At 43.0% G+C, this 57,671-nt stretch carries 44 protein-coding genes, 6 tRNA genes and 1 pseudogene (2 of these 51 running past the window's edge); 18 read left to right on the top strand and 33 right to left on the bottom strand.

Features of this window, described 5'->3' with window-relative positions; genetic code table 11:
• On the bottom strand, positions 1 to 545 hold the 5' portion of the coding sequence (locus ACHFJ9_RS00730) for a siderophore ferric iron reductase (protein WP_104970740.1). 193 nt of this gene lie to the left of the window's left edge; 545 of the gene's 738 nt are visible here — the first part of the coding sequence; the start codon lies at positions 543 to 545; the stop codon falls past the left edge of the window.
• 420 nt (positions 546 to 965) lie between these two features.
• On the opposite strand from ACHFJ9_RS00730, the gene ACHFJ9_RS00725 reads away from it, so the two are divergent.
• On the top strand, positions 966 to 2,297 hold the full coding sequence (locus tag ACHFJ9_RS00725; RefSeq protein ID WP_005394592.1) for an anaerobic C4-dicarboxylate transporter: 1,332 nt from the start codon (positions 966 to 968) through the stop codon (positions 2,295 to 2,297).
• Positions 2,298 to 2,385: 88 nt separating this feature from the next.
• Here ACHFJ9_RS00725 and ACHFJ9_RS00720 read toward each other — a convergent pair whose 3' ends face one another.
• Positions 2,386 to 2,874 carry an NYN domain-containing protein gene (locus tag ACHFJ9_RS00720; RefSeq protein ID WP_269043778.1) on the bottom strand — a complete coding sequence of 163 codons (489 nt, stop codon included), beginning with the start codon at positions 2,872 to 2,874 and terminating at the stop codon, positions 2,386 to 2,388.
• A 117-nt stretch (positions 2,875 to 2,991) separates the two neighbouring features.
• Here ACHFJ9_RS00720 and ACHFJ9_RS00715 point away from each other — a divergent pair, with 117 nt between their 5' ends.
• On the top strand, positions 2,992 to 3,432 hold the full coding sequence (locus tag ACHFJ9_RS00715) for a DUF4174 domain-containing protein (RefSeq protein WP_012842228.1): 441 nt from the start codon (positions 2,992 to 2,994) through the stop codon (positions 3,430 to 3,432).
• 13 nt (positions 3,433 to 3,445) lie between these two features.
• Here the strand turns inward: ACHFJ9_RS00715 and cobA are convergent, their stop codons facing one another.
• From cobA to nirB, 4 genes are all read right to left on the bottom strand, one after another.
• Positions 3,446 to 4,204, bottom strand: a complete 759-nt coding sequence (gene cobA, locus ACHFJ9_RS00710) for a uroporphyrinogen-III C-methyltransferase (RefSeq protein ID WP_170891748.1) — start codon at positions 4,202 to 4,204, stop codon at positions 3,446 to 3,448.
• A gap of 172 nt (positions 4,205 to 4,376) precedes the next feature.
• Positions 4,377 to 5,228, bottom strand: a complete 852-nt coding sequence (locus ACHFJ9_RS00705) for a formate/nitrite transporter family protein (RefSeq protein WP_065646042.1) — start codon at positions 5,226 to 5,228, stop codon at positions 4,377 to 4,379.
• Positions 5,229 to 5,424: 196 nt separating this feature from the next.
• Positions 5,425 to 5,748 carry a nitrite reductase small subunit NirD gene (nirD, locus tag ACHFJ9_RS00700; RefSeq protein WP_046875391.1) on the bottom strand — a complete coding sequence of 108 codons (324 nt, stop codon included), beginning with the start codon at positions 5,746 to 5,748 and terminating at the stop codon, positions 5,425 to 5,427.
• Between the two features lie 13 nt (positions 5,749 to 5,761).
• Entirely contained in the window at positions 5,762 to 8,326 is a 2,565-nt protein-coding gene (gene nirB, locus ACHFJ9_RS00695; protein WP_395354749.1) for a nitrite reductase large subunit NirB, read from the bottom strand.
• 529 nt (positions 8,327 to 8,855) lie between these two features.
• Here nirB and rnk point away from each other — a divergent pair.
• The 3 genes and pseudogenes from rnk (at position 8,856) to ACHFJ9_RS00680 (ending at position 12,721) form a co-directional block, all read left to right on the top strand.
• Complete coding sequence (gene rnk / locus ACHFJ9_RS00690; RefSeq protein ID WP_005394604.1) at positions 8,856 to 9,263, top strand: nucleoside diphosphate kinase regulator; 408 nt, start codon at positions 8,856 to 8,858, stop codon at positions 9,261 to 9,263.
• A 238-nt stretch (positions 9,264 to 9,501) separates the two neighbouring features.
• Positions 9,502 to 10,455 (top strand): annotated as a pseudogene (locus tag ACHFJ9_RS00685) (diguanylate cyclase domain-containing protein).
• Between the two features lie 481 nt (positions 10,456 to 10,936).
• Positions 10,937 to 12,721, top strand: coding sequence for an Ig-like domain-containing protein (locus tag ACHFJ9_RS00680; RefSeq protein ID WP_395354747.1), 1,785 nt, complete (start codon positions 10,937 to 10,939; stop codon positions 12,719 to 12,721).
• A 64-nt stretch (positions 12,722 to 12,785) separates the two neighbouring features.
• On the opposite strand, the gene ACHFJ9_RS00675 is transcribed toward ACHFJ9_RS00680, so the two are convergent.
• On the bottom strand, positions 12,786 to 14,381 hold the full coding sequence (locus tag ACHFJ9_RS00675; protein ID WP_047009220.1) for a hypothetical protein: 1,596 nt from the start codon (positions 14,379 to 14,381) through the stop codon (positions 12,786 to 12,788).
• Between the two features lie 680 nt (positions 14,382 to 15,061).
• On the opposite strand from ACHFJ9_RS00675, the gene ACHFJ9_RS00670 reads away from it, so the two are divergent.
• Entirely contained in the window at positions 15,062 to 16,348 is a 1,287-nt protein-coding gene (locus ACHFJ9_RS00670; RefSeq protein WP_005398289.1) for a hypothetical protein, read from the top strand.
• 72 nt (positions 16,349 to 16,420) lie between these two features.
• Here ACHFJ9_RS00670 and ACHFJ9_RS00665 read toward each other — a convergent pair whose 3' ends face one another.
• The 3 genes from ACHFJ9_RS00665 to ACHFJ9_RS00655 form a co-directional block, all read right to left on the bottom strand.
• Entirely contained in the window at positions 16,421 to 18,103 is a 1,683-nt protein-coding gene (locus ACHFJ9_RS00665; protein ID WP_395355361.1) for an Ig-like domain-containing protein, read from the bottom strand.
• 982 nt (positions 18,104 to 19,085) lie between these two features.
• Positions 19,086 to 19,159, bottom strand: a tRNA-Cys gene (locus ACHFJ9_RS00660).
• Positions 19,160 to 19,195: 36 nt separating this feature from the next.
• Positions 19,196 to 19,282, bottom strand: a tRNA-Leu gene (locus ACHFJ9_RS00655).
• 301 nt (positions 19,283 to 19,583) lie between these two features.
• On the opposite strand from ACHFJ9_RS00655, the gene ACHFJ9_RS00650 reads away from it, so the two are divergent.
• Both ACHFJ9_RS00650 and ACHFJ9_RS00645 read left to right on the top strand, forming a co-directional pair.
• Positions 19,584 to 20,513 (top strand): CHAD domain-containing protein, encoded by a 930-nt coding sequence (locus tag ACHFJ9_RS00650; protein WP_395354744.1) that lies wholly within the window; start codon positions 19,584 to 19,586, stop codon positions 20,511 to 20,513.
• Between the two features lie 68 nt (positions 20,514 to 20,581).
• Positions 20,582 to 21,370 (top strand): lipase family protein, encoded by a 789-nt coding sequence (locus tag ACHFJ9_RS00645; protein ID WP_395354742.1) that lies wholly within the window; start codon positions 20,582 to 20,584, stop codon positions 21,368 to 21,370.
• Between the two features lie 74 nt (positions 21,371 to 21,444).
• Here the strand turns inward: ACHFJ9_RS00645 and ACHFJ9_RS00640 are convergent, their stop codons facing one another.
• From ACHFJ9_RS00640 to ACHFJ9_RS00625, 4 genes are all read right to left on the bottom strand, one after another.
• Positions 21,445 to 21,699, bottom strand: a complete 255-nt coding sequence (locus ACHFJ9_RS00640) for a hypothetical protein (RefSeq protein WP_012842214.1) — start codon at positions 21,697 to 21,699, stop codon at positions 21,445 to 21,447.
• A 130-nt stretch (positions 21,700 to 21,829) separates the two neighbouring features.
• On the bottom strand, positions 21,830 to 23,353 hold the full coding sequence (gene amyS, locus ACHFJ9_RS00635) for an alpha-amylase (RefSeq protein ID WP_053808368.1): 1,524 nt from the start codon (positions 23,351 to 23,353) through the stop codon (positions 21,830 to 21,832).
• Between the two features lie 308 nt (positions 23,354 to 23,661).
• Positions 23,662 to 23,735 (bottom strand) — tRNA-Cys (locus ACHFJ9_RS00630).
• A 37-nt stretch (positions 23,736 to 23,772) separates the two neighbouring features.
• A tRNA-Leu gene (locus ACHFJ9_RS00625) sits at positions 23,773 to 23,859 on the bottom strand.
• A gap of 552 nt (positions 23,860 to 24,411) precedes the next feature.
• Here ACHFJ9_RS00625 and ACHFJ9_RS00620 point away from each other — a divergent pair.
• From ACHFJ9_RS00620 to ACHFJ9_RS00605, 4 genes are all read left to right on the top strand, one after another.
• The gene (locus tag ACHFJ9_RS00620) at positions 24,412 to 26,043 is read left to right on the top strand and encodes a methyl-accepting chemotaxis protein (protein ID WP_258634537.1); all 1,632 of its coding nucleotides are present in this window, start codon (positions 24,412 to 24,414) and stop codon (positions 26,041 to 26,043) included.
• A 189-nt stretch (positions 26,044 to 26,232) separates the two neighbouring features.
• Positions 26,233 to 27,462 (top strand): alanine racemase, encoded by a 1,230-nt coding sequence (alr, locus tag ACHFJ9_RS00615; protein ID WP_395354739.1) that lies wholly within the window; start codon positions 26,233 to 26,235, stop codon positions 27,460 to 27,462.
• 316 nt (positions 27,463 to 27,778) lie between these two features.
• On the top strand, positions 27,779 to 28,510 hold the full coding sequence (locus tag ACHFJ9_RS00610; RefSeq protein WP_395354737.1) for an AzlC family ABC transporter permease: 732 nt from the start codon (positions 27,779 to 27,781) through the stop codon (positions 28,508 to 28,510).
• Positions 28,507 to 28,815, top strand: a complete 309-nt coding sequence (locus tag ACHFJ9_RS00605) for an AzlD family protein (protein ID WP_124007969.1) — start codon at positions 28,507 to 28,509, stop codon at positions 28,813 to 28,815. The genes ACHFJ9_RS00610 and ACHFJ9_RS00605 overlap by 4 nt, the downstream gene beginning before the upstream one ends.
• A 140-nt stretch (positions 28,816 to 28,955) precedes the next feature.
• On the opposite strand, the gene dld is transcribed toward ACHFJ9_RS00605, so the two are convergent.
• The 6 genes from dld to ACHFJ9_RS00575 all read right to left on the bottom strand — a co-directional run bounded on the left by dld (position 28,956) and on the right by ACHFJ9_RS00575 (position 35,702).
• A complete protein-coding gene (gene dld / locus ACHFJ9_RS00600) occupies positions 28,956 to 30,662 on the bottom strand; it encodes a D-lactate dehydrogenase (RefSeq protein ID WP_395354735.1) in 1,707 nt (568 codons plus the stop codon).
• Positions 30,663 to 31,046: 384 nt separating this feature from the next.
• On the bottom strand, positions 31,047 to 31,949 hold the full coding sequence (locus tag ACHFJ9_RS00595) for a LysR family transcriptional regulator (protein WP_258507476.1): 903 nt from the start codon (positions 31,947 to 31,949) through the stop codon (positions 31,047 to 31,049).
• Between the two features lie 236 nt (positions 31,950 to 32,185).
• Positions 32,186 to 32,261, bottom strand: a tRNA-Gly gene (locus ACHFJ9_RS00590).
• 36 nt (positions 32,262 to 32,297) lie between these two features.
• Positions 32,298 to 32,371, bottom strand: a tRNA-Cys gene (locus ACHFJ9_RS00585).
• A gap of 205 nt (positions 32,372 to 32,576) precedes the next feature.
• The gene (gene viaA, locus ACHFJ9_RS00580) at positions 32,577 to 34,031 is read right to left on the bottom strand and encodes an ATPase RavA stimulator ViaA (RefSeq protein ID WP_012842207.1); all 1,455 of its coding nucleotides are present in this window, start codon (positions 34,029 to 34,031) and stop codon (positions 32,577 to 32,579) included.
• A gap of 9 nt (positions 34,032 to 34,040) precedes the next feature.
• Positions 34,041 to 35,702, bottom strand: a complete 1,662-nt coding sequence (locus ACHFJ9_RS00575; protein WP_005396405.1) for an ATPase RavA domain-containing protein — start codon at positions 35,700 to 35,702, stop codon at positions 34,041 to 34,043.
• A 268-nt stretch (positions 35,703 to 35,970) separates the two neighbouring features.
• Between ACHFJ9_RS00575 and ACHFJ9_RS00570 the strand changes: the two genes are divergently transcribed.
• The 5 genes from ACHFJ9_RS00570 to ACHFJ9_RS00550 all read left to right on the top strand — a co-directional run bounded on the left by ACHFJ9_RS00570 (position 35,971) and on the right by ACHFJ9_RS00550 (position 40,754).
• Positions 35,971 to 36,486: an NUDIX hydrolase gene (locus ACHFJ9_RS00570; RefSeq protein ID WP_170891756.1), complete on the top strand. Its 516-nt coding sequence runs from the start codon at positions 35,971 to 35,973 to the stop codon at positions 36,484 to 36,486.
• Between the two features lie 22 nt (positions 36,487 to 36,508).
• On the top strand, positions 36,509 to 37,513 hold the full coding sequence (gene ltaE, locus ACHFJ9_RS00565; protein ID WP_395354731.1) for a low-specificity L-threonine aldolase: 1,005 nt from the start codon (positions 36,509 to 36,511) through the stop codon (positions 37,511 to 37,513).
• A 79-nt stretch (positions 37,514 to 37,592) separates the two neighbouring features.
• Complete coding sequence (locus ACHFJ9_RS00560) at positions 37,593 to 37,913, top strand: c-type cytochrome (RefSeq protein ID WP_005396401.1); 321 nt, start codon at positions 37,593 to 37,595, stop codon at positions 37,911 to 37,913.
• A 203-nt stretch (positions 37,914 to 38,116) separates the two neighbouring features.
• A complete protein-coding gene (gene yfcC, locus ACHFJ9_RS00555) occupies positions 38,117 to 39,649 on the top strand; it encodes a putative basic amino acid antiporter YfcC (protein WP_395354729.1) in 1,533 nt (510 codons plus the stop codon).
• A gap of 109 nt (positions 39,650 to 39,758) precedes the next feature.
• Positions 39,759 to 40,754 (top strand): succinylglutamate desuccinylase/aspartoacylase family protein, encoded by a 996-nt coding sequence (locus ACHFJ9_RS00550; protein ID WP_139059999.1) that lies wholly within the window; start codon positions 39,759 to 39,761, stop codon positions 40,752 to 40,754.
• A gap of 198 nt (positions 40,755 to 40,952) precedes the next feature.
• Here the strand turns inward: ACHFJ9_RS00550 and ACHFJ9_RS00545 are convergent, their stop codons facing one another.
• Positions 40,953 to 41,486: a lipocalin family protein gene (locus ACHFJ9_RS00545; protein ID WP_395354726.1), complete on the bottom strand. Its 534-nt coding sequence runs from the start codon at positions 41,484 to 41,486 to the stop codon at positions 40,953 to 40,955.
• A 315-nt stretch (positions 41,487 to 41,801) separates the two neighbouring features.
• On the opposite strand from ACHFJ9_RS00545, the gene ACHFJ9_RS00540 reads away from it, so the two are divergent.
• Positions 41,802 to 42,182, top strand: a complete 381-nt coding sequence (locus ACHFJ9_RS00540; RefSeq protein ID WP_005396397.1) for a cystatin family protein — start codon at positions 41,802 to 41,804, stop codon at positions 42,180 to 42,182.
• Positions 42,183 to 42,238: 56 nt separating this feature from the next.
• Here ACHFJ9_RS00540 and ACHFJ9_RS00535 read toward each other — a convergent pair whose 3' ends face one another.
• From ACHFJ9_RS00535 to tssC, 12 genes are all read right to left on the bottom strand, one after another.
• Complete coding sequence (locus ACHFJ9_RS00535; RefSeq protein ID WP_395354724.1) at positions 42,239 to 45,295, bottom strand: AAA family ATPase; 3,057 nt, start codon at positions 45,293 to 45,295, stop codon at positions 42,239 to 42,241.
• Between the two features lie 9 nt (positions 45,296 to 45,304).
• Entirely contained in the window at positions 45,305 to 46,438 is a 1,134-nt protein-coding gene (locus tag ACHFJ9_RS00530; protein ID WP_012842192.1) for an exonuclease SbcCD subunit D, read from the bottom strand.
• A gap of 324 nt (positions 46,439 to 46,762) precedes the next feature.
• On the bottom strand, positions 46,763 to 47,602 hold the full coding sequence (locus tag ACHFJ9_RS00525) for an NAD/NADP transhydrogenase subunit beta (RefSeq protein WP_395354721.1): 840 nt from the start codon (positions 47,600 to 47,602) through the stop codon (positions 46,763 to 46,765).
• On the bottom strand, positions 47,603 to 47,893 hold the full coding sequence (locus tag ACHFJ9_RS00520; RefSeq protein ID WP_005375969.1) for a PAAR domain-containing protein: 291 nt from the start codon (positions 47,891 to 47,893) through the stop codon (positions 47,603 to 47,605).
• 11 nt (positions 47,894 to 47,904) lie between these two features.
• Positions 47,905 to 49,740 (bottom strand): type VI secretion system tip protein TssI/VgrG, encoded by a 1,836-nt coding sequence (gene tssI / locus ACHFJ9_RS00515; protein ID WP_104970760.1) that lies wholly within the window; start codon positions 49,738 to 49,740, stop codon positions 47,905 to 47,907.
• Positions 49,741 to 49,788: 48 nt separating this feature from the next.
• Positions 49,789 to 50,268 (bottom strand): Hcp family type VI secretion system effector, encoded by a 480-nt coding sequence (locus ACHFJ9_RS00510; RefSeq protein WP_005375967.1) that lies wholly within the window; start codon positions 50,266 to 50,268, stop codon positions 49,789 to 49,791.
• Positions 50,269 to 50,476: 208 nt separating this feature from the next.
• Positions 50,477 to 53,044 carry a type VI secretion system ATPase TssH gene (tssH, locus tag ACHFJ9_RS00505; RefSeq protein WP_237308630.1) on the bottom strand — a complete coding sequence of 856 codons (2,568 nt, stop codon included), beginning with the start codon at positions 53,042 to 53,044 and terminating at the stop codon, positions 50,477 to 50,479.
• A 10-nt stretch (positions 53,045 to 53,054) separates the two neighbouring features.
• A complete protein-coding gene (gene tssG / locus ACHFJ9_RS00500) occupies positions 53,055 to 54,020 on the bottom strand; it encodes a type VI secretion system baseplate subunit TssG (protein ID WP_114322985.1) in 966 nt (321 codons plus the stop codon).
• Complete coding sequence (tssF, locus tag ACHFJ9_RS00495) at positions 54,017 to 55,840, bottom strand: type VI secretion system baseplate subunit TssF (RefSeq protein WP_047009238.1); 1,824 nt, start codon at positions 55,838 to 55,840, stop codon at positions 54,017 to 54,019. Before tssF ends, tssG begins: the two co-directional genes overlap by 4 nt.
• Positions 55,837 to 56,301: a type VI secretion system baseplate subunit TssE gene (gene tssE, locus ACHFJ9_RS00490; protein ID WP_395354716.1), complete on the bottom strand. Its 465-nt coding sequence runs from the start codon at positions 56,299 to 56,301 to the stop codon at positions 55,837 to 55,839. The genes tssF and tssE overlap by 4 nt, the downstream gene beginning before the upstream one ends.
• 7 nt (positions 56,302 to 56,308) lie before the next feature.
• On the bottom strand, positions 56,309 to 57,103 hold the full coding sequence (locus tag ACHFJ9_RS00485; RefSeq protein WP_256894166.1) for a type VI secretion system accessory protein TagJ: 795 nt from the start codon (positions 57,101 to 57,103) through the stop codon (positions 56,309 to 56,311).
• Positions 57,104 to 57,113: 10 nt separating this feature from the next.
• Positions 57,114 to 57,671: the 3' portion of a type VI secretion system contractile sheath large subunit gene (gene tssC, locus ACHFJ9_RS00480; RefSeq protein WP_048625110.1), read on the bottom strand. It continues 954 nt past the right edge of the window; only the last 558 of its 1,512 coding nucleotides appear in the window; its start codon lies off the right edge, out of view — the gene reads right to left on this strand; the stop codon is at positions 57,114 to 57,116.

Below are 57,671 nucleotides of genomic sequence, written 5' to 3'. Positions count from 1 at the left end.
ATGGCATGCTCACGCAATGTCGTGTTGGTCATTTGCGGAAAACGCTGTTGAAGACGAATCAAACAAGCCATGATCCCATCCGACATCAATTGATGAGTGAAGCCTGGGCGAATGCGCGTCCATTGACTCATTTCTTGTTGGTAGAAATCGAACAACTCTCGAATTTGACGTCCGGCCTCTTTTATTAATTCTTCTGGCTTACCATGTATATGTGTTTCGTCAGCGAATCGATATCCAGACACAAAACAAGGCTTGAGTTGCTGCGCCATCTCACGAATGTTTGGCAACGTGTGGAAACCGTAGATAGAAATGAACGCAACATAAACAGGCTGCCAACACAACAAATCCCACGTTCTCGTCAACCAATACGCTTTTCCCGCTTCCGGATGAGCCTCAGACAACTGTTGGTAAAGGCCTTGAATGATCGGATTGATATCATTTTCGATATGAATAACTTCTTGCCCTATTTCGCCAATATCACCGTGCAGGTAAGGCGTAATCTCACTCGAAGTTTGAAATAGTTGCGGGAAAAATTGCTCAGACATGATGGTTTATTGTTGGTGTAGTCATTCTGACACCTTTATACCCAAGCACTAATCGCAATGCAAACTATTATCTTTTGTGTTCACATAACAAGAGCCTATTCTCATCTGTGGTCTCTGTCTCTATTTTCAAGCTCTTTGCGCCCGTAAGGTCTGGTTACGTATGTGATGAATAGCAACAAACTCTTAAACCTCTTCGCATTTAGCGCTGACATGATCGCAAAAATACACAGCATAAAAACACCCTGATAAAACTGTGTTAACAGTTTCCCTGTGTAGCGTGAGTTATTGCCAATAATTGAATATTGCTGTTTCTTATCCAAAGGAGTGTGAACAACATGAAGTATTTTCTTTCTGAATACCGGGACAATGTAATTAAGTAATTTGGCTATATAGCCCCCTGTTTTGAATAAGGAAATCCACATGTTGTATCTTGAGTTTCTATTTTTGCTCGTGATGCTGTATATCGGCTCACGTTATGGTGGTATAGGCCTTGGGGTCGTATCTGGTATTGGTTTGGTGATTGAAGTCTTCATCTTTAAGATGCCGCCAACCTCCCCTCCTGTCACCGTTATGTTGATAATCTTGGCAGTGGTAACATGTGCATCCATTCTTGAAGCGGCTGGTGGTTTGAAATACATGCTGCAAGTTGCCGAACGTGTGCTTCGTAAGAACCCAAAACGCGTCACCCTGATCGCTCCTTTTGTTACTTACTTTATGACCTTCTTGCTCGGCACAGGTCACGCGGTTTACTCCATCATGCCAATCATTGGCGACGTTGCACTGAAAAACGGCATTCGCCCGGAACGTCCAATGGCAGCCGCTTCCGTCGCTTCGCAAATCGCGATTACGGCCTCTCCAATTTCAGCGGCAGTCGTTTACTACTTGGCACAACTCTCTGATATTCAGCACGAGATCACTCTGCTTTCTATTTTGCTCGTTACTGTTCCAGCGACGCTATTCGGTACGTTGCTGATGTCACTTTACAGCCTAAAACGCGGTAAAGAACTGGAAGACGATGAAGAATACCAAGAGCGTTTAAAAGATCCGGTGTGGCGTGAAAAGATCCTCAACACCACTGCAACGTCTCTTGATGAAGTGCTACCAACAAGTGCTCGTAACTCTGTGTTGCTGTTCATCGCGTCTATCTTGGTTATCGTCGTTATCGCGATGTGGCCGGACATTCGTACCATCGTGGATGGCGCGAAACCAATCAGCATGGCCGTTGTGATTCAAATGATGATGCTCTGCTTCGGCGGTATCATTTTGCTTGCAACCAAAACTGACCCACGTGACGTACCAAACGGCGTAGTATTCAAATCAGGTATGGTGGCTGCCATTGCGATCTTCGGTATCGCTTGGATGTCAGATACTTACTTCCAATACGCAATGCCTCAGTTCAAATCTGGCATCGTTGAGATGGTAACCAACTACCCTTGGACGTTCGCGCTTGCGTTGTTCATTGTGTCGGTTGTAGTGAATTCTCAAGCAGCGACTGCACGTATGATGTTGCCTGTCGGTCTTGGCTTGGGTCTAGATCCTGCACTGCTTATCGGCCTAATGCCTGCGGTATACGGTTACTTCTTTATTCCGAACTACCCTTCAGACATCGCGACAGTGAACTTCGATACGTCAGGTACCACTAAGATTGGTAAGTGGTACTTCAACCATTCATTTATGTCGGTAGGTTTGATTGGAGTGATTGGTGCTTGCTGTCTGGGCTACTTGTTAGGACAAATGATCATTCCTTCATAACTAGCCAAATCAACAATAAATTAGAGGCGAGTCATTGTACGTTAGCGTACAGCCTGAATGACTCGCCTTTTCTTTGTCACGTTAGTGATTACAGTAAGAAGTCATCATCAATCGCGACAAAGTGATCGGCACAATCAATCAGAGTTTGGGATGTTAGCTTAGGCACACCATAAACGGTCACCGTTTTATTGAAGCGCTGCTGAATTCGTTCCACCAGAAGACTAAAGTCCCCATCTCCAGAAACGAGAATCACTTCTTCAACTTCAGGGGCAATTTCAATCGCATCAAGAGTAATACCGACATCCCAGTCGCCTTTCGAGCTGCCGTCACGACGCTGAATATAGGGTTTAAGCATTACCTCGAACCCAACACCGCGTAAAATGTGATGAAACTGACGCTGTTTTGGATCGTTACTCGCGATGGCATAAGCACGAGCACTCACCACCTCTTTCCCTTGCGTCGCAACATACCAAAACTGGTTGTAATCAAAATTACTGCGATACGCTTCGCGACAGGTGTAATACACATTCTGTACATCAACCAAAATGGCGATCTTTTGTTTTCTTTCTGAATTCATCTTTTCTACGCTTGATTTATTTGCTGCCTACCCTAAGTCAGTTTTGGTAAAAGCACAATGAGCCAATTCCACTAAACTTAACGTATAAACGGTATTTGGGTTTCTAGGGGAACTGTCATGGGCGGAAAGTTACTAGTGATACTACTTTCTTGTATCTTGTCATCGACAGCATTCGGTTATCCAGCACATTCAAAGTACTGGCCGCATCGGAGTGTGCTTTACTTCGCTCCAGAAAACGATGAATACGTTAAACAATTCTTGCTAGAAACACTTATGAATGAGTGTGAGTTGGAAGACAGAGATGTGGTCACATTAGTCATTACAGAACAAGGCTATACGTCTCCAGCTTGGCTCAAAGAAGAATTTGATTTGAAAATGCTTGCCAAGCTGTATGAAATTGAAAAAGGTTCACATACCGCAATTTTACTTGGTAAAGATGGCCAAGAGAAATACCGATGGGGCGCAGAAACGGATTGGCCATTTATCAACAACTTGATTGATCAAATGCCAATGCGTAAGCAAGAAATGCAGAGACGTCATAGCCCCTGCAAAATCTAACCATTAGACGAACTTATTTTCTAAACCAGTCTAGTTTGTTGTGCAACTGAGTCACGCTGCCAACGACGATCAATGCTGGACTGATCGCCTTCTCAGCCATTTCAGAAAGTTCGTTCAATTTTCCTTGGAACACGCGCTGCTCTGGGCGGGTACCGTTTTCAATAATTGCGCATGACATCTCAGGATCTAATCCATGAGTGATCAGGTTATCCATGATATGACCGCTTTGCTTCAAACCCATGTAGAACACAAGTGTGTTGTTAGATTGCGCTAACGAATGCCACTCAATTTCGCGACCGTCTTTTTGCACGTGACCCGTAATAAATTGAACGCTTTGCGCGTGGTCACGGTGCGTTAATGGAATACCCGCGTAAGCCGTCGCGCCCGCCGCCGCGGTGATCCCCGGCACCACTTCGTATTTGATGCCAAATTCGGCTAGCTCTTCTAGCTCTTCACCACCGCGTCCAAAGATGAAAGAATCACCACCTTTTAGGCGCACAACGCATTTACCTTCTTGTGCTTTTTGTACCAAGATTTGGTTAATTTGATCTTGAGGTACACAGTGAAAGTCCAGTTTCTTGCCTACATAGATCATCTCAGCAGATGCGTGAGCCAGTTCAAGAATGTCTTTCGACACCAATCGGTCATACACCACAACTTCAGCCACTTGAATCGCTTTCAAACCTTTGACCGTCAGCAAGTCTGGATCGCCCGGACCTGCACCAACTAAAGAAACAAAGCCGCTGTTTAAAGATGAGTTCGCAGTAGTCATATCAACGCCTATCGGAAATTTGGATATAAAAAGTAACACTCACGTTATTAACTTAAGGTTTAAACTACCCCAAGGAGTTATTACTTTTTATAGCTAAATCAATACAATATCTATTGAAAGTTAAATGAGTTGAATAGCCCCACCCGCAAAAGATAGGGCCATATAAAGCGGTTTATTTTGCGATTGCAGGTTCTGCTTTTACTTCTTCTTCAACTACGCAGATAGAAGGCGCTGTTTTCGCATGAGTTAGATACAGTGGCAGACAAGTCATTACGAGACCACCAACGATGTTACCTAAGATGGTTGGGATAAGGTTGAAGTTCAACCAAGTCGCGATACCAAAATCCGCACCTAAGATCATACCCAGTGGGAATAGGAACATGTTTACTACTGTGTGCTCGAATACTAGCGCGAAGAAGATGAAGATTGGGAACCACATCATCGCTACACGACCAGATACTGAACGTGCCGTCATGTTGCCGATCACGCCTAGGCACACCATTAGGTTACAGAAGATAGCGCGTACAAAACACGTGATCCATCCGTCCATACCCATGTTTTCGAAACCAAGGCTACGGGCAGTCGATACAGCGACAAACTTCTTCGCTACCGCGTTGAGCTCTAGAGAGAAGTTACCGGTTAGAGAGATTGCGACTAGGTAAGCCACAATTAGAGAACCAATCAGGTTACCCAAACCTACCAATCCCCAGCAACGGAAAATACGACCCCAAGTGATACCCGGACGGTTAGCAAACTTAGCCAAAGGCGCAAGACCAAAAACACCTGTGACAAGGTCGTAACCCATCACACTGAGAATCACAAAGCCCACAGGGAAAACAAGCGCCCCCACAAGGCCAATGCCCGTTTGTACAATCGCGGTAATAGCAACCACCACTGCAAGAGATAGAATAACGCCTGCCATCGTGCCACGAAGCAGAAGATCTCGAGTGCTGGTATTAATTTTCGCTTCACCCACGTTGATCATGGTTTGCACGAATTCAGCAGGTTTAAAGTCTGTAGACATGAATGTGTCCTTATTCAAAATTGAAAGTTAAAAAGTTAAAGATTGAATAGAGAAAGGCTTCCCGTTGACACCCACTGCTGTCGACATCATCTCGCTTCCCTGTTCCCCTAAGATGACGCTTGGAAAGCCTTTGTCTATTGAATCTAAGTACTCAGTGCATTCCCTCCCCTTAAGGAGGAGGGAATGCAAACCAAGCTTATGCAGAAATTTCTACTTCACCGTTGGTTACGCGCGTTTTGTACGCTTTCACGTTAAAACGCTCGTCTTCCATGCACGCACCTGTTGTCAGGTTAAAGCGTTGCTTTTTAAGTGGGCTTGCTACCCAAAGTTCGCCTTGGTGCTCACAAATCAAACCGCGAGAAAGCACGTTTGATTGGAAGAACGGGTCTGTGTTGCTGATCGCCAGCACTTCTTCTGCTTGCGTTGGGCGGAATACCGCAACTTGCTGACCATCAACCAGTGCACAAACGCCAGTGCCCGGTACGATGTCGTTGATTTGGCAAATCTTTTCAAATGACATGTTCAACCTTCCCTTATGCTTCAGTGATCGCTACGTGTAGGATGTCGCCTTTCGCTTCAGGATGTTTCTCCGTGAAGGTCGCTGGACGATGCTGTTCGCGCTCTTGAACAAACACAACATTGTCATCGCGCTTGTCAGAGTTGATGAAGTGTGCGAAACGAGTCAGTTGTGATTCGTCATTGATGGTTGCAGTCCACTCACATTCGTACTCGTCTACAAGCTTCGCTACGTCTGCTTCTAGTTGAGCGTTAATGCCAAGTTTGTCTTCAACAATCACTTCGCGTAGGTAGTCAACGCCACCTTCCATGTTTTCCATCCAAACGGATGTGCGTTGTAATGGCGCAGCTGTGCGGATGTAGAACATCATGAAGCGATCGATGTACTTGATTAGCGTTTCTTTATCTAGGTCACTTGCTAGTAGGTCTGCGTGACGAGGTTTCATACCGCCGTTACCACATACGTACATGTTCCAACCTGCGTCAGTCGCGATAATACCAAGGTCTTTACCTTGTGCTTCCGCACACTCACGAGTACAGCCAGAAACACCGAACTTCATCTTATGAGGTGTACGAATGCCTTTGTAACGGTTCTCTATGTAAGAACCTAGACCAACAGAATCTTGAACACCGTAACGACACCAAGTTGAGCCAACACATGTCTTCGCCATACGAAGTGCTTTTGCGTACGCTTGACCTGTTTCGAAACCAGCGTCGGTAAGCTTGCGCCAGATCTCTGGAAGATCGTCTTTTTGAGCACCGAACAGACCAATACGTTGAGCACCGGTTACTTTGGTGTATAGGTTGTATTCTGCAGCAACGTTCGCTAGTGCACCCAGTGCTTGAGGTGTAACTTCACCACCCGCCATACGTGGGATAACAGAGTAAGTACCGTCTTTTTGGATGTTACCTAGGAAGTTATCGTTCGTGTCGTGAAGCTTAACCAGTTGTGGCTTAAGGATGTGCTCACCCCAGCAAGAAGCTAAGATAGAACCAGCCAATGGTTTACAAACTTCACAACCGTAACCTTTACCGTATTTCTCTAGAAGCTCATCAAACGTTTTGATCTCTTCAATGCGGATTAGGTGGAACAACTCTTGGCGAGAGTAAGCAAAGTGTTCACACACGTCGTTCTTCACTTCAATACCAGATTTAGCAAGCTCTGCATTTAGAACAGAGGTCACTAGAGGAATACAACCACCACAGCCTGTACCTGCGCCAGTCACTGCTTTGATGTCGCCCAATGTATGGTGACCATCAGCAACCGCTTGAGCGATCTTGCCTTTGGTTACGTCGAAACATGAACAGATCACTGCGCTTTCTGGTAGTGCATCCGCACCGAGTGCTGGTTTCTCAGCACCTGCGTGTGCAGGAAGGATCAAGGCATCTGGGTGTTCTGGTAGGTCGATTTCGTTCAACATCAATTGAAGCAGATCGCCGTAGTCAGACGTGTCACCTACTAGTACTGCACCTAGCAGCTTCTTGTTGTCTTCAGAAACGATAAGACGTTTGTAAACTTCTTGCTCTTCGTTTTGGTAAACGTAACTCTTACAGCCTTCAGTACGACCGTTCGCGTCACCGATTGAACCTACTTTTACACCAAGAAGTTTCAGCTTCGCAGACATGTCAGCGCCTTCGAATTTGCTTTCTGTGTTACCTAGTAGGTGATCAACGGCAACCGTCGCCATCTTGTAGCCAGGAGCAACAAGGCCGTAGAACATGTCGTTCCAAGACGCACACTCACCGATAGCGTAGATGTTCTCATCAGAAGTCTGGCAGTGGTCGTTGATGGCAACACCGCCACGAGGGCCAACTTCTAGCTCCATTTGACGAGCCAGTTTGTCTTGTGGGCGAATACCCGCTGAAAATACAATGAAGTCTGTTTCTAACTCAGTGCCGTCAGCAAAACGCATAACGTTGCGAGCACTTTTACCTTCTGGCGCAATCTCAAGCGTATTTTTGCTAGTATGAACGTTCACACCCATACGCTCGATCTTTTGACGAAGTTGATTACCACCAGCAAGGTCAAGTTGCTCAGCCATCAGCTTTGGTGCGAACTCAACAACGTGCGTTTCTACACCCAATGCTTTTAGTGCGCCTGCCGCTTCAAGACCTAGAAGACCACCACCGATAACCACGCCTGATTTGCTGTTTTTCGCACACGCTTCAATCGCTTTTAGATCTTCGATCGTGCGGTAAACAAAACAGTCTTTGCTTTCATGACCTTTGATAGGCGGGACAAATGGGAATGAGCCTGTAGCAAGAATCAGCTTGTCGTATTGAACTTCACGGCCAGTGCTTGAGTAAACAATGCGGTTTTCACGGTTAATGTTAATCGCACGTTCACCGATCAACATATTGATGCCGTGTTTCTCGTAGAAGCCTTCTTTCACTAAAGAAAGTTCATCTGCAGTGTGGTGAGAAAAGTAAGAGGAAAGGTGCACACGGTCGTATGCGACACGAGGTTCTTCACAGAAAACGGTAATCTCCATATTAGAGATATCAGCTTTCTCGACTAAGTCTTCAATATAACGGTGCCCTACCATACCGTTACCGATGACTACTAGCTTCAACTTGCTCATTATAATTCCTAAGGGTTAGGTTCTTATCACTGAGCTCATTGTTAATTGTGAAAGAAAATTAATACATGATGTAAATCAATTACAATTTCAAACTACCCTAAAGGGGTAGATAAACGTTTTTATCTTGATATTGAAGAATAAAAGGTAATTTATTAACGGATGTTGGTAGTTTTTACAAAATGAGATAACCGCAGTCATGCTCACAAAGGGCTATACAGTTTTGGCTTTTACAGAATGGCAATGATTGTCGAGTTAAACCACGCTAACGATAAACCCAGCTTTGTTTAAAAACAAAGCATTCGTTTTAACCTAGCCGTTTCAAGGCTATTAAAGATGAACAACTGAAGTGACTGAAAGTTTTAGAAAAATCAAGTCTCACAACAAAAATCTTTTACTAGCTAAGTCGCACTATAAAGACTAGAATCTGATTTAGTTCATATGGAATAAAATCCATATGATTGATACCGTAATTGACATATAGAGTGCCGTCCCATGTTTGTGAGGCGGCCTTTTATTTGGGAGTCATAAAATGTCAGAAAACAATTCTATCTACATTTCAAGCTTAGATATGAACCGAATCACGGCTTTGTTGGATAAAATGCCAAACATCGCGGCGGAGCTTGTTGAGCTAGAAGCAGAGCTAGACCGTGCGACGGTTCTTGAGCCAGAACAAATGCCAGATAATGTGGTCACGATGAACTCAACTGTAGAGTTTAAATTTGCAGGTGAAGATAGAACCATGACAAAGACACTGGTTTACCCATCTGAGCTGAAAAGCAGTGATGATATTTCCATTTTTGCGCCCGTAGGCAGCGCACTGATCGGTTTGTCTGTTGGTCAAAAACTTGAATGGCCAATGCCAAATAATCAAGTGAAGACAATTGAAATTGTCGATATCACCTACCAGCCTGAGCGTTGTGGTGCACTAAACCGCTAACCCTCAGTAGTCCCGGTGCAAAGGCCTCATTTATGACTTTGCACCAGGAGAGCCCCTCGCTTATCCCCTATTTCCCTCTTTGTTTTTCCAAGCATTTACTTTGCTGCTCTTAAGTAACATCACCGATTCTTTATTATTTACCGAATATTCAATACTTATATCTCCAAGCTCAATCATAGAAATTGCAAAGTATTTTTCGTATATTGTCGCTCCGAAAACGACGTAAATTATGCGCAAAATGGAAGAATATCTAACTCGAATTGCCGTCTTAGAAAAAGAAAATGAAGAGCTGAAGCGGAAGAATGCGCGACTACAAGAAAAGTTGAATGCTGCACTCGACAGTAATGGACTGTGTTTGTGGGAGCAGCATATTCCTTCAGGTACTTTGACGATATTCAATATGCAGTGGGGCAAAATGCTAGGTTATCAGCCCCATGAATTAACCGCGACGGTTGAAACGTGGAAAAACAATCTCCACCCTGAAGATTATGATCTTGCGGTGGGTGCATTTGAAGATCACCTAGCTGGCAAAACCGACCTTTATGAGGTAGTTCATCGCATGATTCATAAAGACGGCAGTGATAGTTGGGTCTACGATCGAGGGCGCATCGTCGAGTATGGTTCTGATGGCGAACCACTACGCATGATGGGCACTCATATCGATATTACAAAAGAAAAGCGATATGAGCAGCAACTGGCTAAGTTAGCTTCGAGAGATCCATTGACCGGACTGTTAAATAGAAAAGCAATTGAGGAAAACTTTAATCATCAACCTCAAACCAAGCCGTCTCAGCAGTCTGCCTTAGTGTTCGTTGATATAGATAATTTTAAAGCAGTTAACGACCAGCTAGGCCATCATACTGGTGATACTCTCCTCATCAATATCGCCAATAGCTTAACAGAGCTTGCGCCAAGCAAGTCTCAAGTCGGACGCATAGGAGGAGATGAGTTTGTCGTTTTAAGCTCTTATTCAAATCAAGAAGAAATATCTTAACTTTGTGATCGACTCTTAAGTTCCATCATTCCTGCGATAAATCAGGACTTAAATAAAGTAACGATTGGAATGAGCATCGGTGTTTGTCTATTTGATAAAGGAAAACAACAGTTTAATGAAGTTTATCAAAAAGCCGATCATGCAATGTATGAGATAAAGAAAAATGGCAAAAATGGCGTTGCCTATATCCAGATATAATAATTCTCTTGTTTTTTTTGAAATTAATATTTCTTTAATTTGACAATGTTCTCTACGGAATTGATAGCGTCTTATTTTTAATAAGTCATTTATATAGGAAACAAAAGAAATAACAAACAATTAAGAATGTTGCATATTACACGGTGTAATATTATTACTGTCTTTGTAACTGCTTTTGTTGCATACAATATTATTTCTTATTATTTTTATAAAAATCACTAGTAAAAAGCAGTTAAACATTATAGTTCATAAACTTATAAAAACCGAAATGCATGGTTGAATTTTAACCACCCCTTCTGCTAATATCTCGCCTCGTGTTTAAAAGTAATAAACACACACAAATATAAAACAAACTTTATAAAACATAATGCACACTTGATAATTACTGGTTCTATTTGGATAGAGCTCGGTATTTATTTTATTTAAAACATTATGAATTTGTAATTTCATTTAATATCAAAATATTAAGTAGGTATATAAATTGAAGAAGGTCATCCTCCCTCAATTGGGCTTTGTTGCGTCAAATTTACGCTTGCTAGCTCTTGGCTTTGTAACCCTCGTGTCAGCATATTCTTTTTCATCAGAGGCTTATGCTGAGCAAGTGGCTAGTGGTGAACAAAAAACATTAGTTGTACTCGTCAATTTCCAAGAAAACCCCCAAGAGATCCCGATCTCTAAAGAAGACGCCCATCATGTTGTTTTTAATACCGTTAGCGACTTCTATTCGCAAATGTCCCAGGGGCAACTTTGGCTATCTGGTGATGTTGCTGGAACATTCACCTTACCGATATCAAACCAAATTTGCGATGATGATGCTGTAGCAGCGGAAGCCAACAAAATGGCTGAAACTGCGGGATATCAACTATCAAACTATGACCGTTTTATCTACTTAACAACCAAAACTGGATGTGCATCAGAAGGCTCTGGTAGCCAAGGAGTAACTCCCTCTAGAGCGTCAATAAATGCGGTTTTCGAGCCTCGAGTTATCGCCCATGAATTAGGACATAATTTTGGATTGCATCACGCTTCCGCACTCGACTGTAAAGACGGTACGTTAGCTGGTGATTGCCGTGTCATAGAGTACGGTGATAGCTACGATACAATGGGTAACTACGACATGGGTTACTTTAGCGCCTTCCAATTGGAAAACTTAGGGTGGCAGACCTCCCCTGCTCAAATCATTTCTAGTGATGGTGTTTACTCTATTGATGCCTATGAAGACTTTGAAAGTACTTCATCAAAAGTTTTAAAGATCCCAAGAGGTACCGATCCAATTACAGGTCAGCGCCAATGGTTTTACGTTGAATATCGACAAGCTCTTGGCTACGACAGCTTTTTACGTGACCGTTCGTACATCGTATACCGCCAAGATGTGACAGAAGGTGTGGTTGTGCGCCTAGCGACAGACGGTGATCTTAAAAGTAGCCGCTTGCTACACATGAAGCCTGACTCCACTTTCAAACAATTATTTGGGAGTAATGACTGGGAAGACCCTGCTCTTCCAATTGGTGGAACGTTCACCGATCCAAAAACAGGCGTGTCGATTACTTTGGAAAGTGCTAATGGTCAAAACGCACAGATCAGTGTCATATTTGGTGGTGAATCCGGGCAATGTGTTGCGACATCGCCTCTACTCTCTCTAACCCCACTATCAGGTTCTGATGCAAATGCCGGAGAAACGTTAGCGTATAATCTTAAAGTGACGAACCAGAACAATACAGAATGTGCAGACGTGACCTATACAACGGCTTTAAGCGTTCCTGACGGATGGAATTATGACGCAAGCGCCTTGACGGCTCCTTCCGGCATGAGTGCAGAAACGACGGTCATGGTTACGTCAAACAGCGATGCTCAACCGAACTCTTACAGCATAGCCGTTGACGTTATAGATGCTGAAAATGAACAATCAGCCAAAACCGAGCTATCTTACACAGTGTTATCTGAGTCAACGTCACCACTTGAGGCGGTGAATGATAGCGTAACGATCAGTGATAAATCCGTCGTTCGCATTGAGCAGTTAAATAATGACTCGTTTGAACAATCGACCTCTCTTGCGATTACGGTCGCTAAGCCAAACAAAGGCAGCGCCCGTGTACTGAGTGATGGCTCCATTGAATACACACCTTCGAAGAAGTTTAAGAATAATGATTCATTTACTTATACGATCAGTGACGGTCAATCTTCTTCAACCGCGACGATTAGTATCACCTTACAATCGACTTCTGGTGGGAATGGTGGTGGAAACGGTAAAGGGAAACCGAACTAAATCACGCAATTCAATATGAAAAAGCCTGGAGAATACTCCAGGCTTTTTATTCACAAGACGTCAATTAGTTGCTTGGTGCAGGACAAATATCACAGTCTGCAGAAGCTGTATTCGTCGCTTGAGTATTATCGATTTTCAAGAAACCAACCGCTGTCACAGTATCACGGAAAGATTGTGTTTCTGCATTGCTAAATGCCGTTGGGATATAACTACCAGTATAAGACTGACATTGATCCGAAGCGAGTTCGATATTATCCACTACTGTCACGTCATCAGAAGCATCCTCAGGCGTACCTGAGTCATCCACCACAGAAACATTCACTAAAGTAAGTCCAGGCGTTGTGTTACATACCATTCCCGAGAAGCTCACTTCTGCAATGATACCGTTTTCAGTAAGTTTGAAGCCGCTTTCACATGATTTCGTTACACTAATCATTGGAGACAAGCTCAATGACTCACATGGATCACTTGCGGTATCAGTAATGGTCGCTTGGCCACCCGGAGTCGCAGCTGCTGTGACTTTCACCGTATTAGTTAGACCATTGCTTGTACTTTCAAAACTGCCGCTGTATGAAGCACTGTCACCTGAAGCAATGGCACCTAAGCTATGTGTAGTACCTGCTTCTAAATCCTCTACAACAACATCGTAGAGCGTACCGACACCATCATTAATCACGTCGCCGCTGTATGAGTAAACGTAACCATCTTCTGTTTCATTCACGACCGCTTGATTACATGTTTTGGTGATATCAACACTACACAACTCAAAGTCACCAACCACAAAGTCTTTCAACTGAGCGGTAATACTGCTTGATGCTCTTGTTTCGGCTGCAAATGAGCTAAAACAGGTGTCTGTTTGTAGAAGTTCAGTAAGGTTTACACCACCTTCAAAGAAGGTTTCTGGAGGGAAGACATTTTCGACACCACTTTTTGGCGTATACGCCCATGGTGCAGGTGAGTCAGTTGTATTGGTTGAAGCACACACATCTTGCGCGCCTGGTGAACACAGTGCATTTGTCTTAACTTTCAAACGTAAGTTTGTCGCAGCACACTGACCAGCTTGTGGATCATTGTTAGCAGCTTTCGCACAAGTTGTGTCCCATTCAAGAACCAAAATTTCAGGGCCATCGTTTGCCCCTTGCAAATAATTCACCTGAATCAAAAGGTCGCCAGCAATATGTTGACCCGTGAATGTACCGTCTGGGTTTGTACTGACCGAGTCTTGATAAAACCAAAAACCTAAGAAGGCATCACCGCTGTTACCGAAACGGTCTGCACCAAAGGTGAGTACAAGGTCATTATTAATGTTGTATGCCGCTGCATACGCATGAAGAATGTCCCCTTTATCAAGTACCGTACCAGTCTTCCAACCAAGTTCCGGTATGTCTTTGATGTCTTTATTACCACCAGTAAAGATTGTATCCGGTGTTGCCGTGTCATTCTCAAAGCTAAATACTAATGCTCCACCACTGTTTGGCGGCGTTGACCAGTCATCTGGAGCACCTACTCCAGAGTCATCTATCGCATTAGCATTTGCTTCTAACTCAAACACGCCATCTGTTGGTGTTGCAAATGCAGAGCTACCTATTAGCAAGCTTGTAAATATTGCATAAAGAAAGCTCTTCATCGTATGCCAGATACCTGACTTACAAGAATTCATAACCTACTCCTTAGAACGCTTCTAAAGCTAGACGAAGGTCCCTATGTCATTAATTGCCTTTTAAGAAAAAGTGAAAGCGAGATACAACTTTCGTTTCGAGCTCGTATAACGCATAGAGCATGCCACTACTTAAGGTTATGATTTTATTAAACTAAATATTTTCAACAGCGAAGAGAATGAACAGAGTGTTCAATTTTAAAGAAAGAGAAAGAAAACAAAAGAGACAAAAAAACCTAAGATAACAAAGATATATACGTGTTCTAGGATAATGTTACAGATTGACACTTTATTGTTTACACCTGTGACAGATGCGCAAAAGCGACGGTATTGAAACTGTCCATTATGAAAATGAAATAGACGCTTAGTCACCTGCTCCCACTAATGTGAAGGTGATGTGTAACACCTGTTTGCATAGTGTTACACCCTTTACACATCTAATTGAATACTCATTTAACTAAAACATATTCAATCGTTTAGCGAATAAGTTTTAGCTCAACCATTTATGAAAATATAAACAAACTGTTCACCCCTCTGTACAAAAATAAAAAATAATCAACAAATACAAAAGGTTAAATATGGAACACTCTATGCTAGTCAACTGGCGCAGTTTAACTCTGTGAGAAAACTATCACGTATGTGGGCTCAAGGACGTAGCGAGCCCACTTACACAAGGAGGTTTTATGAAAACCATATTTAACTCTTGGTGGGGCAGTAAGAGTTACCGTTGTTCCACTTTATGTAGCCAGAATATACTTACAGCGATCAATATCAGCAGCATGTTTAAGCTGTTTACTTGGGTCATAGCGGTTAGCTTAGTGCTGAGCTCTCAAATTGTTTACGCATCCGCTGGCGACCCTTCAAGCCGAGGCGTGCAACCAATATTTGTTGAAGGGAATAACACCTGTCAACAATTACTTCCAGGGATCGATGGTTTGATAGAATACAAGCTTGAGCCAGTTACAGACGGCACTTTCGGTGATGGCATGCTTGAAGTGGTTATTGATCAACAACCTGGGGCAAAAACCTTCAGTTGGGATCAAGGTGATAGCCCTGTGATTATGCAAGCTATCTTTGTTAAAGGTGGTCCTGACGGAAACCTATATAACTACTTCACAGATGGATTATTGTATCAAGATGATGCCTTGCTGCATTCACCTGTAGGGAAAAATGGTAGATACTATGGCTTAAGTCATATTTCATTCTGTTACACACCAGGCGTACCAGACATTAAAATCACTAAAACTTGTACATTTGGTGATGTTGTCAATGGTAACACTTTGAAATACAACTATAAACTCACTGTAGAAAACACCGGTGACTTTGCATTGTATGATGTTGTGGCAACAGACACTACAGCCGTTGACAATGATATGGCTGCTGGTGACCATGTGTTCAATTTAGCGATGCTCGCCGTCGGACAAACGCAAGAGTTTAATGGTTCGTTTATTATTGACCAAAACGGTATCACTAACTACGCAGAAGTAAGCGCAGCACTTGAAACTGGTGGTGGTGTTGCGGTTTCTGACAACGCAGATTGGGAATGCCCAAGCCAAAACATCCCTGGTTCATTGTCTCTAGAGAAAGACTGTAGTGTCGTCGTCGTGAATCGCTTTGAAGATACAGGTATTAATGAATACGGTCTTCAAGTCAATTACAGTGGTAGTGTATGTAATACCTCCAATGTCACCATTGACGGCATTGTCGTAATCGACAACAAAGACTCGAATCCAATCCAGGTTGGTATGCTTGCGCCTGCTGAGTGTTACGACTTTACTGGTAACTACGAGCCAATCCCAGGAGATGGTGAAGGCCTTCCATTACCGGGTGAAGAGGTCAGAGCGTTTACAGATACTGTGGATGCGAGTGGTGAAACTATCTTCGGTAATGTTGTCGTAGAAGCGATAACAGCGTCTGCAGAATGTACGCTATGTCCAACTTGTCCAGAGCCTGTTAACTGCCCTGAATAAGGTCTACTTACAACTTAATAAAACAACGCCTGACGTTAACTCGTCAGGCGTTTTCTTTCGAACTATATCGTTCTATTTATTCTTACCTTTCCCATTGTTACCAGAGTTGCCAGAATCGCCACCAGATGAGGACTCTAACTTCACTGAGACCTGAGCGGTCGAGCTGCTTTGACCATCACCTATGGTATAGGTAAAGCTGTCGTTATTTTTGAATTTCTTCTCAGGTGTGTAACGCAGGGTGCCATCTGATAACAGCTCTAGTCGCCCCTTACTTGGTCTAGTAAAAGAAAGCACGCTTGCAGAGTTTTGCTCTCCAACAACATCGTTTGCCATCACATCGATAATCACCGACTGTTTCGAAGACATAGTCACCTGATCATCAACAGCAACGAGCTCTGGTGATGGCGAGATTTCAGTAGTTACAGAGTAATTCACGGATGCTGCGGTTTGCAGACTTGAGTCCTCTCCGTGCGTCACGATCATATTCAAAGCATAGTCTTTATCACTAGCGTCAACCGAAGATACGACTGATATCATTACTTGTCCGGTTTCACCTGCTGCTAGCGTGATTGCATTGCGGCTTGCTTTCCAACCAGTTGGCACTGACGTGTTTACAGAAAAACTGCTCGCTGAACAATCTGCACTATCTTTGTTGGTAATAGTGACCTGATATTGAACCTCATCGCCGGCTGCAACCGAGTTGTTTGTTGCAGCTTTCGCAGTCACTGATGGAGCATTTACAGTACAAGTCCCGATATTACCGTTGTCAGAGCCGTCAAAGACAACGCTTACTTCGGCGATGCCGTTCGCTGCACTCACCAAACTCAATGTTACACCTGAGTCTGGGTCAGTATAGCTACCACCGACCGGCATAGATGGGTCAAACCAGTCATTTCGGCCAAAAACCGCACGATATTCAGAATCAGTTTTAAAGTGAAGCAGATTACTGCTGCGCCCATCGCCTTCTACAGCGCTTCGAATGATGATGCCATCCGTAACGTCCCCACGATAGAACGAGTAAGAACGAGCATCTAAAAAGTCGTCAAACCCAATAGACTGGCGGTATTCAATGTAAAACCATTTTTTTGCACCTGTAGAAGGATCAGTACCACGAGGTACTTTTATCGTAACTGGCTGCCCACTAGTCGTCTCGTAATTCGCGATGGAGTAAGTACCATTTTGAGTAACTTCCAGTGTCTTTGAGGCGTGCTCTCCCTCTAGCCATCCTAGTCGCTCGCGCTGGAAAGTATTCAAATAGCCGATGTCTGGACCACCCATTACATCATAGGTATCACCGTATTCACGCAACGTACAGTTGTCTGAAAGCGTATGCTCGCCACAATCAAGAGCACGAGAGTGATGCAAACCAAAGTTATGTCCAAGCTCATGAGCGATATTCATCGGAGAAAAATCACCATTGATGTGCGCGCGTGAAGGCATGCCATCAATAGTTGCCGATCCAGCGACACCACATGCCGTTTTTGTCATCAAGTAAACAATACGATCGTACTCTTCAAGCTTCACTCCCGCAGCGATGGCTTCTTGATCCGCTGCATCTTGAACAGCGGTAAAATCACAAACCTGATTAGACAACGGTAGATTAAACCAACCCACGACTTTCCCAGATAGCCACATTTGCTCAAAAGAGCTTTCACGGTAGAAGTCATTCACTGTGCCAAAGATTAGATTATTTGCTTCTGACAAAGTTAATGGCTGCTCATTTGGGTTTTCTTTGAAGTTCAGCAGGATAACCAATGTATTTTGCTGTCCCGTCGTACTTCCTGCTGCACTGGCGTAATGGATGCTCTGTAAACAAGCGAATATTACTAATAAAAATGACAACCCTTTATTTAGGATTGTTCTATTTATTTTAATATTTTTTATCACTGCTTCACCTAATTTTAAATTAATAACTAGTTCACCTTCCCGCCAATATAAGCAGAAATGGTAGGGTAAAATGATATAAATTTTAGGCAATAAAATGCCCTAGCCTATAAAGCCAAATATGTTCCTATATACATCAACATGGTTATAAAAGGATAACCACCAAAAATATAAGAGCCGGAATCATAGCAAAGCAACCGGTCAAAATTCAACCAGAGTGATAAGTAATTTAGGTTAAGTTTGTGTAATAATAAATTTATCCATTTTTGTCAGTTACTTAAAATAACCTTATGATTGTTTTATATGAACAAACTTTGTATTCAACAATGACTTTAATAAATCACTTGCACTACAGCCAATTTAAATCATTAAAAATCAAATAAGTAGAAATTGAACTAAAACAACCTCAATTTCATCGCATGAAATTATAACCTTTAAATTCATTAACTTAATAACGAGTCATTCGAATAATATACCTCAACAACGCTTGAGTAATATTATCCATCTTTAATTGTTAAACTTACGTTAAATTAAAGTGGTGAAAAGTTTTTTGCTCACCTAGTTTTATACTCGATTAAAAGACAGACTGAGTGATACAGTGCAATATCAACTAGAGACATATAGAGAAACAAGCAGGATATATGTGCAACTTTATTTTCAGTATTGAACTAAAATCACGTGACAATATGACGCTATAGATAGCAATTCGGGAAAACTAGTTAAAGAATGATTAACTGATAATTGAGGTTGGTATTTGTACAAAAATTAATTATTCAATTAAAAAGTGTGTATTAGAATAGTTTGACAATACCAGATACTAAAAAACCGGCACTAGGCCGGTTTTTAGAAATAGTGGAGGCGCCTCCCGGAGTCGAACCGAGGTCCACGGATTTGCAATCCGCTGCATAGCCACTCTGCCAAGGCGCCTTTCTGATTTTGTATCTCTGTTACCAAAGATTTTGATGGTGCCCCGGGCCGGACTTGAACCGGCACAGCGCGAACGCCGAGGGATTTTAAATCCCTTGTGTCTACCAATTCCACCACCAGGGCAACGCAATCATGCGATGGGTTAGACACCATCTGTCTCAGCGACCTTTGCCGTGAGAGCGAGGCGTACTTTAACGGATTAATTTATCTGGTCAACAAAAAATTAGTCTTTTTTATTCAAATGGTTAAAAAGCCAACTCAAACGAACAAAGGGCGATCATTTTGCTCACAAGAACATCAGCATGCTTTGCTCTCGTTTACTTTGCTTCATCACTTCATGTCAACGAGGAATCGACAAGTCGCACAAATTGGCAGTATGGGTATAAACTTAACTCGTACTGCAGGGGACAAATAAGCGCTCATCATGTTTCGAAAGTCATCATTTCAATTACCGCTACATACTGATTCCGAACTCGACTTCGTAGTGCCCCACTTCTTACTTACTGAATTTGATTATGCACGCTCTCTGGAACAGAGGATCGTCCAAGACTTGGATCCTGAATATACACACCAGTATCGCGTCACACTGAGGCGCATACGCTCACTATGCTTGCTACTTCACGAACTGCTCCCTCCTTTTGAACTGCGTATTTTGAAACCTCATTTAAAAATAATGATGAAGAAAACAAATAAGCTGCGTGATTTGGACGTATTTATCTTGGACAAAAGCCAATACATTGAAATGCTCCCAAACCACAAACCCTCTCTTGAGCCGCTTTTTGGCTTTATAGAATCCGAACGTACTTACGAACAGGCAAAAGTTGCGCGTTGGCTAGAGACAAAAGAATACACAACGCATTGCACTTTGGTCAGGAATAGTCTGCTGCGAAGTACACAACACGAACGAGCGGATAACAACGTACCTGCGTTACTCTTCGCAAGCCAAAAAGTCTCCGAACAATTTAAAAAGGTCGACAAAGCACGGAGCAAGATCTCGGACAAAAGTTGTGACAACGTGATTCACTCGATGAGGATAAAGTGCAAAGCGCTGCGTTATTTGCTAGAAGGGTTTTCCACACTCTACCCTTCCCCACAGCACAAAAACAACGTGAAACAATTAAAACTATTACAAGACAAGCTCGGTGATTTTAACGACACTTCAAGTCAAATTGAATTTTTCACACAGATCAAAGAGGCAGTAAACCTCAATAAAAAAGATCGTAAGACCCTGAAAAAGCTGCTTAACGTGCTTAGTGAACATCACGATACTTCGCGCCAGACCATCTTAACGCACTTAGACCAATTTGAGGCTTTCATCCACGATACCAACACACAAAGCCTCTACCAGCACTAACCTAGGTTCACGTATTTTTAATATTCATTAATTACAGTCAGTCGTTAGGCTCCATAAAGAAAGATAACGTGAAACCATTAAAACGATACCAATATGAGCGCTATGCCGTACTCTGTAATCTCGCCTATCCTCGCGTCTTCAGACAAACTCAATACGGATTCGATCCTAATGGGCAACGAGTCATTAGAAATGAACACGGTAAGATTATGATTCGTGTGCTCTGGAGTAAAAAACAGAGTGAAGTGGTCGTAGTGATTAAAGGCTCACACAGTATCAGTGATTGGTTGTTAAACTTCGCGATGTGGACGAGAAGCTGTCGAAGGCTGGGACTGAATTACCGCATTCACGCGGGTTTCTATCATCTTCTGTTTCAAGAAAGTTTACCGAGCCAAAATGAAGATCGGTTGGGGTTGACCGTGATCGAGCGCCTCGAAGGTATCGTTGTACCGCTCATTCTTAAGGGAAAAAGAATCACCATTACTGGTCACTCTTCAGGTGGCGCGATTGGCAGTGTTTTTGCCGATTATATAGAGAAAAAATACCCAAAGAGCATTAAACGCGTTGTGACTTTCGGTCAGCCCGCAGTTGGAGATTGGACCTTCAAAAAACGCTATCGTTTGGGGCACAAAACTTACCGGATTTGTTGCGATATCGACATCGTGACATTCATGCCGCCAGTGCCTTTTCTCTATTGGCATGTAGGCAAAATGCTATGGTTGTATAATGGGAAAATATACGAGAATACGCCAACGTTCATTCGACTTGGACGTTCTCTATTTAGTTGGTTGATGCGACCATTCTCTTATCACTTTATGAGTAAATACATCCGCGATAAAGACTTCTTTGACGAACGCTGAGCTAAGTACCCTAAAACTATGATGTACAGGCACTAAAAAGCCGGACTCAGCCGGCTTTACGTTTTTGTGGTGAATTACAGAGAGGCAATTTCTTTTTCAAGTTGATATTTGCTATCTGTGACTATGCGCTCTAACACTTCAACGCGTCGCTTCAAATCACCAATTTGCTTGTTAAGGTTATCTTGTTCTTCTTGGCTCATCGTATTACGTTCAGATATCTCCAAAGCTCTTACTTCTTTACGATGATTCAAGATTAACTTAATTATCCCGCCCCCAAATATGGCACCGAACACAATAGCCACAACCAATACATCAGCAATAGATTCCATTCTTCATCTTCCTCTAGATAATGCTCAAATATAAGTTACTCATTTGTTATATGAATATCAAATAACGTATTGATTCACTGCAAAGTTTCATCAAAATTTGCCTGTTCTGTATCAAAATCACAAGAATGGATTACTCAACGCTAACCCAAACCGAGACAGATCCACCATTTACAGGGAACTCAGCCCACCCGTTCGCATCTGTCCAAATGTCTTCAGTTCGGATGCCCAACTTGTCGACATAGCGTGTACTTGGCTTGCCCGTATACATCCACTTCGAGCCACCTGGTCCATCGCTCATGATCACTGCCATTGAATGTGGATGTTCTGCATCGCCCTCGCGAGTCCAGCCAATTACATCCCAATGGTCGAGATAAGAATGTTGTTTGCCATACGCATAGTCTTTACGCAGTGTTACGAGCTCTTCGATGTAAGGCACTTTGACCATATTGATGTCATGCCCTTTATCACTGTACTGCGCGCCGTAGTAATCTGCATAAAACACAGATGGATAACCTTCTTCACGCAATAAGATAAACGCGTAAGCGAGCGGCTTAAACCACCAATCGACCGTCGACTCCAACGCCTGCAAAGGTTGAGTATCATGGTTTTCTACTAAGGTTACCGCTTTGACTGGATTGTCCTTCATCAGCGTACCATCCATGATTTGACGCATATCGTAGCTACCACCCGATTTAGACGCATTGTAGAAGTTCATATGTAGCGGTGCGTCGAACAGAGACATGCTGCCAGAAGTTTTGGTGATAAAGTTATGCAGCTGATTCACATCGTAGTTCCAGTACTCTCCGACCGTGAAGAGTTCTTTCCCTGTTTTCCAACGTAGGTGATCAATCCATTCTTGAAGATATTGGTATTTGATGTGCTTCACCGCATCCATTCTAAAGCCATCAACACCAGTCATGTTGATGTACCACTCACCCCAATCTTTCAGTTCTTGTTTAACTTCAGGATGATCCATGTCTAAATCAGCATACATAAGGTAGTCGTAATTCCCCTTTTCAGAACTGACTTCCCAATCCCATGCCTTACCTTCACCTTTGAATTTAAAAATGGCTTTTTCTTTACCTGCATCGTCCCAGTCCACGCCATCAAAATGGTACCAAGTCCAATGGAAGTTAGAGTACTTGTCGTTGCGTCCAGGGAAATCAAACTCCACCCACGCTTCAATCCATTTATCACCAAGTTCAATGTTGCGGTTGTTCCAATCTACCCGCTTAGTATCAACCCAAGATTTCCCATCTGCACCACCACGGTGGTTAAACACCACGTCACCATAAACCTGGATATTGTTATTGTGAGCGGCGTTGATAGCGCTAAGATACTGATCTTTCGTGCCGTATTTGGTACGCACTGATCCTTTTTGATCAAACTCCCCCAAGTCGTACATGTCATAAACGCCGTAGCCGACATCATTACTGCCACCCGCTCCTTTGTATGCAGGTGGTAGCCAGAGCGCTGTGAATCCGTTTTCTGCTAGCGTTGGAGCGTTGTTTTCCACTTGAGTCCACAGTGTGCCATCGTTAGGCACATACCAATGGAAATACTGCATCATTGTGCCATTCTCAGCAGCCAATGCAGATGAACTTAGCAACAAGGTTAAAGGTAAAATAGTGCGTTTTAATTTAAATGTTTTCATTATTTTTCTCTCACGTTAAGGACTAAAATCCTCCTTTCTGCTCATACACACCAAGCATTGCCAACGGTCACGCTAGCCAAGTTGCTGCCTGTGATACAAAAAGTTCGGATTACAATCGAAGAGAAATTAGCACCAATCACCCTATACAATTATTGAGTTATTTAACATTTATAAAATCAATGACTAGTGCATTGAAAATATTGAATGGTGATCAAAACATGGGAGGAATTTAGAGAAGCGTGAACGAGTATAGATTGATGGATTTAAAACGAAGAAAGCCAGTCATTTAAGACTGGCTTTCGAAATAGTGGAGGCGCCTCCCGGAGTCGAACCGAGGTCCACGGATTTGCAATCCGCTGCATAGCCACTCTGCCAAGGCGCCTTTCTGATTTTTGTATCTCTGTTACCAAAGATTTTGATGGTGCCCCGGGCCGGACTTGAACCGGCACAGCGCGAACGCCGAGGGATTTTAAATCCCTTGTGTCTACCAATTCCACCACCAGGGCAACGCAATCATGCGATGGGTTAGACACCATCTGTCTCAGCGACCTTTGCCGTGAGAACGAGGCGTACTTTAACGGATTAATTTATCTGGTCAACAATAAATTTTATCTTTTTGATTTAAGTGCTTAAAAAGCGGTCCAGACGGTACAATTGGCATTCAATTAGGCCAAGAAACACTCGTTAGCTTTCATCAACTCTAAGTCACACACATGTTGATGCCCGTAACAGCTTAGCTTGTAAACGCCTGACTAACGCGGATCGTAGTCACCACTCTCTTCAGCTCTGTAACATCTGTAACAATTGGAGCCCCTACTCTTGGCACTGTTTCACACGAAATATCATATTTTGTTACCGATAACTTTGCATCGAATGTGGTCGTACCTTTATAAAATCATTGACATTTTTTATTTTCAAAAAAAGCTCAATTCATTATCGAAAATATCAATAAATAATGATAGCTTACACTCGTTGCAGTAATTTAATGGACATATATCACATATAAGGACGTGGTTTACTTTGGCGACACACCATAAGAAAAACAAGGTATATCACTAATGTCTATCAAGAATCTTTCTATAGCGAAAAAGATATCGCTATCGTTTTTACTCATTGCCATAGTCAACATTGCGTTTGGCGTATTTTTATCTACAGAGCTCAAAAGCATTAAATCTGAGCTTTTAAACTATACCGATGATACGCTTCCTGCTATGGAAAGAGTAGATTCGATCCGAGATCACTTATCTCGCTGGCGCCGTGCTCAGTTTGCGACATACACTTATGAAGACGCAGACCAAATCAGAAACAAAATTGCCAGTAACATTCGCGAACGTGAAAAGATCAGCAAAGAGCTCGATTCTTACGGTGAAACGATTTGGCCTGGAGAAGAGCAACAAACATACCAGCGCCTTATGCGTCAGTGGAAAAAGTACTTGGTCACTATGGATCAGTACAACGAAGCGATGCTAGCCAACGACAAAAGCAAGGCCCACCCTATTTTGGCGAACTCTTTACCTGCTTTCGAAGCGGTTGACTCTGAGCTCGGTGAACTGATCCGTCTACTTAAAAATGCTATGGACAGTAACAAAACTCATATTCTTTCTTCTGTAAATGGATTGAGTAACTCGTCAATTGCAAGCAACGTGATTATTCTGCTTATCATGGTAGGCATGACGTACGTGCTGACACGCCTTATTTGTGGCCCACTAAAACTTGTTGTCGAGCAAGCAAATGCCATCGCAACAGGTGACCTATCAAACGACATCGATCGTAAAGCCATCGGCAATGACGAGCTAGGTGAGCTGGCAGATGCGACCACTAAGATGCAAGATGACTTGCGCCAAGTTATCGACAACGTGATTGCTGCGGTCACACAGTTAAGCAGTGCAGTAGAAGAGATGAATCAAATCTCTGATATTTCTGCGTCTGGTATGAAAGATCAACAACTGCAAATCACACACATTGCTACGGCAATGACAGAAATGAAAGCAGCAGTAGCCGATGTTGCACGTAATACTGAAGATTCAGCGAACCAAGCTAACGAAGCAAACCGCCGCACACAACACGGTGTTCGTGAAACCCAAGGTATGGTTGACGCGATTCAAGAAGTTTCAAACGTAATTGGCGCTGCAGGCGATACCGTAGCAGAGCTTGAACAGCAATCGAATAAAATTAACGTTATAGTGGATGTTATCCGCGACATTGCCGATCAAACCAACCTACTTGCACTTAATGCAGCCATTGAAGCTGCGCGTGCTGGTGAGTCTGGTCGCGGTTTTGCCGTGGTTGCGGACGAGGTTCGAACGCTTGCAGGCCGTACGCAAGATTCAACCAGCGAAATTACGTCGATCATTGAACAGCTACAATCGCTTGCAAAAGACGCGAAATCTGCGACAGAACTTTCTAGAACCAGTATCTCAGAATGTGCAGAGCAAGGCATTCAATCAAAACAGCTGATGAGCGACATTGAACACTCGATTTCTGATATCTCAGACATGGGCACCCAAATCGCCACGGCTTGTAACCAGCAAGACTCTGTTGCAGAAGAGCTTAACCGCAGCATTGAAAACATACACTTGGCATCTCAAGAAGTATCACAGGGCTCAGAGCAAACCGCACAGGCTTGTCGTGAGCTAAGCCAGCTGTCAATTTCTCTTAAAGATGTAATGAGCCGCTTTAAACTAAGTTAAACTCAGTGGATACCTTAGTTGATATTGAATCAACCTCGATTTGCACAAATTGAGTGCAATCACTTAGGTATATTGAATCATGATCTTCAAAAACGCTCCAAAGCACTACTTGGAGCGTTTTACTTCGTCAGGTACTTTCCCCAAGTACTCAATAACATAACCAATACAAAAAACGCGTACGGAGACTTTATGCGCTTAAATAAAACCTTACTATCACTGACTATCGCTGCTGCAACCGTTGCTCCTGCGATGCAAGCTACTGCTGCCCCTCTTCAAATTAGCAACACTGTAGTAAAAGCAGAGCAAGTTCAAGGCGCTAACGCTTGGCTGGAAATAAACTTAGGTCAGTTCCGCGATAATATTGAGCAGTTCAAATCGCACATGGATGGCAAAACGAAAATCTGCGCCGTGATGAAAGCCGACGCATACGGTAATGGCATCGCAGGCCTGATGCCGACTATTATCGAACAACAAATTCCTTGCGTTGCCATTGCAAGTAACGCCGAAGCACAGACCGTTCGCGACAGTGGCTTTAAAGGTCAACTTATGCGTGTACGCTCGGCGGATATTGGCGAGATCGAAGCTGCAATCGACTTAAATATTGAAGAGCTGATTGGCACTGCAGAGCAAGCCAAAGCACTGTCTAAGCTAGCAGAGAAAGCGGATAAAGAAATCAAAGTTCACCTTGCTCTTAACGACGGTGGTATGGGACGTAATGGCGTTGATATGACGACAAAAGCGGGCAAGCAAGAAGCGCTAGAAATCGCTCAACAAGCTGGCGTTAATATTGTTGGCATCATGACTCATTTCCCTAACTACAATGCAGACGAAGTTCGTCAAAAGTTATCTTCGTTCAAAAACAGCTCTGCATGGCTGATTAAAGAAGCGGGCCTAAAACGCGAAGATATTTTGCTGCACGTGGCAAACTCTTACACTGCACTTAATGTTCCTGAAGCACAGCTTGATATGGTTCGTCCTGGTGGCGTTTTATACGGTGATCTGCCAACCAACCCTGAGTACCCTTCTATCGTGTCTTTCAAAACACGCGTGGCATCCGTTCACCACCTGCCAAAAAATAGCACTGTCGGTTACGACAGCAGCTACAAAACGAGCAAAGAAAGCCTAATGGCGAACATTCCTGTTGGTTACTCTGATGGCTACCCACGAAAAATGGGCAATACGGCAGAAGTACTGATCAATGGCCAACGAGCAAAAGTGGCGGGTGTTGCTTCAATGAACACCACTATGGTTGATATTACAGGTATCAAAGATGTTGAGCCTGGTTCTGAAGTTGTACTGTTTGGCTCTCAGCAAGGCAAAACGATTTCGGCAGCAGAAATGGAAAAGCATGCAGAGGTTATCTTCCCAGAACTATACACGGTTTGGGGTGCTGCGAACCCTCGTGTCTACGTAAAATAAACCCTTTCAGTTGTTCGTAACAGAACGAAAAAGCGAGCCTCGTGCTCGCTTTCCTACTTATATACTAATCTGTAACAATCCGTGCCCTTCTCAATTGAACAGAGCTTGCTATTTGCGTTGCGTTACTTTCCTTGAACCCTAGCAAGTGACAAATCCTCTAACCCCTTCATCTTAAAATCGTTCAGGTATACTTGTTTTTTATATAGCACTTAGTGTTTGAAAGCCATTTCAATTGATGTTAAACATGAAGTTTACAAAAAAATAACAAACGCATTTATAAGGCACTGCCCTTTTTGCCTGCTGGCTAGGTATCTCTATGACAGAAAATACTCAACATCTTCAGCGTTCCTCATCTGAGTTGCACGAATTTACTCGGGTCGACGTGTGGAACGGTTTCACCCAACTTTTACCTCTGTCCATGTTTGTGGTCATATTTGGCCTCGCATTCGGTGTTGCCGCCGTACAAACTGGACTAGATGTATTTCCCACTATGTTGATGAGCACACTGGTCTTCGCCGGTGCTTCACAATTTGCCACGCTAGAAATGTGGGGAGCAGAAGTACCTCTGATTCCAGTGCTTATTACTGTATTTGCTATTAATGCTCGTCACCTCTTGATGGGCGCTACGCTTTATCCATGGTTACGACAACTCCCAACGACAAAACGTTACGGTGTAATGCTAGTAGCATCAGACGCAAACTGGGCAATGGCACTCAATGCATTTGGTAGAAAAGAACCAGGTTTTGGTTTGCTTGTTGGTGGCGGCTTAGCGATGTGGTCGTTTTGGATTGTTGGAACCTGGATCGGCATTTATTTTGGTAACGCAATCAAAGACCCGGTGGGCCTCGGGCTCGATATGGTTATGGGATGCTTCCTGCTCTCGATGGTTGTGGCAGGGCCGAAAGACTTAAGAATCTTTGCGATTTGGGCCACAGCAGCAGCCTCTTCTATGTTGGCGTATTGGTATTTACCAGAGAATAGCCACGTAGTGGTTGGCGCCATTACTGGTGGAGTCTTAGGTGCTTGTTGGAAGGAGAAAAAAGCATGAACATCGAAACGAGCGTAGGTGGCACACTGCTTATCATCATCGCTATGGCGTTAGTCACGCTCATAACCCGCTGGGGCGGAGTGTATGTTATGTCATTTATTCCAATTAGCGAACGGGTTCAACGTTTCATCACTGCGATGTCAGGTTCCGTATTAGTTGCCCTTTTAGCCCCACTAGCGGTTGAGGGTGATTACGGTGCTAGAGCAGCACTTTTTTCTACTGCTGTCGTCATGTTCATCGTGAAAAAACCTCTGCCCGCAATTGCAGCTGGCATCATCGCAGCCGCCGCGGTACGCGCTCTTTAACCGTTGTTTCAACGCCGATACCAGTCATCAATAAAAAGCCCCAAAACACGAAGCCCTGATGTCACGAGTGTCATCAGGGCTTGTCTTATGCTCATTATTTTAACGATGATCAACGATATTAATCACGGTGAGATAGCACATTATGCACAGCAGTTACAATTGCGCTTATATTTGTCCATTTTGCCAATACCAGGGTTAAAGGTGTTGGTTGGATCTAGCTCGTGGTAAAACTTCTGCAGCGAATTTTCAGCTTCGTACAAGTGACCCACATTATGTTCTGCTGGGTATTTAGCACCACGGCTATTGAGGTGTTCTAACATCAGCTTTTTCATCAACTTCGTGTCGGTCCCTTTTTTGAAAATGTAATCTTGATGGAATACATAACACATAAAGTGGCCATAATAGAGCGCTTGAACAAGGTTCTTACTCACCTCTTCTGGTAAAGTTTCTAACCACTCTTCATCATTACGTCGCAAAGCGATATCAAGTGCAACGATGTCTTCTACGTCTTTTCGGTGAATCGTCTCGTAACGAATTGCTGCACCTGCTGCTGCAAAGCGATGTAAATAAGCTTTTTTACCCTCTTCCGGCGTACACTCGAAGAAATCACAGTCGTCTTCAACAGCCCAAACTTCTTTGAGGTATTTTTGCGCTTCAGCAATACCACCATCACTCATTTTCAATACCAGGTGGTGCTCATACTTGTCACGAAAATCCAGCATTCGTTCTGGTAAATGTTGTGGGAACAACTTACTCGCGTAGTACAAAATGGTATCCGGCAGGTATTTACTAACAAACGGGACGCGCTCTAAGAAATTTTCTACTTTAGCTTTAAGTGCAAACATTTTTGGCAGCTTATCTGTGCCTAATAAGTCGATGGATAAGAAGACATCTTTGCCGTACTTCTCTGCCATGTTGAAGATATCTCGATGCAAGTATTCTCCCATCTCAGGCAAGTTCTCAAACGTAGATAAGAAATCTTTTCGCAGCTTCGTCAGTTTCGCAGGATCATTGGCGCCAAGGTAAAAAACCTGCTCTTTTTCGGGTACTGGGTAGCTATCAACTCGAACGGCGAAAACACCCAATTTGCCAGCGCAGCCACTGGCTTCAAATAATCGACGTTCATCGGCATTAAAGCGAGAAGGAATGTCAGAAGTCACGTCTCGAACACGTTCATCGTATTCTTTGTCTGATGCCATTCGCTCGTCATGAATGATCTTCGCTGGGTCAAAGTTTCCTTCTTGCAGGTTTGTCAGAATTTCTTCTGGCGTTTCACCTAACCCTTCAATACCAAGGTGGTTAACCAGGTGTAATTGGCCTTGCTTATCGACCTGCGCATAGATCGCCAGTTCGGTGTAAGCAGGACCACGCTTGACTAACGCACCGCCTGAGTTATTGGCGATACCACCAACCACAGTGGCACCTAATGATGAAGAACCGATGATAGAGTGCGGCGCTCGGTTCACCGCCTTCAATTCTTTTTCCAATGAGTGCAAACTTGCACCAGGCAAGCATACCGCCTGCTTACCGCCATCTAATAAGTGAATCTTCTTGATTTTGGTAATATTGATCACAACCACATCACGGTCATAATCATTACCACTTGGAGCTGAGCCTTCTGTTAAACCTGTTTTGGCAGCCTGCATAATAATAATGCAGTTTGCTTCAACGCACTGTTTAATGATCTTCCATTGTTCTACAAGAGTATTAGGAAACACGATAGCAAGCGCAGTGCCACTACCTGAGCGAAAACCCGAGCGGTAGTATTTTGTTTTAACCTCGTCGGTTAGGACATTTTCTTCCCCAACGATAGTTTTAAATTCGTCAATCAGCTGCTTTTGTTTCATATCCGTATCTCTAGTTATTGTACTTCGCTCACATCACCGTTTAGTGACGGTAATGGGCGTTTGAGCCACTATAAGCAGTCCATTTCTCGGCGTCTATGTCAGGCAGGCGAGCAACACTTAACCAATAGACAACAAACAAAATAATTCTTTTATTTTTCTGTCACTTATCTTTCACATTCGGAAAATTTAACGCAAGAAACAGACCGTTTCTTAAAAGAAACAATAGCAAAACCATTTGTTAACAGTTGTGCGCAGCATCTTGTTATCAATATTAGTGATAAAACAAGGAGAAAGCTTAAGCTTCTAAATTTATAAGAATTATTAGAAATGAAGATGGAAACAATAACTCAACACCAACATAACGATTGGTGTTGAGTTATTGTCTTAAAATCGATGATTTTGACTTTGAAAGCTGGTGTATAGATGATCAATGAAGATCTTAATTTTTTCTGGTTGTTGACGAGTGTAAGGATACACTGCATAAATACCCAAACATTTGGCGGTTTCGTCTTTGAACAGTTGAATCAGGCGGCCTTGCTTTAAGTCTTCATAAACCAAGACACGCGGCACATAGATGATTCCCTGCCCTAACAGCGCCACATTTCTCAATACAGAAGAATTGTTGGTACAGAGGTTACCGTCGACGGTGATTTGATATACCTCGTCTCCCTCTTTAAACGCCCACTCATGCGCTCCGGTTTCTTGGTAGGAATAGACTAAACAATTGTGTTTATCCAAGGCTTGAGGTTGTTTAGGTATGCCATGTTTAGCCAGGTATTGGGGTGACGCGCAAATAATCCAATTCGCATCCACCAGCTTTCTTGCAATCAGACTAGAATCTGGCAACACACCCGTTCTAATTGCCAGATCAAAACGTTCATTCACGATATCGACGAAACGATTATCTAGATCCATGTCGATATTGATGTCAGGATATTTCTGATTAAACTCATTGATCACTTGAGGAAGAATTAACTCACCAGAGATAGTGGGTACAGAAACTTTAATGTTTCCAGATAAATTCTTACCTAACCCCACAATGGATTCTTCTGCCGTTGCCACCGCTTGATAAACGGCTTTTGCATGAGTAAAGAACGCCCTCCCTGCCTCCGTCAACGTTAACGTTCGCGTTGTTCGGTAAAGAAGCTGTACACCAAGCTCTTGCTCAAGCTTCGCGATGCGTTTACTGACAACCGATTTGGTCAATGACATGTGTCTTGCTGCAGCGCTAAATGAGCCTTGCTCGATCAGGTGATAGAAAATGATGTAATCGTCGGTATTTCTCATGCGTCTTCGTCAAATCCTTTGGAGACCGACATTGTAAACGGATATTGGTCAATCTGCGAAATATCGGGTCACACTTAACAGCATAACTGGTGAAAGAAACAAGGGTTATACCCACAATTCAAGAAATTGAGATGGCGTAAATTTATCAATATTCAGATACAAAAAAACCAGCTTTCGCTGGTTTTAAGTTGATGCACTTGGCATCGAGATACCGCAATTGCCATATCTGAATAATTTGGAGCGACACACGAGGTTCGAACTCGTGACCTCAACCTTGGCAAGGTTGCGCTCTACCAACTGAGCTAGTGTCGCATTGATTCTCGAAAGCCATTCACTCTCAAAGAATAATGGAGGCGCCTCCCGGAATCGAACCGAGGTCCACGGATTTGCAATCCGCTGCATAGCCACTCTGCCAAGGCGCCTTTTTACTTCGCTTCAGGGCTCTTCCCCGTTGCGTTGGTGGCTACTTTACGGATTGAGAGAAGATAGTCAAACAAAAATCTTTCATTTTCTGTTTGTTTGATTTCTTTTAAGCCAATTAGACCAAAGTTCGATCTTATCGGCTTAAAACGAAGCAATACAAATCTAGCTTTCTGTACGTTTTACTCAATAGAATTTCAATGTCACTTAGTAATTACCGACCCGTTTAAGCAACCTGCCCACAACATTAGGGTGATAAGACCAAGTGTGATCAAACATCGACATTAATGCTGGGTTTCCATATTTAGATAGGCTGATCGCGTGAAAACGGTTTTTCTTCGCTTTAAGCGCATCCACTTTGGCAAGCAACTCGTCTTGTTGTTTTGGCGCGATAAAGTCGGAAATGACCACCATATCGGCATTTTTGTACTTATCACCGCTCATCAAGTCGATAGATTTGATCAAAGTTGGCTCTAAGTCTGTACCACCATGGAAGCTATAAGTTAAAAAGTCCGCCGCCTCGCGCAGACCATCTTGTTTGGTTAGCTCATACGTAATGTGTTCCGTCGAAAAAATAATGACATAGCAATCACGTTGCTCCGCTAATGCAATTTGCATCAGCGCATAAGCCATGGCTTTGGCGCATTGCTCAGGAAACCCGCTCATTGAGCCGGACGCGTCCACACACACAATAAACGGTCCTTTTTCGATATCTACCGCTTTGTTGTCAGGTCGGTGAGCTTTAACTTTACGTAACGTGCGCGATTTGCCCTGTGTACGGTAGTTCATAAGTCGTTTATCGACTAAGTGTTTATAGAACACGACCTCAAGTTCAGGATACGCCAAAAACATCGTTTCGTTGGGAAGTAGCTTATTTAAATCATCGCTTTCGTGAATGCCGACAATATCATCTGTCGCTTCATCACTCTTCTCTTCGATCATTTGTAGCTCTTCAGTAGGCGCGCGGTTAAGTTCGGGATCATTCACTTGCCCCGCCATACGGCCAAGTTGCTCGGCTATTTCTTGCAAGCCTTGGTGCTTCTTCAGAAACTCCGCATGGCGTTTCATCACTGTTAAGTCAGTTTTGCTCAACTTGGCAGATGCCATATCCCATAAGCGCCCTACACTTTCAGCATCACCCGACTCCGTGACCTTATCCATATTACGCATGGTCTCCATACGCTGATACAGGTCATTCAGCACTTTCTCTTTATTAGCCTCAAGCTCGCTTACTTGTGCTTGCTTAATCGCATCGGCTAGGCTTTGGTACCATTGATCACAGAAGTAATGTGGGAACATGGGATTATTCATCCCCTTGTTCTTCTCCATCATTCGGCGAGCCTGCATATAAAAAGCGGAGTGCCACTCAAGCTTTTTAATCACATCTTCGATGTTTTCGAAAAACGCCTCTTCATCCCAGTGAATGACCTCTTGATATAAAGACAGCTCTTGTTGGAAACGCTCTGTCTCACATACCTTGGTAATCCGTTTTTTAACACTGCCTCGCCACTTTAATAAGTGGCCTTTGACCGAAGATTTAACGCCTCGGTTTTCTGCCATCATCATGACTTGTGAACGCGCCATTAAATCATTAACTGCGCTATCGATGATGCCAGAGTCGGCTACCATCAGCGCGAGGTTAAGTCCGTCTGCACCTAGCATGTCGTCTCCTTATGAGAAAAACTGATGTAAGTTTTTAAAGCGTTGGATAACTTTCTCGCTTTCAGCTTGGATAGACTCAAGTCTCTGACTGACCTGCTGCAGACTCGACTCCATTAGGCGTGGTAATTCAGGATCAACAAAGCTATGCGGAAGCGCATCATGAAAATTCGCTTTTACCTTACGCATATGGTGCTCTGCTTCACTGAGTTGATTTACGGCTTTTTCACTCTGCGTTAACCACTTTTGGTAAAGCTCTACATCCAAGCCCTCTTGAGTCACTAAGCTCACCAGAATGCCTCGGTTTGCGATATCACGGATAACTAGGTTATTTGCGGCATCAACATCAAATCGTAAACGACACATGTTGGTGTTTTGATTGACGTAGCCATACACATCACCGTGTCCTTCTTTGATGACTCGATCTAGTTCATCTTTTGGCACGTAAACCCAGCGGCTATCGCCTTTCTCTGATTCTGAAACCGACATGTTGCTTTGCAAAATAACCAGTTTAACTAAGTTAACGGCTGCGCCAACTTTGTAGGTCTTAGCTTTAGAGGTATCAAAACGCATGGTTTCTTTGCGCAGAATACCCGTTGCCGCTTCAGACGTTAACGTCATGCGGTAGGCATCTTCAAGCTCATGCTGAACATCGACCAAAGACTCGCGACAGTATTCAATTTCCTGTTCGGCGTCTTGTTGGTCAAATGCATGTTTTAGGGCGAACTCTTGGACCACTTCGCGTACCACGTCTCGCGATTCAGGGCTGTTCCATAAACAATCTTGCAGCAACAGTAGATCAAGTGGGTTGATTTCATCGCGTCCATTAAAAAACGCGCTCGCTTTTAGCAATTTCACGGCTTTCTTCCAGCGGCGGTCAGACACATACATGTCGGTATTAGCGACATCGCCAAACTGAGCTTCGACTTTGCTTTCTAACATCGTTTTAAGCTGAAAAAGCTTCTCGAATGCATTATCGGTTAACGTCAGCTTGTCGAGCTGCTGTTGCCATTGATGATATTCTTCATCTGTTATTGCTAGCCCTTCTGGCACTTGTGCCTCTTGTGACGTGCCTACCGTCAACATCGACTTAAAGTTTTGTTTATTCTGAATTCGATTCACAAACACGCGCACCAACATGCGGTCGTAAAGTGCATCCAAACCACTGTCTTCATCTGGCAGTTCATTGGACGCCGATACCAACAAACGCATTGGCACACGCTCAATATCGCTGCCATTTTTGAACGTTTTCTCATTGACCACTGTCAGCAATGTATTCAGAATGGCGGGGCCCGCCTTCCAGATTTCATCTAAAAATACGACTTGTGCGGTTGGCAAATACCCTTTAGTTAAGCGAACATAACGACCGTTATCTTTGAGTTCTTGAATACTCAGTGGCCCAAAAACTTCTTCAGGTGTTGAGAATCGCGTCATCAGGTATTCAAAGTAACTGCTATTATCGAACGCTTGGATAAGTCGCTTGGCAATTAAGCTTTTTGCAATGCCAGGTGGGCCTAAAAGAAAAACACTTTCACCAGCAAGTGCCGCAAGGAGGCAGAGCTTGATGGTATGTTCGCGTTCATAAACGCCATCCGTTAACGCTTTAGCCAACTTGTTGATGCGTTCTGAGAGAAGCGCTTTTTCGGCATTTGAGGCAAATAAGGTTTGTGTCATACGTTCTCCGGCTGCTGAACTGGTATTGCGTTAACATTTTTATACACTTGTTATAACTTTGTTACAAATGTATTTTGTTGAATTCCCCTTATAGCAGATGCTTACCCCCTTCTTTAGCCAGCAATCAAAGTTTCCATTTATGAGATACAGCTCACTGAAAGTGCAAACGCTTTCGTCGTGTTGCAACATTTTTTGCTTTTGTTTCCCACCATTTGTGGTTAATGTCGAAAAACGTCAAAATGCGGTAACAGCTAGGGTTAATAACTGCATGAGCAAAATAGTTCATAAATGGAAGCAAATTTCTCTGATTGAAGAAGAGGTTATGCTTCCTACAGGACAGGCAATTACGCACACCACAATCCATCATCCGGGCGCTGCGGTGATTCTCCCTATTACAACGGAAGGTGAGGTAGTTCTTGTCCATCAATTTCGCCCTTCACTTAATAAATGGCTTTTGGAGCTTCCTGCTGGTACAAGAGAAGGCAATGAAGACCCTCTCTGCTGCGCGAAAAGAGAGCTAGAGGAAGAAACGGGCTATAGTGCAGAAAAATTTACCTCTCTCGGCCAAGTCACTCCCCTTGCCGGATTTTGTGATGAGATACAGTACCTATTTGTCGCTGAGAAGCTCAGCCAAACCAACCGTTACGAATGTGATGAAGATGAAGTGATTGAGGTTGTTACCTTGTCACTCCAACAACTCGAAGACAAGATTATTGATGGCACAATTACCGATGCCAAAACGATCGCTTGTTTAAGCAAAGCGCGCCTTTGCGGATATATTTAGGACTTTGACCAAGGAGACATTCATGGATTTTCGATCAGATACCGTTACACAGCCTACCCAAGCCATGCGAGAGGCCATGTTTAAGGCCCCCGTTGGGGATGATGTTTATGGTGATGACCCTACGGTCAATGAGCTTGAGGAGTTTGCCGCAGAGCTTGCAGGATTCGAAGCGGCTTTGTTTACCACTTCAGGCACGCAAGCCAATCTGCTCGGCCTAATGGCGCATTGTGAACGCGGAGATGAATATCTGTGTGGGCAGCAAGCACATAACTACAAGTACGAAGCCGGCGGCGCAGCAGTACTTGGGTCAATTCAACCTCAACCAGTCGAAAATAACCCAGATGGCACACTCCCATTTGATAAACTGGCAGCGGCGATTAAGCCAGATGATTGTCACTTTGCTCGTACCAAGCTGCTCAGCTTAGAAAACACGATTAATGGTAAAGTATTACCTCTGTCTTATTTAGCAGAAGCACATGATTTCGTGAATAAACATAACTTGCAGATGCATCTAGATGGCGCTCGCGTTTTTAATGCAGCCGCTGCGCTTGATGTTCCGGTAAAAGAAATCGGTCAGTATTTTGATTCAATGACGATTTGTCTGTCGAAAGGTTTGGCTGCCCCTGTTGGTTCGTTACTGCTTGGTAGCAAAGAGTACATCGCAAAAGCACGTCGCTTAAGAAAGATGGTCGGCGGTGGTATGCGTCAAGCGGGTATTCTTGCCGCAGCAGGCAAACTCGCCCTTACCGAACAAGTGGAACAGCTAAAACAAGATCATACCAACGCAAAAACCTTAGCGGAAGGTTTAGCTGAACTGCCTGGTTTTTCAGTCAACCCTGAATTTGTTCAAACGAATATCGTATTCGCGAAGCTTGATCCTCAAGTGGACATAGTAAATATCGCTGCGAAACTAAAGGAACAAAATATCACGATAACACCTGGAAACCCCATTCGTTTCGTGACTCATAAAGACATTTCAGCGCAAGATATCGACAATTTCTTATCAAGCATTAAATCTCTGCTTTAGTTTGATTTTGATCATTGAGCTTCCCCTAAGGGGAAGCTTTATTGTATCGATATGACTTTTTAGCGAATAGACAATCTTCATGTTCAGATTTGTACTTCTAACCTCTCTTATTTTCTCTTCCGCTAGCCATGCCGCGCCTTTTGGTGATGCTGATAAAGGTAAAATCAAATCCCCTAGCTGCGTCTATTGTCATGGTGCAACAGGCGTCGCAGGTAATGATGCCTATCCAAATCTTGCAGGTCAAAATGCCCAGTATCTATACGATGCGATGAAGTCTTACCAAGCAGGCGAACGTAAAGGGCCGCTTGCCGAAATGATGGGCGCACAATTAAGAATGTTAAATGATGAGGATCTTCGTGATGTCGCTGCATTTTATGCAGAACAGACGCAAGACAAATGATTTATTTATCTCGGCTCACAACAAGAGCTTGTGAGCCCTCGACCCGAGCCAAAACATTTAACCAAACTTTGCTTGTAAAATAATCACAATGACTTCACTTCAAATATTTGATGAATTTATAGTTCAATATTTCCATTAATATTGACTTTTTATTCTATTTTATTGATATTTCATGCTTCATTGAATTTAACGTGAAGTAAGTTATGTCTCACACACATGCGCAACCAACGGACTCGGTTGCTACACCCAAATCATGGCAGATGCCAGATACCCTCATTTTGATCTTCATTGTTGGTATTCTCGCTGCGATTCTTACCTACTTAATTCCTGCTGGCCATTTTGATAGTCAGCAAGTGACTTATATGGTCGATGGTGCAGAAAAAACTCGCACGGTTATCGATCCGTCTTCTTTCTCTTATGCAACCGACGAAAACGGTGAATTGGTTTACAACAAGGTTGGCCTGTTTGCTTCTGGTGGTGGCATTGGTCTCATGAACTTCCCTTTCGAAGGGCTAGTTTCAGGCTCTAAATGGGGCAGCGCGATCGGCGTGATTATGTTCATGTTGGTTATCGGTGGTGCTTTCGGCGTTGTAATGCGAACAGGCACCATCGACAACGGTATCTTGCGCCTTATCGATAAGACCAAAGGTAACGAAGCGCTATTCATTCCAGTGCTATTTTTGCTGTTCTCTCTGGGCGGTGCGGTATTTGGTATGGGTGAAGAAGCCGTAGCATTTGCGATTATTATCGCGCCGCTTATGGTTCGCCTTGGTTATGATGGTATCACTACGGTAATGGTTACCTATGTTGCGACTCAAATTGGCTTTGCTACTTCTTGGATGAACCCTTTCTCCGTCGCTATTGCGCAAGGCATTGCGGGTGTACCTGTTTTATCCGGCATGACAGTGCGCATGGGGTTATGGGCTGGCTTTACGTTAATCGGTATCGCTTTCACAATGATCTACGCCGCTCGTGTGAAGTCAAACCCAGAACTTTCTTACAGTCACCGCACAGACCAATACTTCCGTCAGCAAGAGCTTGGCAATCAAGATTCTCGTTGGAATATCGGCGATACACTCGTCATTCTTACGGTCATCGCGACCACAGTATGGGTTGTTTGGGGCGTAGTGGCTAACGCATGGTACATCCCAGAAATCGCTTCTCAATTCTTCACTATGGGCTTTGTTGTCGCGATCATCGGTACGATTTTTCGCTTAAACGGTATGACGCTCAACTGCGCAGCCGATGCGTTTAAAGAGGGGGCGGCTATTATGCTTGCTCCTGCTCTATTGGTTGGTTGTGCAAAAGGTGTGTTACTTATCCTAGGTGGCGGTACGACCGATGAAGCGAGTGTACTGAACTCTATTCTGAACAGTGCTGGCGGCGTGATCAGTGGGCTTCCTGACGTAGCTGCGGCATGGTTAATGTATGTATTCCAATCTATCTTCAACTTCTTCGTTACTTCCGGATCTGGACAAGCGGCACTGACGATGCCTTTATTAGCGCCATTGGCGGATATTGCAGGTGTCACGCGCCAAGTTGCCGTTTTGTCATTCCAACTTGGAGATGGTTTTACCAACGTTATCGTCCCTACTTCAGCATCCTTGATGGCAACACTTGGTGTCTGCCGCATCGACTGGGGTGACTGGACAAAATTCTGCTGGCGATTTATCCTATTACTCTTTACCCTGTCGAGTGTCGTCGTTATCGCAGCTCATATGATGGGGTTTGCGTAAAACGAAATCAATTGGCACTAAGGCGAGACACGTTCTCGCCTTATTAATACTCTTCGTATGGCGACGTTAAGGTTTTAGATTGGCTTATGGTTTTGGAGTGGTAACTTTAATGGCAACACAACTTCTCGATGACATGATTCAAGGTCATCAAGTGATTCAATCTCTCAATGTAGCAGACCTAGGTCCGGGTGAGCATAAGTTTTGGTTCCGCATCGCTACCAACGCGCTCTCTCAGTGGCAACATCTTCCTGTTTTGGTATTCAAAGGTGAAAAACCTGGCAAGAAAATCATGATCACCGCAGGGGTTCATGGTGATGAATATAATGGTGTGTTAGCAGCGCAGAAGACCGCTAGAGAACTCATTGGCACTGAAGTCGCTGGTACTGTCACGATTGTTCCAACCATTAACATGCCAGGTATGCTAAACCACAGCCGCGATTTCTATTCCGCAGACCCGGATGCGTCTCCTGCAAACTTAAACCGCTTTTTCCCTGGTGACCAAAACGGCAATGAGGCACAACGCTACTTATATGCATTGTGGAATGGTCTGCTCAAGCCAAATGCTGATTTAGCCATTGACCTTCACACTCAAACCAGTGGTGCGGCCTATCCACTATACGTGTTTGCAGACTTCCGAATTGAGCAATCATTAGAAATGGCTCGTCTCATTAATCCTGATGCGATTTTAAATGATCCCGGAGATGCTGGCGTCCTTGAAACCGTTTGGAATAACCATGGTGTCCCAAGCATTACGGTTGAAGTGGGTATGGGGCGCTACACAGAGCAAGAACTCATTAGTCGAACCGTATCAGGCATTTTTAATGTGTTGAAGCAACATAACGTCGTAGAAGGTGAGATAGAGCCTTTCACTTCATGCTTGGAAGGAAACGAGATCGTCAGTGTGAAAGCGACACATGGCGGCTTTGTACTACCTCATGTTGGTTTGATGGATTTTGTCGAGCAAGGCCAACTGGTTGCTATTCAATACGACAGCTTTGGCACTGAAGTTGAGCGCTACACTGCCCCAACAAGTGGTACAGTGCTCAGCCACAATGTGGAATCTATTCGGGCGCCTGGCTCTCTGATCGTTCGTTTGATTAAGTAAACCATAACCGTTTGTCGATAGATCTACCTTTCGACGCTCACTCAAATTTATATAAGCCCCATCACGAGTAATCACAAATGATGGGGCTATATTTTTGATTACATGAGGTTACAAGGTAACAAAAACATTCCAAGCAAAACTCAAAACCGCTAGACAGAAACTTCGCTTCTGTTGATTTTAGAAGTCACATTGATGAACTTAAAACTGTCGTCCACTCTCTTGAACAACGAGAATTAGCTCATCTAACGCGAAACCTTTCTCTTTAGCAACCTGCTTAAAACGCTCCAGGATTTTCTCATCAACGTTGGGTGTTCTAGACAATAGCCACAAGTAGTCGTGGTTGTAACCGGAGACAAACGCATAGTCGTAGTTTTCACCTAGCTCAAACACAATGTAAGAAGAATAGATTGGCCCAAAAAAGGAGACTTTTAAGTGCCCAACCGTTTCGTCTTCAACAAAATAAGCTTTACCTTCAGCTTCGGACCACTGTTGAGCTTCTTCTGAATATCCGCGGTTTGTCACCTTAACCCCACCATCCTCGCGAAGCCGATACTCGGCCGTAACGTTGGATAGACCACGCTCAAACGAATGATCGAGCCGTGCGATTTCGTACCACTTGCCTAGATAAGGCTCTAAATCAAAATTGTTAACTGGCTCCACCCCATCAGGTTTAGAGGTACAGCCAAATAAAGTAACAAGTGATAAAAGTAATAATGTTTTTAGCGATTTCATACAACACCTAAATTTGATTTAGTGATTGATTTTACTGTAGAAGGTAGCAAATCGATCACTAAGTCGCACTACTGTCCCAAAGGTACGTAGCTACACATCACAGTTCTTCATTATCAATAGCATTGCTGAACACCAAAACCTCGTTATGTCAGCAATTCCCTAACAATATTGTTCTATGTTTTACTTACAAGTTGATCATACTTGTATATTTTGTCAGCATTTAACCGTATGCATATAGAAACTTTGCACAATATAGACATACGCTGTCATATCCCCCTCCTATAATACGTCGCGATATAGACAGAGGTTATTGTTATGAAATTAAAAACAGTGTCAGTTTGTGCACTTTTGGTATTGCTTGCAGGTTGCCAGCAGGAAAACCCAAGCCAAGCGACACAATTAACAACCTCGGCAGATGTATGTAATACACAAGGAAACATGCCAGGTGGGTGGAATGAGTTTAATGCTACCCCTGATGCACAAAAGGCAATGGCTTTTGTTTTGAAAAGAATGGACACAATAGCGTCGTTCAAACAAATACTGAACGTTCACGCGCAAATCGTTAGCGGCGTCAACTATGCCATTGAGTTTGAATTGGATGATGGCTCTATTTGGAATACAGTTGTTTATCGCAACCTAGATGGTGAGTATGCGATTACCCAGTCGCCAAAAGAAGGCCACTTTTGCGAACAGTAGCGATTAAGTAAGAAAGCCCCTAGATAGGGGCTTTGGGTTTTGTGATAGCAACTGAATTAGACAGCGAAGCTACATTGAGATTTGACCGATACTGTCGAACCGACTCTTGATGGTTCAACATCAATCCTCTGCGCCATTTGTTCTTTTAACTCAGAAACGTGAGAAATAACACCGATCATGCGTCCAGTCTGTTGTAAATCCACTAGCGTTTGAATCGCGAGATCCAAAGATTCTGGGTCTAAACTACCGAACCCCTCATCAATGAATAAAGTGTCTAAACGGATACCACCACTATAGGATTGCACAACATCCGACAAGCCAAGCGCCAAAGCAAGCGCTGCCATAAACGATTCACCACCGGAAAGTGTCGCAACATCACGTGTTTTTCCTGTGTAACCATCTTCAACCATTAAATCTAAGCCGCGACCCGCAGCGCCTTTGAAGCCCTCTGTTTTTCGAGCAAGAATATAGCGCCCTTTACTCATGAGGCTTAAACGTTGAGAGGCCTGAATCAACACATCATCCAACAGTACACCAAGAACAAAGCGATGCAGGCTAACCCTGCTGCCTGTTTTACCGCTGGCAACGTCGTATAACGTACCAAACACTTTGTACTCTTCTTCTAACTTGCTATTTTTCTCATGCAGCGTAGCAATATCTTTACGAACTTTTTCAATTCGCTCAAAGGTTGAGCGCGTGGTATCGAGCTGATTCCTTACTTCAATATACTGCGCATGCAGAGTGGTTAAGCTGTCGTTAAGCGAATCCAAGTCCGGTCTTTCAAGCGCTTTCAATGCATGGTTTAAATCATGTAGTGTTTGTTCAAGCTTGGTTTGTGTCTGTTTGAAGTTGTCTATTTCTTTCTGCCACGCTTGAAGCTCATCATCTGTCACTCTGCTATTTAGATAACTGCTTTCATCCTCAAATTTACTCGCCTGTAATGCCTCATTCCACGCTAATTCTGCTTGGCTAAGCTTTTGTTCTGACTCAGATAGCCACTGCTTGTTCGTCACTAACTGACTTTCAGCATTCGATTGCGCTAATACAGCTTGCTGCAAAGCGTTTTGCGCCTTTTCTAAACCTGTATTCAAGGTCAGAATTTGCTCTTTTGTCAGCGTAATTTCGAGATCAAGCGCATCAACGGAACTGTATTTTGGATCGATAGAAGCTTGTAACTGAGTCAATTGTTCTTGGTTTGCTTGAACAGTTGATTCATTTGCCGCCATTTTATTCTGCAGCTCATGAATTTTGTTTTCACCCACTAAGCAGCGTTGATTAAGCTGCTCAACGTTCTTTTCTAGCTTTTCAATATCAATAGACTGTAGACGTAGAAGTTGATCATTAAGCGCCTGTAACTCAGTTTGAACCGTCGAGATCTCAGATGCTGCATGCTCACCAAGCTCTTCTTTCAACTGGTTACATTGATTCTGATACTGACTAATGACAACGTTATGTTGCTCTAGCTGATTACTTAGCTGGTTCAATGATGCTTGAGCTTCTCTTTCTTTCGCTCTAGCCGCCTGAACTTGCTCTTTTGTAACGATTTCTTCAACAAACGTTGCAGGGTTAGGATGCGCTTGGCTGCCACATACCGGACATGCTTCACCTGCCTTTAGTCGCTGCGCTAATACTGCCGCTTGAGCGTTGTGCCACTTAAGCTCTATCGTATCAGCGGCTTGTTGACACAGCATATAGCGCTGACTGGCTTCCTGTAATGACTGCTGCTTGCTTACGGTTAACGCCGTGAGTTTAGAGAGCTCCAAAGTAAGACCATGCAGCTTTTGTAGATCCTGTAGTAGTCGTTGTTTTTGTTTTATTTCCGCATCGATGCTGCCAACAAGCGCAACATCTACTCGGGCTTGCTCTAGATCTTTCTGGCCCTGTTGCGCCTGAAACGCTAACTTGTCTTTCAGCTCTATGTACTGTTTTAACGTTGCTTCAAATTGTTGCTTTTGTTGATGACCTGCCGTTATTTTTCTTTCCAAGTTGGCTTTTTCAACCAACTTGTCTTTCATGCTTTCAAGTTGATACTGCAGTTGCGTTAACTGTGGGACTTTTGCCGCGGCTTCTTTTGCACTTTGCTGCAAGTTTTCTTTTTCTTTCGTAACAGCATTGGCTTTATCAAGGCTCTCTTTCAAAGCTACGATTTTTTGTCTGAGCTCTTGAGTTTGAGTTTTTGCATTTTGTAATGAGACGTAGGGTAATTCTATCTTATTGGCATTTTTAGCATTTTCTAATTGCTGTTGACGAACTTTTATCGAGTCTGAGTGTTCTAGATGCAGCTTGAGTGCGTTTTCTGCTTGCTCTCGTTTCGAAAACTCTCCATTAATAGTTTCCGCTTTTTGCAATTCAGATTTAGCAACATTTAGCTTATCTAACGAAGCTTGTTCTTTCTTTCTATCGACCTCTAGCTGCTCAGTTGCTTGTTCAAGCTGGTGTAATAATTCCTGCTCTGAACTCACTCCTGCAACTTGTAAAGCGCCTCGAATTTGATTATCAAATTCATCTTTCGCTTTACTGATTGCGCTCGCTTTATCTTTGAGCGCGTACTCAATTTTTTTATATATGTCCGTTTGAAAGAGCTGACCAAAAATTTCTTCGCGCTCTTTAGAACTAGCAAGCAACAGCTCCCGGAATTTTCCTTGAGGCAATACCATTACTTGGCGAAATTGCGTTTCATTCAAACCAATAATATTGCTCACTTCTGTTTTAACTTGAGTCGTCTTGCTAGTGATGAGCTTTTCGGTCTCTCCGAGTTCATAAAGAGCCGCAGTGTGCTTTTTTACCGTCATCCCTTCACCACGCGCTTTGGGCGCTTCCTGCTCTGGAGATCGCACAACTCGGTATTGTTTGCCATGTAACGAAAATTCTAGAACGACTTCGGTTGGTAAGTCTTGCGCCGATAAGTCACATCGCATCTGGATGCCTTGCCGCTCATTACCGGTAGTTTCACCGTAAAGGGCAAAGCAAATGGCATCTAAGATCGACGTTTTACCTGAGCCTGTAGGACCATTAATCAAAAACAGAGGGTTACGGCCAAGCTTTTCAAAGTCAATGACTTCGGTTTTTGCAAACGGACCAAAGGCTTGCATGGTAAGTTTAATTGGTTTCATCTTTGGTCCCTATTGCTGTGATAATTGCTTAATAATGTCAGTAACGGCTTGTTCTTGCTCTTGGGATAATTGACTATCTTGTGCCTCAATAAAAAAGTCTCGGAACATATCAATTTCGCTTCGGGCCAACTTTGCTTGCGCCATTTCCTGCTCTACCCCAATTAACATACCCGGTTTCTCAAGATGTAAAACGTTTGGATACACCGAACGAAGCTTTTCCATTGGATTTAAAATCGCATGTTTATCCATCAAACGAACTAACAAATAATCTTCATTTTTAGGGTCAGTCTTGCCCTGCTCTATGACTTTATCTAGCTCTCCCTCAACAATGCGCATTTCATGAGGGGCAATTAGCTCAATATGTTTAGCAGAGACAAATCCTTTCTTGTCTAGTTCGACTAACGTGAAGCCTTTCTTCTGGTTCTGTTCACCAAAACTATACTTCATAAGTGAACCAGAATAACGGATATGCTCTGCGCCTTTCTTCTGAGGCTGATGTAAATGACCAAGTGCGACGTAGTCGAAATCTAAGAAATGCTCATGACTTACGCGATCAGAGCCACCAATAGATAGTGGTCGTTCAGAGTCAGACTCAATAGCACCATCAACAAAACAGTGGCTAACGAGAACACGCCTTTGCTCTGAAATGAAATGCTCTCTTATTTGCTCTACAAGCAGTTGATGTGCCTCATCATGAGTTGATACCGAGGTTTTGTAGGCAAATCTGACCTGTTCAGGGTCGTTATAAGGCATGCCATAAAACGCTACCTCACCCGCAGAGTCCGTTTTTATGATGATGGGAGTTAGCATATCTTCAAAGTTACTAACAATATGAAGGCCTGCATTTTTCATTTGCTCTGAGCCAAAACCTAATCGTTCTGCACCATCATGGTTGCCAGATATCAATATCATCGGTGTTTTCAGTTCAGTACAAATACGCTTCACGACTCGATTTAGCAGTTCTATTGCAACCGTTGGTGGCACCGAACGGTCATAAATATCTCCCGCCACTACAACGGCATCGACGGGGTTGTGTTCAATATAGTTAATCAGTTGTTCGAGTACTGCTTGTTGATCTTCGAGTAGTGATACATTGTGGAATTGTCGACCAAGATGCCAATCTGAGGTGTGGATAAACTTCATTCGAATTCACTTTCCGCCAAATCTTTAAGCAAGGTTTGCTCCTGCAAGAATCCGAATTTCAGCCGTGTAAACATCAGAGTATTACGTGACTGGCTGAATCTGGCACAAACCAAAGCTCAATTTATTTAATTTGGGTTAGGATATCTTGAGTCGAACAGCTTTTCATGTAGTTTATGTTCTATGGTTCACTATTTCACCGGAAAGCGAGAAAAACGTTGTATAAACACCTTTTAAGCAACATTAAGTGATGGTCTCGAGTAAACATAACCGTCACATTTAAACCATTAAAAGCCAACGTTTAGAAGGGACAAACTAGATCCAGAACTACTCGTTATGCCAATTGTATATAACTCCCACCGTATAACCATCTGGCTCGATATCAGCTTGCAAAACGTGGAAGTCTGAGTTGAGGCTACTTCTTTGATGCTCCTCAATCATTAACACTTTTAAAACACCTCCGCATGCGCCCAGCCCTCCTAGTTTAACATCAATAAATTGATACTGAGTTTGATCGGTCACCCAGGGAGACAAGAGTTGCATAGCATTTAACCATCGAGGCTCATCTCCATCAATGGATAAATGCAACTCACTAAGTGAGTGATCACACCCTACTCCAAGTTGTTTAAACACTTTATCGACAGCAATGCTTTGTTGTTTGGTATCTAAATCAATTCTAACATCATCAGTAACAAGGCCGGACTGTTGAAAAAAGCACTTCGTCAAAATGATCGAGTTTTGAGATTTGGCATGCTCTTCTGCATCGCGAGCAATTTCTATAGCCAGTATCCAAGTTGCTTGTGTTTCGTTAACTTCACGGTTTATCCGATTTAGCGCCATCAAGAACGCCGCTTGACCATAAGGATAAAAATAAATTTCTCTATTGGCAGAGTTACCAAGGATAAGAGAAAACTCGTTTATCAATGCCTTAAGCAAGCTTTTATCTACCGAAGACGGTAAAAGAACGCAGATATTCCCTTTGATATCACTTTGCTCCAGTATCTCGCGCTTAGAGCGCACAAGATTTAATATCTGCTCATACAGTGATTGATCAGGATAGGATCTTGGTGTTTCTGCGGGCAATCTAAAACATTCGTTAGCTATCTCACGAACAGTGTATGGCCTGCCATTAATAGCAAGAAGATGAGTTTGAAATGCGAGTGGCATCTAGCCTCCGATTAAAACCGTAGGCATGCCAGACAGAATTTTACCACCATGAGACGTTGAATCGCCGACCCTTGCAGCTGGCTTACCGTTGATTGTAACGCTAGAAGAGCCTGCTGAGATGCTATCCGGAGGACCTATACATATAAGCTTATCTCCCTGCCTAGCCGCTGGAATGCCGCCAATTGTCACGTTTGGCGAGCCAACTACGACGGGGCCACCTACATGAGGAATTTTTCCTGTTTTTTTAGGACAAAGATGAAAGCTGCCCAATATCGCGGCTGGTTTACCCACTTTAAATCACCTTAGTTCAATGAAATTTGCCCAGCTTTAAGAGCGATAGCAGAGCCGTTAATAGATATTTTATTGCCTTTGATGTTGATTTCTCCGGAACTAGACATCTGAATCGAAGCGCCACCGACTTTGATCTCGATACTCTTTCCTGCATTAAAAGACAACACTTCACCCGTTTCATTAGAAAAGTTTTTACCTACTTTCAAGGTCGCATTCTTGCCAATCTCTTGATTGACATCATTCGTCACTTTTTCGGTTTTACTGTTTTCAACGGCAATATCAACACAGTCTTCAACTAGCATTTGGAAAAGTTTTTCGGCATGAAGATAGATGTGTTCTTCACCGGGTTTGTCATCAAAGCGCAACTCATTAAAATTAGATGTGCCTTTTTGTACAGAACGCGATTTATAACCACTTTGAGAGCTTTGCTCTGGTAACGTGTAGGGAGGGAGTTGACTACCATTGTACAGTGACCCCGTAACAATTGGCTGGTCAGGATCGCCATTGACAAACTCGACGATGACCTCTTGTCCTACTCTAGGATGAAACACCGAGCCCCATCCGTTACCCGCGATATTTTGCGCAACACGAATCCAACATGAGCTGTTTACATCGTATTTACCAACACGATCCCAGTGAAACTGAACTTTAATACGACCGTGTTTGTCTATGTAAATTTCGCCATCTTTGTTTCCCGTTACCACTGCGGTTTGCAAACCTTTCATCTGAGGTTTCGGATAGTTCACTGAAGGGCGAAGGATTGTTTTTGAGTCAACACAACTAAATGATACTTTAACACCTTGCGCAGCAGTGCCACCTTGACCAGTCTGATTATAAACAGCCGCAGATAAAAAAACGGAGGACAGTACGTATTCTTTGCCGACTCGAGACTTATCTTCATGCTTTTTAAACTTAAAGCACTTTCCCACACTGAACGTTCGACACGTTGCCTCGCCACGGCACAGATATGCGTTTTGCTGTAGTGCTTCTATAGCGTGCGTGTTTCTAAGTGCGTATTGGTCATCACTTTCCGTTTCACCCATGTATTCAAAATACTCGCTTTCAGGCACGGTAAAAAAATCACTTTCACCCTTGGCAGTATTTTTAGGATTAGACGAAGGCTTAAGCATGTTATAGCCAGACTTTTGGCTTGCTTTAGTCGTCAAAACTTGGGTTTCATGCCAAGAAGAAATATGGCTAGACTTAGCTGTACCTGTATCAAAATCGACTAAAAACTCTGTACCCGGCTTATAGAAACTGATGTCGTCAAAAATCTTAAGCGTGTGGACAGACTTAGTGTGTGTGAAACAGAACGATAGCCCTTCTTCTGACAATAAGCGTCGGACAAATTCAAGGTCTGACTCTTCATATTGCACTTTGTATGTGTATTTAGGGTACGACTTAGTTAACTCAAAACTAAAGGCGACACTATGCTCCGAGAGTACTTCGGAGATAATTTCTTTTATATCTTTATGCTGAAATATTCTGCAATTTTTTCTGTAATCGGCGAAACGTAATTTAGGCTCTATTAATAACTCTATATTTTTATAATTCTCACCATTATGAGTATTAGAAACTCGTTGCCCTTCTAATCTTGCAGCAGATACATAACCATGTATATAACGAGGTTTTGAAGAAACATCCTCACTATTTTCAAGGGTAATTGTTACTTCTTTACCAATTATTTCGTTTAACTCACTTCGTTGATCATTAAAGTAAGCTTTAGCACGCAATGAAAAAAGTTCTGAGATCTCTTCTCTATACTCAAATGAGTTTAGTATGATGGCATCTTTTCCGAATGGAGAGGAAATTCGGATGAAATTGTTATCTTGAGTTGCTCTTTTCATTAAATACTTCTTTCAAAAAATGCGGGGGAATATTCCCCCGCATAAAAATTACATTTGTTGACCTTTAACACCGCTGTAGCCGTATACCAATGGCGCAGAAGTGTTGTTTTTATCGTCAGTAGGAGTCACTGTCATCATCATTTCAGTGTAAGAAATAGTGATGGTTTCAACTGGACGATCATCCTGGATAGAAACTGAGTAGTTAGAAATCATCGCATCAGTCAGTTCGATCTTCATGATTTCTTCAACTTTCTCACCTTGCTTAGTAATATGGAAAACCGCAGGTTTACCTTTACCAATTGTCGCTTCTTTAAATAAGTCAGGAGAAGAACGGTCTTGAAGTTTAGTGATAGTCAAATCATATAGACGAGTAGCGCTCGCTTCACGGTCCATCGCTGTACCAGTGTATGATGAGATCTCACGACCTACACTCCAATCTACAGATAGTAGTGTAATCAAATCCTTATATTGCTCGGCAGTTGCCTCACCCTTAATATCTGCGTATTTAAGATACGTATTAGACTGCATGCTAATCTCCTATAGCATTATTAATTGACATATATCGTAGTAATTTAATTATCTGACGTTTGATGATAATTAGTGATTAATGTATCAAAAACTTCATTTTAAATACGCCCTGTTATATCTTTAAATAAGACTTAATTTAAGCGTTTTTTATAAAAAATAATAGTTAATATGAACCAACTCCCAATTATTATTGAGAGTGTAAAGGATGTTAAACTATTGAGACATCAAGTCCACTAGTTGTACCTTTAACAATAATTTCATCAAACGTCTTATCATTAAGAATTGCATGCAATATTTCATGAGAAATCTTAGGAAGTAATGTGTTTTCTATGGTTGTCTGTACCACACGTGCACCGCTCCCCGACTCATTACTATTGTCTACAATATCATTAATTAGTTCTTCATCAAAAAATAGGTCAGCGCCGTAATTTTTACGAATGCGATTCGTAACTTTGGCTAATTTTAATTTTGTTATTTCTATCAATACTTCTCTTGATAGAGGCAAATAAGGTAATACATTAACACGTCCTAAAAATGCAGGTTTAAAGTCAACCAACAAATCGTCACGCAAAGCATCTTTTAGTGCTGAAGGCTCTGGAGATAAATCAGGATCAGAATACAAAGACATCGTCGTTTCGGTCCCTGTATTCGCGGTCATAATAATAATAGTGTTTTTAAAATCTATATCGCGACCTTCACCATCTTTAATTGAGCCTTTATCGAATACCTGATAAAAAATATCTTGAACTCCAGGGTGTGCTTTTTCCATTTCATCCAAGAGAATCACACTATAAGGTTTGCGTCTGACGGCTTCAGTAAGTACACCACCTTCGCCATACCCAACATAACCTGGAGGCGAGCCTAATAATAAGGAAACTTTGTGCTCTTCTTTAAACTCGGACATATTGATAGTTGTGACATTCTCTTCACTGCCGTACACTTTCTCTGCAATAGCTAAAGCAGATTCAGTTTTACCCACTCCACTTGGTCCCGTGAGAAGAAATACACCATTTGGTCGTGTCTCATCCGTGAGCTGTGCACTGGCAGTTTTTATCACTTCAGACATGACTTCCAAAGCGTGATCCTGTCCGACAACTCGTTTACACAAACTCTCTTTCAAACTCAGTACAGCTTGGATTTCATCATCCTGAAGTTTGCCCAGTGGTATCCCGGTCCAATCTGAAATTACTTCTGCAACAAGCGCTTCATTGACATGCGAAAATACTAATGGCTGCGAGTTAGCGGAGAGGCTACTTTCGAGCTCTTGTAACTTGTCCCTAGCAGTCTCAGAACCCTCCTTGATTATTTGAGCTCTAAGTGACTTAGCTTCACTTACCCACTCTTTTTCTTTCTCCCACAGCATCTCTAGTTCAACTATTTCACTAGATAGAACATCAATCTCTTTTCTGACATCTTGCAACTGCATATCAAGAGGTGCACCTAGCTGACTTTCTTGGCTTAGGTGCTCATACTCAGCTTGCTTAGCTTTTAGTTTATTCCTTTTCGCATCTAGACCTCCCGGTGTAGACGATTGACTTAACGCGACTCGCGAGCAGGCTGTGTCTAAAACAGACACAGCCTTATCTGGCAGTTGTCGGCCATTAATGTATCGAGCTGAGAGTTGAACGGCAGCATTGAGAGCCTGGCTAGTGATGTGGACGTCATGGTGTTGTGCCATTACATCAAGTAAACCACGTAACATCTCGACCGCAAGCTCAGGCGCTGGCTCGTCGACCTTCACTACTTGAAAGCGTCTGGTAAGAGCCGCGTCTTTTTCAAAATACTTTTTATATTCTGCCCAAGTTGTTGCTGCGATCGTTCTGAGTTCACCTCTCGCTAACGCTGGCTTTAGAATATTCGCTGCATCACCTTGTCCTGCTTGTCCCCCACCACCAATCAGACCATGTGCTTCATCGATAAACAAAATAATGGGTTGTGGTGCGTCGTTAACTTCTTTCACAAGGTTTTTAAGTCTGTTTTCAAACTCACCTTTCATGCCAGCACCAGCTTGCAATAACGCCAGATCCAAAGACTTAATCGCTACATTTTGTAGAGCAGGAGGTACATCGCCATCAATAATCTTTTGCGCCAAACCTTCAACAACGGCTGTTTTTCCAACGCCAGCTTCACCAGTTAGAATCGGGTTGTTTTGTCGACGTCTTAATAAGATGTCGATCATTAAACGGATTTCATTGTCTCTACCAATAACCGGATCTATCTTACCTTCCCTAGCCTGCTCAGTAAGATCTGTTGTAAATTGATTCAGCGCAGAATTCGCGTTTGATTTCCCTAGGTCATTCGATCCTGATTGACGCGTATTACTTTCTTTAAAGTTCAATAACCGAGATGGTTCTATCTTGTTTAACTCAGGGCTAATCGAACCAGCCATGTTGACTAACGTATCATCAGACAAGTAGGCAAATAAAAGATGAATGCAATCCAACTGCTCCTGATTGAACTCAATCGTTGCCGATAGCAAAGCATTTTGCATCACAGTCACTGTGTGAGCTGAAAGACCTGGGACCGATTGACATCCCGTTTTGTATTTTTCAAGTGTCTTTTGAAGATCAGTTTCAACCTTGATTTTATCGACATCAAATTCGTCGAAAACTTCTGAATAAATATCGGCAGGATGTTGAATAATCGTCATTAACCAGTGAGACATTTCAATACTGTGATGGGTTCGAGAGCTTGCCATCGCAGCTGCTTGTTCAAGTGTTTCCTTAGCCTGAGGAGACAATCTTTCGACCAACGCTGAAAGTGAGAGTGAAGCCATTATGTTTCCTTTAAATAGTAATTGTTATGGTTCGATCTTTTGTGCGTTTATGTTTTTTAAGTACAGAACCAACACCTAACTGACCATGTTTTTTTGATAAACAAACTTGAGGTAATAAACTATGTTTGGTGGTGAGCTGCCATTTCACTTGCTTATGCTTACCAATAAATTCATAAGCCGCACGTTTAATAATTTCTACATTTGGATGGTTAGGCAGTAATTTACTAACCAGATCTTTGTGCTTTGGCAGAAACTCGATCGTTGTTCCTGCGTTTATATTCCAAGCTTTCGAGCCTAAGGATGCTCCGGAACCAAGTTGAGCAAACTGCCCTTCAGGCATAGTTCGAGATGAAAGACGTGTTTGCTCTTCTTTTGCAAGATGTAGCCACTGCCCTTGAAACTCATGAATCTTTACTTGGCATCCAGATAAACATTCAAGAACACTTTTTAGTCCAGCTTTGCTTCTCGTCGGTGAAGCAAAAACACCACCATAATGCAGGGACAACGAACTACCCTGGCCAGTTAATGCCGACTTACAATCTTCTAAAGGTGAACGTAATCCCTGTGCATGAGCACGAGACTGAACGGTCAATTGACTTAGTTGCCAGCATCGATAGTAAAGAGACAGTAAACGATGGTTAAAAATATCGTAGAAGTCCACCATTGCCGTATCGCCTTCTTTTTGACGATGTAAAGCTAACTCGCTGTAGTGCTGAGGAAGCACCCCCTGCTCACCCGTTAGGCCTATTAAATTGGTTTCAAGTGCTAGCTTGTGGCTATCAATATGTTTTAGATCGCAAAGCTGCGCATTTTCAAAACCTAACGATGGATTGACCTTTAAGTTTAGTTTTTCATGCTTCGGTAGAGCATCTGTCCCTATTTGTGCCTCGGCTTGCAAGATCTCGTGTTCGATAAGGTGAATTGCTTCAAACAACGGATGTTGCTTTAGATCTCGATAAAATTGCTCCGCGCTCATAGCAACACCTTATCGCCAGTTAATGCAGGCCATAAGTGGAAGGGCTTTCCCGTTGACTTAAGTCTTATTTCTAGCTGCGTAAAAATGTTAATTTCAGCATATTGTGCAAAGTAAACGGATAGCACACTACCTAGGAGGAAGATTTGCTCTTTAGGTAAAATTTGATCAGAAACTGTCAAAATGATTTTTATACCGTGCGCAAAACCAACTTTACCTTTCTGACTGACTCTACCTGTAGTCGGCTCGAACTCTAGCTTCGCTAAAGCATCAATTACCGCTTTCGTTTCTGCTGTCCCAGAAAATGCGTAGAGATTCAGGGTTTGCTTCAAAGTTGTTAATCCATCTTCTTCGGTAAAGTGGTTTAAAGTTAGAAGCTTAGTTAGCTGCCATCGTGTACTTTCATCCATTTCTGGCCGGAGAGTTTCTGATATAGAAACTAAACAACGAACTGACTCGAAGTTGTCATTTACTTCCGGCAAAGAGACTTTTGGAAGACCGCCTCCAAATGGAAGCTTCTGCGCTAAATTACGATTGCAGCACTCAGCTTCAACGTACATTAACCAGTTTTCTCGGCTCTCTGGACTGAACAATTGATGCCTTTTATCAACAAAAGAAATGTACGTTTCCCTACCCGGCTCATCGTATCCACCAGCCCAGTTTTTATCCTCACGTCTCATCAACCAATAAATTTCACTGGCGTTCATATAATGCGTGTGCTCACCAGCGTGATAACATGGCAGGTTGTGATACGTTTTGTTCCAGTTTCTCAATGTTACGTCAGAAATAGAGACAACCTCGTTACTCTCGGCTTCCTGGTATTGCGGTGATAAGTGGTAATCGTACTCGGTTGGTAGAATACGCTTTGGCTCCATAACACTTTTAAATAAGTTGACGACTGGCACACAACCAACCATCAAGCTCTCTTCATCCACTTGCTTAGGAAGCCAATCATCATTGGTATCAAAGTAAAAATACAGCTCAACTTGCTCTCCAAGAGCTAGTTCTGATAATCCGAGTTCAGTGATATCAAAGAACATGAACTTCTCAGGAAAGTGCAGATACTCAACAAGTAATCTTGCTCCCGAAAAGCTTCTCTTACTGTATGGAACAACCTTCTCATCTTCTGAAAATCCCACTTCAATAAGATGCCTTTTCGTTAAAGAACGGACTTCTTTGCCACCCGCAACGACAGATAAACCAATTAGATTTTGAAATAGCATTTGGTAAAGTTTAAACGTCAACTGAGATTGCCCGTTTAAATAAAAGCGCAACCGTTCTAATCCCATTTCACTCAGAGATGTCTCTTCATCTTGGGCGGTGAGCTGGATTTTCAGAACTGAATGAGCATGGCTTTCCCATTGGGAGCCCACCGATTTAAGCGGTGCGTTTTTGAAAGCGCCAGAGGTCACATCAACAGGGTACATTCTGACCGGATAACAGGTTCTAAACTCGCATTCGTGGTATCCAGGAGCACCGATAACGACTCGCTCACCTTCTTCTACGTCAAAAAAAGAGGAAGTGGAGCTAGAGCAGTTCATCTTAATGACGGACATTGATGGAATTGGTGCGTGAAAATCCGGATATAACTGCCCCATCAAAGATTCAGTGAACTGAGGATAACTATTGTCTAAACTTTGTCTAATCCTTGCCGTTAGAAATGCACAGCCTTCTAGCAATCTTTCTACATGTGGATCGTCAACCTGCTCCTCACTGATACGGAGTCTCGCAGCGATCTTAGGATACTGCTCCCCAAACTCTTGTCCTTTGTGACGTAAATAAGCTAACTCGCGATTATAGTATTTGAGAAACTCTTCACTCATTTCGCTCTACTCAGTTTCATACCTAAATTTACCGGCTCTACTTCAGAATTGAATCGCACTTCATGAATGCTGTTATCGATTAAGCAAGTGGCGCTAATTTGTAACCTCAACACCCTATCAATAGCGTTTTTCTCGTCCGAAATCTGGACATAAGGATTCCTTAACCTAGGCTCGAACTCTTTAATTGCACCATGAACAATGTCACAAAGCTGATTCTGCCCCTCTTGGCTGCTATAAGGCATCGAGGAAAAATCTGGCAGACCATAATTCAATATTGAATAGCGAACCTCTAAAAGGTCATCAGGAATGTTTTTCCATCCGATACGACTATTTAACATAGACTCCAGATCTCTAAGCAAGCTGTTCAACATCTGTTGTTGGCTCGTAGGGAAGTCTTTTTCATCTCTAGTTGAAGGATCACTATCCATCAATTTGTCGAGCAGAGAAACAGTTAAAGACATGTTATTATTACGCTATTTGTTTCGACTCTAACAATGTAGTCAAGTCACAGATTGGGAGGGCTGAATCACCAACTAGCCAACATTTTTGGCCTAAACCCACGAAGGATTCTTGCTCACCAAGCTGTTTCCAATCCGTTTCTCGACCTAGCTTTTGTGCGTCAGTTTCTGAGTCAACATAAGTCAATGGCATATGGCCTTCTCCTTCGCCAAGTCCGTCAATATCAAACTCTACAGGTCGCCAAATACTTTCTAATAAAGAGGTAGGTGCTTTTATTTCTAGTGCTTGAATGCTAGAAATTGGAACAAGAAAATAGTTACCCGCGGTGGAAAACAGTTCAATGTAACCACCTAAACGATCATCAATATCCCTAGCATCTTCATAGTTTGTACCGTTTATGTTAAAGCCTTTAATAGTACGCTGCTCTTCAATGCTATGCGCTAGGTGTGACGCTTCTGCATAGTCTTGATTTCCGAGAGCAAGGTTAAAGCGAACAAGCTCTTTAGTGAATTCCTCGTCACCTAATACCTTGGCACTAGCCGCACCGTCGATAAAATCTTTTCTAGCCTGGGCCGCTTTCACTAAATGTCGCAACTGACTTGCACCAGGTAGATACTCAGGAAACAATTTGATCGATTGCATAAGTTGCTCATCCGCACGCTCGAAGTCTCCATCAATGCAAAGCAGCTCAATGAACGAGCTTCTCAAGCTTGCATCTTTAGGCGCCGCTTTAATTTCATCAATTAATAGCTCTAGAGCTTGTTGCAATTGGCCTTGCGACAAAGCATTTTTCCATTGGGTCATTGTTATTTCCTTACACCAAGTGCTCTGGTGATAATTCAGTAATTAATTTAATGCTAGATACCATTTGATCGAGCTGGAAGTGCGGTCGCAAATGGATAACAGAGTAATAGTGTCCTGGAGTTTCTCTTTTCTCTCGAACCGTAATTTTCGCTTCATTTAAGGGGTACTTCGCCCTAAGTTCATCAGATGCTTCATCCGACGCGGTAGTGTACTGATGCAACCATCGTTGAAAGTCTCGCTCAAGGCTTTCTGCATCTTGATATCCACCAATCTTGTCACGCCCCATAACCTTGAGATAATGTGCGACTCGCGACACACACAACGTGTATTGCAACATCGAGGTGAGCTTTGCATTCGTTGAAATGTGTTTTTCTGCATATTGCTTAGGCTTGTAGAGAGATACATTCGAGGTCATCCCTACCATATCGGTTTCAGGTACAGGAGAAATAGAAATGAAACCGCATTCAGACAACTCTTGTTCTTTTCTCTCAGAGATCTTTAAGTTTAAAGGACATCTTTCACGGTCATTCTTGCCATTAACACGCATTTTGTTCCTAGTAGGAGCAAC

This window comes from Vibrio sp. D3, from assembly GCF_043995865.1.
Taxonomy (GTDB): domain Bacteria; phylum Pseudomonadota; class Gammaproteobacteria; order Enterobacterales; family Vibrionaceae; genus Vibrio; species Vibrio diabolicus.
Note: the sequence above shows the minus strand (reverse complement) of the source record. Positions and strands in the feature narration are given on the sequence as shown.

Excerpts from the sequence above, each read along its gene's own strand:
- ltaE (WP_395354731.1), top strand. The coding sequence starts at position 36,509 with ATGGATTTTCGATCAGATACCGTTACACAGCCTACCCAAGCCATGCGA.
- dld (WP_395354735.1), bottom strand. The coding sequence starts at position 30,662 with ATGAAACAAAAGCAGCTGATTGACGAATTTAAAACTATCGTTGGGGAA.
- yfcC (WP_395354729.1), top strand. The coding sequence starts at position 38,117 with ATGTCTCACACACATGCGCAACCAACGGACTCGGTTGCTACACCCAAA.
- ACHFJ9_RS00595 (WP_258507476.1), bottom strand. The coding sequence starts at position 31,949 with ATGAGAAATACCGACGATTACATCATTTTCTATCACCTGATCGAGCAA.
- ACHFJ9_RS00540 (WP_005396397.1), top strand. The coding sequence starts at position 41,802 with ATGAAATTAAAAACAGTGTCAGTTTGTGCACTTTTGGTATTGCTTGCA.
- ACHFJ9_RS00705 (WP_065646042.1), bottom strand. The coding sequence starts at position 5,228 with ATGTCTACAGACTTTAAACCTGCTGAATTCGTGCAAACCATGATCAAC.
- tssE (WP_395354716.1), bottom strand. The coding sequence starts at position 56,301 with ATGTCTTTAACTGTTTCTCTGCTCGACAAATTGATGGATAGTGATCCT.
- alr (WP_395354739.1), top strand. The coding sequence starts at position 26,233 with ATGCGCTTAAATAAAACCTTACTATCACTGACTATCGCTGCTGCAACC.
- ACHFJ9_RS00610 (WP_395354737.1), top strand. The coding sequence starts at position 27,779 with ATGACAGAAAATACTCAACATCTTCAGCGTTCCTCATCTGAGTTGCAC.
- ACHFJ9_RS00570 (WP_170891756.1), top strand. The coding sequence starts at position 35,971 with ATGAGCAAAATAGTTCATAAATGGAAGCAAATTTCTCTGATTGAAGAA.
- ACHFJ9_RS00545 (WP_395354726.1), bottom strand. The coding sequence starts at position 41,486 with ATGAAATCGCTAAAAACATTATTACTTTTATCACTTGTTACTTTATTT.
- ACHFJ9_RS00550 (WP_139059999.1), top strand. The coding sequence starts at position 39,759 with ATGGCAACACAACTTCTCGATGACATGATTCAAGGTCATCAAGTGATT.
- nirB (WP_395354749.1), bottom strand. The coding sequence starts at position 8,326 with ATGAGCAAGTTGAAGCTAGTAGTCATCGGTAACGGTATGGTAGGGCAC.
- ACHFJ9_RS00715 (WP_012842228.1), top strand. The coding sequence starts at position 2,992 with ATGGGCGGAAAGTTACTAGTGATACTACTTTCTTGTATCTTGTCATCG.
- ACHFJ9_RS00670 (WP_005398289.1), top strand. The coding sequence starts at position 15,062 with ATGAAAACCATATTTAACTCTTGGTGGGGCAGTAAGAGTTACCGTTGT.
- ACHFJ9_RS00575 (WP_005396405.1), bottom strand. The coding sequence starts at position 35,702 with ATGACACAAACCTTATTTGCCTCAAATGCCGAAAAAGCGCTTCTCTCA.
- tssI (WP_104970760.1), bottom strand. The coding sequence starts at position 49,740 with ATGAAAAGAGCAACTCAAGATAACAATTTCATCCGAATTTCCTCTCCA.
- ACHFJ9_RS00535 (WP_395354724.1), bottom strand. The coding sequence starts at position 45,295 with ATGAAACCAATTAAACTTACCATGCAAGCCTTTGGTCCGTTTGCAAAA.
- ACHFJ9_RS00530 (WP_012842192.1), bottom strand. The coding sequence starts at position 46,438 with ATGAAGTTTATCCACACCTCAGATTGGCATCTTGGTCGACAATTCCAC.
- ACHFJ9_RS00675 (WP_047009220.1), bottom strand. The coding sequence starts at position 14,381 with ATGAATTCTTGTAAGTCAGGTATCTGGCATACGATGAAGAGCTTTCTT.
- ACHFJ9_RS00650 (WP_395354744.1), top strand. The coding sequence starts at position 19,584 with ATGTTTCGAAAGTCATCATTTCAATTACCGCTACATACTGATTCCGAA.
- amyS (WP_053808368.1), bottom strand. The coding sequence starts at position 23,353 with ATGAAAACATTTAAATTAAAACGCACTATTTTACCTTTAACCTTGTTG.
- ACHFJ9_RS00560 (WP_005396401.1), top strand. The coding sequence starts at position 37,593 with ATGTTCAGATTTGTACTTCTAACCTCTCTTATTTTCTCTTCCGCTAGC.
- tssH (WP_237308630.1), bottom strand. The coding sequence starts at position 53,044 with ATGGCTTCACTCTCACTTTCAGCGTTGGTCGAAAGATTGTCTCCTCAG.
- ACHFJ9_RS00605 (WP_124007969.1), top strand. The coding sequence starts at position 28,507 with ATGAACATCGAAACGAGCGTAGGTGGCACACTGCTTATCATCATCGCT.
- ACHFJ9_RS00725 (WP_005394592.1), top strand. The coding sequence starts at position 966 with ATGTTGTATCTTGAGTTTCTATTTTTGCTCGTGATGCTGTATATCGGC.
- ACHFJ9_RS00640 (WP_012842214.1), bottom strand. The coding sequence starts at position 21,699 with ATGGAATCTATTGCTGATGTATTGGTTGTGGCTATTGTGTTCGGTGCC.
- ACHFJ9_RS00525 (WP_395354721.1), bottom strand. The coding sequence starts at position 47,602 with ATGCCACTCGCATTTCAAACTCATCTTCTTGCTATTAATGGCAGGCCA.
- ACHFJ9_RS00510 (WP_005375967.1), bottom strand. The coding sequence starts at position 50,268 with ATGCAGTCTAATACGTATCTTAAATACGCAGATATTAAGGGTGAGGCA.
- tssF (WP_047009238.1), bottom strand. The coding sequence starts at position 55,840 with ATGAGTGAAGAGTTTCTCAAATACTATAATCGCGAGTTAGCTTATTTA.
- ACHFJ9_RS00485 (WP_256894166.1), bottom strand. The coding sequence starts at position 57,103 with ATGACCCAATGGAAAAATGCTTTGTCGCAAGGCCAATTGCAACAAGCT.
- cobA (WP_170891748.1), bottom strand. The coding sequence starts at position 4,204 with ATGACTACTGCGAACTCATCTTTAAACAGCGGCTTTGTTTCTTTAGTT.
- ACHFJ9_RS00620 (WP_258634537.1), top strand. The coding sequence starts at position 24,412 with ATGTCTATCAAGAATCTTTCTATAGCGAAAAAGATATCGCTATCGTTT.
- ACHFJ9_RS00720 (WP_269043778.1), bottom strand. The coding sequence starts at position 2,874 with ATGAATTCAGAAAGAAAACAAAAGATCGCCATTTTGGTTGATGTACAG.
- nirD (WP_046875391.1), bottom strand. The coding sequence starts at position 5,748 with ATGTCATTTGAAAAGATTTGCCAAATCAACGACATCGTACCGGGCACT.
- tssG (WP_114322985.1), bottom strand. The coding sequence starts at position 54,020 with ATGAGCGCGGAGCAATTTTATCGAGATCTAAAGCAACATCCGTTGTTT.
- viaA (WP_012842207.1), bottom strand. The coding sequence starts at position 34,031 with ATGCTAGGTGCAGACGGACTTAACCTCGCGCTGATGGTAGCCGACTCT.
- rnk (WP_005394604.1), top strand. The coding sequence starts at position 8,856 with ATGTCAGAAAACAATTCTATCTACATTTCAAGCTTAGATATGAACCGA.